This is a genomic window from Streptomyces smaragdinus (assembly GCF_009604385.1).
GTDB lineage: Bacteria > Actinomycetota > Actinomycetes > Streptomycetales > Streptomycetaceae > Streptomyces > Streptomyces smaragdinus.
Genome location: NZ_WEGJ01000012.1, coordinates 110,629 through 164,103 on the forward strand (window position 1 = coordinate 110,629; position 53,475 = coordinate 164,103).

At 70.3% G+C, this 53,475-nt stretch carries 49 protein-coding genes (1 of these 49 only partly in view); 14 read left to right on the top strand and 35 right to left on the bottom strand.

Features of this window, described 5'->3' with window-relative positions:
• The 13 genes in view from SRB5_RS17755 to SRB5_RS17815 are tightly spaced (at most 28 nt apart) and all read right to left on the bottom strand, a layout consistent with a single transcriptional unit that may run on beyond the window.
• Positions 1 to 627: the 5' portion of an NADH-quinone oxidoreductase subunit M gene (locus SRB5_RS17755; protein WP_153453067.1), read on the bottom strand. Its footprint begins 1,026 nt before the window's first position; 627 of the gene's 1,653 nt are visible here — the first part of the coding sequence; its start codon is at positions 625 to 627; the stop codon falls past the left edge of the window.
• Between the two features lies 1 nt (position 628).
• Positions 629 to 2,524 carry an NADH-quinone oxidoreductase subunit L gene (nuoL, locus tag SRB5_RS17760; protein WP_323378066.1) on the bottom strand — a complete coding sequence of 632 codons (1,896 nt, stop codon included), beginning with the start codon at positions 2,522 to 2,524 and terminating at the stop codon, positions 629 to 631.
• A 13-nt stretch (positions 2,525 to 2,537) separates the two neighbouring features.
• Positions 2,538 to 2,837: an NADH-quinone oxidoreductase subunit NuoK gene (gene nuoK, locus SRB5_RS17765; protein WP_323378067.1), complete on the bottom strand. Its 300-nt coding sequence runs from the start codon at positions 2,835 to 2,837 to the stop codon at positions 2,538 to 2,540.
• The gene (locus SRB5_RS17770) at positions 2,834 to 3,679 is read right to left on the bottom strand and encodes an NADH-quinone oxidoreductase subunit J (RefSeq protein WP_153453069.1); all 846 of its coding nucleotides are present in this window, start codon (positions 3,677 to 3,679) and stop codon (positions 2,834 to 2,836) included. The genes nuoK and SRB5_RS17770 overlap by 4 nt, the downstream gene beginning before the upstream one ends.
• Positions 3,676 to 4,266 carry an NADH-quinone oxidoreductase subunit NuoI gene (gene nuoI, locus SRB5_RS17775; protein WP_323378068.1) on the bottom strand — a complete coding sequence of 197 codons (591 nt, stop codon included), beginning with the start codon at positions 4,264 to 4,266 and terminating at the stop codon, positions 3,676 to 3,678. Before nuoI ends, SRB5_RS17770 begins: the two co-directional genes overlap by 4 nt.
• Complete coding sequence (gene nuoH, locus SRB5_RS17780) at positions 4,259 to 5,614, bottom strand: NADH-quinone oxidoreductase subunit NuoH (protein ID WP_153453073.1); 1,356 nt, start codon at positions 5,612 to 5,614, stop codon at positions 4,259 to 4,261. Before nuoH ends, nuoI begins: the two co-directional genes overlap by 8 nt.
• Positions 5,611 to 8,106 carry an NADH-quinone oxidoreductase subunit G gene (locus SRB5_RS17785; protein WP_153453075.1) on the bottom strand — a complete coding sequence of 832 codons (2,496 nt, stop codon included), beginning with the start codon at positions 8,104 to 8,106 and terminating at the stop codon, positions 5,611 to 5,613. Before SRB5_RS17785 ends, nuoH begins: the two co-directional genes overlap by 4 nt.
• A gap of 28 nt (positions 8,107 to 8,134) precedes the next feature.
• Positions 8,135 to 9,478 (bottom strand): NADH-quinone oxidoreductase subunit NuoF, encoded by a 1,344-nt coding sequence (gene nuoF, locus SRB5_RS17790; protein WP_153453077.1) that lies wholly within the window; start codon positions 9,476 to 9,478, stop codon positions 8,135 to 8,137.
• Entirely contained in the window at positions 9,478 to 10,212 is a 735-nt protein-coding gene (gene nuoE, locus SRB5_RS17795) for an NADH-quinone oxidoreductase subunit NuoE (RefSeq protein ID WP_153453079.1), read from the bottom strand. Before nuoE ends, nuoF begins: the two co-directional genes overlap by 1 nt.
• Positions 10,209 to 11,537: an NADH-quinone oxidoreductase subunit D gene (locus SRB5_RS17800; protein ID WP_153453081.1), complete on the bottom strand. Its 1,329-nt coding sequence runs from the start codon at positions 11,535 to 11,537 to the stop codon at positions 10,209 to 10,211. Before SRB5_RS17800 ends, nuoE begins: the two co-directional genes overlap by 4 nt.
• Positions 11,537 to 12,274 (bottom strand): NADH-quinone oxidoreductase subunit C, encoded by a 738-nt coding sequence (locus SRB5_RS17805; protein ID WP_323378069.1) that lies wholly within the window; start codon positions 12,272 to 12,274, stop codon positions 11,537 to 11,539. Before SRB5_RS17805 ends, SRB5_RS17800 begins: the two co-directional genes overlap by 1 nt.
• Positions 12,271 to 12,825 (bottom strand): NuoB/complex I 20 kDa subunit family protein, encoded by a 555-nt coding sequence (locus tag SRB5_RS17810; RefSeq protein WP_153453083.1) that lies wholly within the window; start codon positions 12,823 to 12,825, stop codon positions 12,271 to 12,273. The genes SRB5_RS17805 and SRB5_RS17810 overlap by 4 nt, the downstream gene beginning before the upstream one ends.
• Positions 12,826 to 12,842: 17 nt before the next feature.
• Positions 12,843 to 13,202 (bottom strand): NADH-quinone oxidoreductase subunit A, encoded by a 360-nt coding sequence (locus SRB5_RS17815; protein ID WP_323378070.1) that lies wholly within the window; start codon positions 13,200 to 13,202, stop codon positions 12,843 to 12,845.
• A gap of 770 nt (positions 13,203 to 13,972) precedes the next feature.
• On the opposite strand from SRB5_RS17815, the gene SRB5_RS17820 reads away from it, so the two are divergent.
• The 5 genes from SRB5_RS17820 (at position 13,973) to SRB5_RS17840 (ending at position 17,767) form a co-directional block, all read left to right on the top strand.
• A complete protein-coding gene (locus SRB5_RS17820; protein WP_194292950.1) occupies positions 13,973 to 14,782 on the top strand; it encodes a C40 family peptidase in 810 nt (269 codons plus the stop codon).
• 127 nt (positions 14,783 to 14,909) lie between these two features.
• A complete protein-coding gene (locus SRB5_RS17825) occupies positions 14,910 to 15,317 on the top strand; it encodes a hypothetical protein (RefSeq protein ID WP_153453085.1) in 408 nt (135 codons plus the stop codon).
• Positions 15,310 to 16,932 carry an alpha/beta hydrolase gene (locus SRB5_RS37130; RefSeq protein ID WP_153453087.1) on the top strand — a complete coding sequence of 541 codons (1,623 nt, stop codon included), beginning with the start codon at positions 15,310 to 15,312 and terminating at the stop codon, positions 16,930 to 16,932. The genes SRB5_RS17825 and SRB5_RS37130 overlap by 8 nt, the downstream gene beginning before the upstream one ends.
• A 25-nt stretch (positions 16,933 to 16,957) precedes the next feature.
• Positions 16,958 to 17,383, top strand: a complete 426-nt coding sequence (locus tag SRB5_RS17835) for a hypothetical protein (protein WP_153453089.1) — start codon at positions 16,958 to 16,960, stop codon at positions 17,381 to 17,383.
• Between the two features lie 42 nt (positions 17,384 to 17,425).
• Positions 17,426 to 17,767 carry a hypothetical protein gene (locus SRB5_RS17840; protein WP_153453091.1) on the top strand — a complete coding sequence of 114 codons (342 nt, stop codon included), beginning with the start codon at positions 17,426 to 17,428 and terminating at the stop codon, positions 17,765 to 17,767.
• A gap of 68 nt (positions 17,768 to 17,835) precedes the next feature.
• On the opposite strand, the gene SRB5_RS17845 is transcribed toward SRB5_RS17840, so the two are convergent.
• The 8 genes from SRB5_RS17845 to SRB5_RS17880 all read right to left on the bottom strand — a co-directional run bounded on the left by SRB5_RS17845 (position 17,836) and on the right by SRB5_RS17880 (position 26,462).
• Positions 17,836 to 18,672 carry a dioxygenase family protein gene (locus tag SRB5_RS17845; RefSeq protein ID WP_153453189.1) on the bottom strand — a complete coding sequence of 279 codons (837 nt, stop codon included), beginning with the start codon at positions 18,670 to 18,672 and terminating at the stop codon, positions 17,836 to 17,838.
• Between the two features lie 59 nt (positions 18,673 to 18,731).
• Positions 18,732 to 19,664 carry a helix-turn-helix domain-containing protein gene (locus SRB5_RS17850; protein ID WP_153453093.1) on the bottom strand — a complete coding sequence of 311 codons (933 nt, stop codon included), beginning with the start codon at positions 19,662 to 19,664 and terminating at the stop codon, positions 18,732 to 18,734.
• A gap of 109 nt (positions 19,665 to 19,773) precedes the next feature.
• Positions 19,774 to 21,051 carry a geranylgeranyl reductase family protein gene (locus tag SRB5_RS17855; RefSeq protein WP_323378071.1) on the bottom strand — a complete coding sequence of 426 codons (1,278 nt, stop codon included), beginning with the start codon at positions 21,049 to 21,051 and terminating at the stop codon, positions 19,774 to 19,776.
• A gap of 63 nt (positions 21,052 to 21,114) precedes the next feature.
• Positions 21,115 to 21,807 (bottom strand): demethylmenaquinone methyltransferase, encoded by a 693-nt coding sequence (locus SRB5_RS17860; protein WP_323378072.1) that lies wholly within the window; start codon positions 21,805 to 21,807, stop codon positions 21,115 to 21,117.
• 56 nt (positions 21,808 to 21,863) lie between these two features.
• A complete protein-coding gene (locus SRB5_RS17865) occupies positions 21,864 to 22,403 on the bottom strand; it encodes an imidazolonepropionase-like domain-containing protein (protein ID WP_153453095.1) in 540 nt (179 codons plus the stop codon).
• Between the two features lie 5 nt (positions 22,404 to 22,408).
• A complete protein-coding gene (gene mqnC, locus SRB5_RS17870; protein ID WP_323378074.1) occupies positions 22,409 to 23,608 on the bottom strand; it encodes a cyclic dehypoxanthinyl futalosine synthase in 1,200 nt (399 codons plus the stop codon).
• Positions 23,609 to 23,686: 78 nt separating this feature from the next.
• Positions 23,687 to 25,426 carry a serine/threonine-protein kinase gene (locus tag SRB5_RS17875; protein WP_153453097.1) on the bottom strand — a complete coding sequence of 580 codons (1,740 nt, stop codon included), beginning with the start codon at positions 25,424 to 25,426 and terminating at the stop codon, positions 23,687 to 23,689.
• Between the two features lie 166 nt (positions 25,427 to 25,592).
• On the bottom strand, positions 25,593 to 26,462 hold the full coding sequence (locus SRB5_RS17880) for a menaquinone biosynthetic enzyme MqnA/MqnD family protein (RefSeq protein WP_323378075.1): 870 nt from the start codon (positions 26,460 to 26,462) through the stop codon (positions 25,593 to 25,595).
• Positions 26,463 to 26,695: 233 nt separating this feature from the next.
• Between SRB5_RS17880 and SRB5_RS17885 the strand changes: the two genes are divergently transcribed.
• Positions 26,696 to 26,899, top strand: a complete 204-nt coding sequence (locus SRB5_RS17885) for a cold-shock protein (RefSeq protein ID WP_003984261.1) — start codon at positions 26,696 to 26,698, stop codon at positions 26,897 to 26,899.
• Between the two features lie 148 nt (positions 26,900 to 27,047).
• On the opposite strand, the gene SRB5_RS17890 is transcribed toward SRB5_RS17885, so the two are convergent.
• The gene (locus SRB5_RS17890; RefSeq protein ID WP_153453098.1) at positions 27,048 to 28,796 is read right to left on the bottom strand and encodes an AMP-dependent synthetase/ligase; all 1,749 of its coding nucleotides are present in this window, start codon (positions 28,794 to 28,796) and stop codon (positions 27,048 to 27,050) included.
• Between the two features lie 237 nt (positions 28,797 to 29,033).
• Between SRB5_RS17890 and SRB5_RS17895 the strand changes: the two genes are divergently transcribed.
• The 3 genes from SRB5_RS17895 (at position 29,034) to SRB5_RS17905 (ending at position 33,999) form a co-directional block, all read left to right on the top strand.
• The gene (locus tag SRB5_RS17895) at positions 29,034 to 30,347 is read left to right on the top strand and encodes a lipase family protein (protein WP_407703935.1); all 1,314 of its coding nucleotides are present in this window, start codon (positions 29,034 to 29,036) and stop codon (positions 30,345 to 30,347) included.
• A 196-nt stretch (positions 30,348 to 30,543) separates the two neighbouring features.
• Complete coding sequence (locus SRB5_RS17900; RefSeq protein ID WP_153453100.1) at positions 30,544 to 32,430, top strand: AMP-dependent synthetase/ligase; 1,887 nt, start codon at positions 30,544 to 30,546, stop codon at positions 32,428 to 32,430.
• A gap of 78 nt (positions 32,431 to 32,508) precedes the next feature.
• Positions 32,509 to 33,999: a recombinase family protein gene (locus tag SRB5_RS17905; RefSeq protein ID WP_153453102.1), complete on the top strand. Its 1,491-nt coding sequence runs from the start codon at positions 32,509 to 32,511 to the stop codon at positions 33,997 to 33,999.
• Positions 34,000 to 34,104: 105 nt separating this feature from the next.
• On the opposite strand, the gene SRB5_RS17910 is transcribed toward SRB5_RS17905, so the two are convergent.
• The 6 genes from SRB5_RS17910 to SRB5_RS17935 all read right to left on the bottom strand — a co-directional run bounded on the left by SRB5_RS17910 (position 34,105) and on the right by SRB5_RS17935 (position 39,436).
• Positions 34,105 to 35,421 carry a dicarboxylate/amino acid:cation symporter gene (locus tag SRB5_RS17910; RefSeq protein WP_323378078.1) on the bottom strand — a complete coding sequence of 439 codons (1,317 nt, stop codon included), beginning with the start codon at positions 35,419 to 35,421 and terminating at the stop codon, positions 34,105 to 34,107.
• Positions 35,422 to 35,775: 354 nt separating this feature from the next.
• Positions 35,776 to 36,096, bottom strand: a complete 321-nt coding sequence (locus tag SRB5_RS17915) for a DUF4229 domain-containing protein (RefSeq protein WP_153453104.1) — start codon at positions 36,094 to 36,096, stop codon at positions 35,776 to 35,778.
• Positions 36,097 to 36,188: 92 nt separating this feature from the next.
• Entirely contained in the window at positions 36,189 to 36,719 is a 531-nt protein-coding gene (locus SRB5_RS17920; protein ID WP_153453106.1) for a GNAT family N-acetyltransferase, read from the bottom strand.
• 220 nt (positions 36,720 to 36,939) lie between these two features.
• Positions 36,940 to 38,103: an aminofutalosine synthase MqnE gene (gene mqnE, locus SRB5_RS17925; protein ID WP_153453108.1), complete on the bottom strand. Its 1,164-nt coding sequence runs from the start codon at positions 38,101 to 38,103 to the stop codon at positions 36,940 to 36,942.
• 96 nt (positions 38,104 to 38,199) lie between these two features.
• Positions 38,200 to 38,655, bottom strand: a complete 456-nt coding sequence (locus tag SRB5_RS17930) for an Lrp/AsnC family transcriptional regulator (protein WP_153453110.1) — start codon at positions 38,653 to 38,655, stop codon at positions 38,200 to 38,202.
• An 85-nt stretch (positions 38,656 to 38,740) separates the two neighbouring features.
• A complete protein-coding gene (locus SRB5_RS17935) occupies positions 38,741 to 39,436 on the bottom strand; it encodes a UbiX family flavin prenyltransferase (protein WP_153453112.1) in 696 nt (231 codons plus the stop codon).
• Between the two features lie 188 nt (positions 39,437 to 39,624).
• On the opposite strand from SRB5_RS17935, the gene SRB5_RS17940 reads away from it, so the two are divergent.
• Entirely contained in the window at positions 39,625 to 40,158 is a 534-nt protein-coding gene (locus SRB5_RS17940; protein ID WP_153453201.1) for a rhomboid family intramembrane serine protease, read from the top strand.
• Here SRB5_RS17940 and mqnP read toward each other — a convergent pair.
• Positions 40,155 to 41,051, bottom strand: coding sequence for a menaquinone biosynthesis prenyltransferase MqnP (mqnP, locus tag SRB5_RS17945; RefSeq protein ID WP_323378079.1), 897 nt, complete (start codon positions 41,049 to 41,051; stop codon positions 40,155 to 40,157). The genes SRB5_RS17940 and mqnP overlap by 4 nt on opposite strands.
• 79 nt (positions 41,052 to 41,130) lie before the next feature.
• Positions 41,131 to 42,582, bottom strand: coding sequence for a menaquinone biosynthesis decarboxylase (locus tag SRB5_RS17950; protein ID WP_153453114.1), 1,452 nt, complete (start codon positions 42,580 to 42,582; stop codon positions 41,131 to 41,133).
• A 153-nt stretch (positions 42,583 to 42,735) separates the two neighbouring features.
• Here SRB5_RS17950 and SRB5_RS17955 point away from each other — a divergent pair, with 153 nt between their 5' ends.
• The 3 genes from SRB5_RS17955 to SRB5_RS17965 all read left to right on the top strand — a co-directional run bounded on the left by SRB5_RS17955 (position 42,736) and on the right by SRB5_RS17965 (position 44,152).
• Complete coding sequence (locus SRB5_RS17955) at positions 42,736 to 43,119, top strand: PLD nuclease N-terminal domain-containing protein (RefSeq protein WP_323378080.1); 384 nt, start codon at positions 42,736 to 42,738, stop codon at positions 43,117 to 43,119.
• A gap of 70 nt (positions 43,120 to 43,189) precedes the next feature.
• Positions 43,190 to 43,516 carry a PLD nuclease N-terminal domain-containing protein gene (locus tag SRB5_RS17960; RefSeq protein ID WP_153453116.1) on the top strand — a complete coding sequence of 109 codons (327 nt, stop codon included), beginning with the start codon at positions 43,190 to 43,192 and terminating at the stop codon, positions 43,514 to 43,516.
• A 96-nt stretch (positions 43,517 to 43,612) separates the two neighbouring features.
• Complete coding sequence (locus tag SRB5_RS17965) at positions 43,613 to 44,152, top strand: general stress protein (RefSeq protein WP_228390128.1); 540 nt, start codon at positions 43,613 to 43,615, stop codon at positions 44,150 to 44,152.
• Positions 44,153 to 44,167: 15 nt separating this feature from the next.
• Here the strand turns inward: SRB5_RS17965 and ccsB are convergent, their stop codons facing one another.
• The 5 genes from ccsB to SRB5_RS17990 all read right to left on the bottom strand — a co-directional run bounded on the left by ccsB (position 44,168) and on the right by SRB5_RS17990 (position 49,458).
• Positions 44,168 to 45,253 (bottom strand): c-type cytochrome biogenesis protein CcsB, encoded by a 1,086-nt coding sequence (gene ccsB, locus SRB5_RS17970; protein ID WP_323378081.1) that lies wholly within the window; start codon positions 45,251 to 45,253, stop codon positions 44,168 to 44,170.
• The gene (gene resB / locus SRB5_RS17975; RefSeq protein ID WP_153453118.1) at positions 45,250 to 46,926 is read right to left on the bottom strand and encodes a cytochrome c biogenesis protein ResB; all 1,677 of its coding nucleotides are present in this window, start codon (positions 46,924 to 46,926) and stop codon (positions 45,250 to 45,252) included. The genes ccsB and resB overlap by 4 nt, the downstream gene beginning before the upstream one ends.
• 4 nt (positions 46,927 to 46,930) lie before the next feature.
• A complete protein-coding gene (locus SRB5_RS17980) occupies positions 46,931 to 47,668 on the bottom strand; it encodes a cytochrome c biogenesis CcdA family protein (protein WP_153453120.1) in 738 nt (245 codons plus the stop codon).
• Between the two features lie 7 nt (positions 47,669 to 47,675).
• Positions 47,676 to 48,275 carry a TlpA family protein disulfide reductase gene (locus tag SRB5_RS17985; RefSeq protein ID WP_153453122.1) on the bottom strand — a complete coding sequence of 200 codons (600 nt, stop codon included), beginning with the start codon at positions 48,273 to 48,275 and terminating at the stop codon, positions 47,676 to 47,678.
• A gap of 172 nt (positions 48,276 to 48,447) precedes the next feature.
• Complete coding sequence (locus SRB5_RS17990; RefSeq protein WP_153453124.1) at positions 48,448 to 49,458, bottom strand: ArsR/SmtB family transcription factor; 1,011 nt, start codon at positions 49,456 to 49,458, stop codon at positions 48,448 to 48,450.
• A gap of 192 nt (positions 49,459 to 49,650) precedes the next feature.
• On the opposite strand from SRB5_RS17990, the gene SRB5_RS17995 reads away from it, so the two are divergent.
• The gene (locus SRB5_RS17995; protein WP_323378082.1) at positions 49,651 to 53,370 is read left to right on the top strand and encodes a putative T7SS-secreted protein; all 3,720 of its coding nucleotides are present in this window, start codon (positions 49,651 to 49,653) and stop codon (positions 53,368 to 53,370) included.
• The last annotated feature ends 105 nt before the right edge of the window (positions 53,371 to 53,475 follow it).

Genomic DNA, 53,475 nt, shown 5'->3' on the forward strand with positions numbered 1-53,475 from the left:
GGCGGTGGCGACGTACAGGCCGATCACCGCGGCCAGCATGATCAGACCGCCGGCCAGGTTGTAGAGGAGGAACTTCACGGCCGCGTACGAGCGCTGCTTCGCCGCCTCGTCCTCACCATGCTCGTGAGCGCGGTCGCCGAAGCCGCCGATCAGGAAGTACAGCGGGATCAGCATGGCTTCGAAGAAGACGTAGAAGAGGAAGATGTCCGTCGCCTCGAAGGAGACGACGACCATCGCCTCGACGGCCAGGATCAGGGCGAAGAAGCCCTGCGTCGGCCGCCACCGGGAGGACGTGGTCTCCAGGGGATCCGCGTCGTTCCAGCCCGCCCCGATGATGAACGGGATCAGCAGCGTGGTGAGCAGGATGAGCGCGACGCCGATGCCGTCCACGCCCAGGTCGTAGCGGAGCCCGAAGTCCTTGATCCAGGTGTGGGACTCGGTGAGCTGGAACCGGTCGCCGCCCGGTTCGAAGCGCACGGCGATCACGGCGGCCAGCACCAGTGTCGCCACGGACACCAGCAGCGCCAGCCACTTCGCGGCCGTACGCCGGGCCGCGGGCACCGCGGCCGTGGCGATCGCCCCGAGGGCGGGGACCGCGGCCGTCGCCGTCAGCAGTGGGAAAGACATATCAGACCGCCCTCATCAGCAGGGTGGCGGCGATGAGCACCGCCGCGCCGCCGAACATCGAGACCGCGTACGAACGGGCGAAGCCGTTCTGCATCCGCCGCGCCCGCGACGACAACCCGCCCACGGTGGCCGCGGTGGTGTTGACGACACCGTCGACGACCGAGTGGTCCAGGAAGACCAGACCGCGGGTCAGATACTCGCCGGGCTTGACCAGGACCACGTGGTTGAAGTCGTCCTGGAGCAGATCGCGCCGGGCGGCGCGGGTGAGCAGGGAGCCGCGCGGGGCGACAACGGGCACCGTACGGCGGCCGTACATCAGCCAGGCCCCGACGACACCGATCGCCATACAGGCCAGGGCGGCGCCGGAGATGACGCCCGCGCCGTACGCGGGATCGCCGTGCTCGTGCGAGGTCACCGGCTCCAGCCACTTCAGGAACCGGTCGCCGACGGCGAAGAACCCGCCGGCGAAGACCGATCCGAAGGCCAGCAGGATCATCGGGACCGTCATGGACTTGGGCGACTCGTGCGGGTGCGGCTCGTTGCCCTCGGCGTCGGGCTGCCAGCGCTTCTCGCCGAAGAACGTCATGAGCATCATCCGCGTCATGTAGAACGCGGTGATCGCCGCGCCGAGCAGCGTGACGGCGCCCAGGATCAGGCCCTGCGTACCGCCCTTGGCGAACGCGGCCTCGATGATCCCGTCCTTGGAGAAGAACCCGGACAGCGGGAACATGCCGATGATGGCCAGATAGCCGAGCCCGAACGTCCAGAAGGTGACCGGCATGTGCTTGCGCAGCGCGCCGTACTTCCGCATGTCGACCTCGTCGTTCATGCCGTGCATGACCGAACCGGCGCCGAGGAACAGGCCCGCCTTGAAGAAGCCGTGCGTGACCAGGTGCATGATCGCGAAGACGTAGCCGATGGGGCCGAGGCCCGCGGCCAGCACCATGTAGCCGATCTGCGACATGGTCGAACCGGCGAGGGACTTCTTGATGTCGTCCTTCGCGCAACCGACGATCGCACCAAAGAGCAGCGTGACCGCGCCGACCACAACGACCGCGGTCTGCGCGTCGGGCGCCCCGTTGAAGATCGCCCCCGACCGCACGATCAGATACACACCGGCCGTGACCATCGTCGCCGCGTGGATGAGCGCCGACACCGGGGTCGGGCCCTCCATCGCGTCGCCGAGCCAGGACTGCAGCGGCACCTGCGCCGACTTGCCGCACGCGGCGAGCAGCAGCATCAGGCCGATCGCCGTGAGCTTGCCCTCCGACGTCTCACCCGCCGCGCCCAGCACCGGCCCGAAGGCGAAGGAGCCGAACGTGGTGAACATCAGCATGATCGCGACGGACAGTCCGACGTCACCGACGCGGTTGACGATGAACGCCTTCTTCGCCGCGGTCGCCGCGCTGGGCTTGTGCTGCCAGAAGCCGATGAGCAGGTACGAGGCGAGGCCCACGCCCTCCCAGCCGACGTACAGCAGCAGGTAGTTGTCCGCGATGACGAGCAGCAGCATCGCCGCGAGGAACAGGTTCAGGAAACCGAAGAACCGGCGCCGGCGCTCGTCGTGCTCCATGTACCCCATCGAGTACATGTGGATCAGCGACCCGACACCCGTGATCAGCAGCACGAACGTCATGGACAGCTGGTCCAGCTGGAACCCGACGTCGGCCTGGAAGCCCTCCACCGGGATCCAGCTCAAGACGGTGGTGTGCAGGCCCCGCTGCTCCGGGTCCTTGCCGAGCATGTCGGCGAAGAGCGCCAGACCGATTCCGAAGGACGCGAACGAGAGCACCGTGCCGAGGACGTGCCCGATCCCGTCCAGCCTTCGCCCGCCGCAGAGCAGCAGGGCAGCGCCGAGCAACGGCACCGCGACGAGCAATCCGATGAGTGACTCCACTGGAACGTACCCCTTACAGCTTCATCAGGCTGGCGTCGTCGACCGAGGCCGAGTGACGGGAGCGGTAGAGCGCGACGATGATCGCGAGGCCGACCACCACCTCCGCTGCGGCGACGACCATCACGAAGAACGCGATGACCTGGCCGTCGAGGTTGCCGTGCAGCCGGGAGAAGGTGACGAGCGCCAGATTGCAGGCGTTCAGCATCAGCTCGACGCACATGAAGACGATGATCGCGTTACGCCGGATCAGCACCCCGGACGCCCCGATGGTGAACAGCAGGGCGGCCAGATACAGGTAGTTGACCGGATTCACTTCGCCTCCACCTCCTTCTTCTTCTCCTGCGGCGGCTTGTTGGCGGTCCGCTTCTGACCCTGGTAGTCGGCCGTGCGCTGCTCGAGCGCCGCGAGCTCACCCATCGCCTGCTCGGACACGTCGCGGATCTGGCCGCGGGAGCGCAGCGTCTTGTTGACGGTGAGCTCGGACGGGCTGCCGTCGGGCAGCAGGCCCGCGATGTCGACCGCGTTGTGCCGGGCGTAGACGCCGGGGGCGGGCAGCGGCGTGACCTGCGTGCCGTCCTTCACCCGGGCCTCGGCCTGCTCGCGCTGGGTGAGCGGACGCTCGGTGCGCTCGCGGTGGGTGAGGACCATACCGGCGACGGCGGCGGTGATCAGCAGCGCGCCGGTGATCTCGAAGGCGAAGATGTACTTGGTGAAGACCAGCTCCGCCAGCCCCCGGACGTTGCCGGGCTTGTTGGCCGCGGTGAGCCCCGTGAACTCGGTGATCTTCGCGTTGGCGATCCCGGCCATCAGCAGGACGCCGAAGCCGATCCCGCAGACGGCGGCGAGGATCCGCTGGCCCTTGATGGTCTCCTTCAGGGAGTCCGCCGCGGTGATGCCGACGAGCATCAGCACGAAGAGGAACAGCATCATGACGGCGCCGGTGTAGACGACGATCTGTACGACGCCCAGGAAGTAGGCGCCGTTGGCGAGGTAGAACATCGCCAGGATCACCATCGTGCCGGCGAGGCAGAGCGCCGAGTGCACGGCGCGCTTCAGCATCACCGTGCCCAGCGCGCCCGCCACGGCGAAGACCGCCAGCACCCAGAACTGGGTGGCCTCTCCGGTGGAGGTCTGGTAGGCAGCCAGCGTGTTCATGCCGTGGCCTCCTCTGCGGCGGGCTCCTCGCCCTTCGATACGGCGGCCTGACGCTCCGTACCGGGCGCGGCCTCGGTGACGAGCCCCGCGTAGTAGTCCTTCTCCGTCATCCCGGGGAAGATCGCGTGCGGGCTGTCGACCATGCCCTCCGTCAGCCCCACGAGCAGCTCGTCCTTGGTGTAGATGAGCGAGGAACGGGAGGTGTTGGCGAGCTCGTACTCGTTGGTCATGGTGAGCGCCCGGGTCGGGCAGGCCTCGACGCACAGTCCGCACAGGATGCAGCGCAGATAGTTGATCTGGTACGTCCGGCCGTAGCGCTCGCCCGGCGAGTAGCGTTCCTCGTCGGTGTTGTCGGCGCCCTCCACGTAGATGGCGTCGGCCGGACAGGCCCAGGCGCAGAGCTCGCAGCCGATGCACTTCTCCAGGCCGTCCGGGTGCCGGTTGAGCTGGTGGCGGCCGTGGAAGCGCGGTGCGGTGGGCTTCTTGTACTCCGGGTACTGCTCGGTCAGCCGCTTCTTGAACATGGCCTTGAAGGTCACGCCGAAGCCGGCGACGGGATTGAGCCGCTTGGGCTTCTCGTCAGACACCGTCAGCCTCCTTGTTGCCCTCTGCGGTGGTCTCGGGTGCCGTACCCACGAGTTCCCGCTGCTGCCGCGAGGGGCGGCGCGGGACGGGCGGCAGGGTCTGTCCGGGCAGCGGCGGTACGGGGAAGCCGCCCGCCATGGGATCGAAGTCCTTCTTGTCGTACGCGGCCTGCGCGGCCGCCGCCTTCTCCTCCCGCTCGCGGAAGAAGTCCACGAGGAAGGACAGGAGCAGCAGCACGATCACGCCGCCGACGACGTACAGGACGATGTCCTGGAAGTCCTTCCCCTCGTTGTTCAGCGCCCGGACCGTGGCGACCAGCATCAGCCAGACCATGGAGACCGGGATCAGGACCTTCCAGCCCAGCTTCATGAACTGGTCGTAGCGCACCCGGGGCAGCGCGGCGCGGATCCACACGAAGAAGAAGATCAGCGCGACGAGCTTGCCGGTGAACCAGAGCATCGGCCACCAGCCGGTGTTGGCGCCCTCCCAGACGGTGCTGATGGGCGCCGGGGCGCGCCAGCCGCCGAGGAAGAGCGTCACCGCGATGGCGGAGACGGTCACCAGGTGGACGTACTCGGAGAGCATGAAGAGCGCGAACTTGATCGACGAGTACTCGGTGTTGAAGCCGCCGACCAGGTCGCCCTCGGACTCCGGCATGTCGAAGGGCGCGCGGTGCGCCTCACCGACCATGGACACCAGGTAGATCAGGAACGAGACCGGCAGCAGGATCGCGAACCAGCGTCCCTCCTGGGCCTCGACGATCGTCGAGGTGGACATGGAGCCCGAGTACATGAAGACGGCCGCGAACGACAGGCCCATCGCGACCTCGTACGAGATCACCTGGGCCGTCGCGCGCACCCCGCCGAGCAGCGGGTACGTCGAGCCGGACGACCAGCCGGCCAGCACCACGCCGTAGGCGGCGATGGAGCCGGTGGCCAGGACGAAGAGCATCGCGACCGGGAGGTCGGTGAGCTGCATCGTGGTGCGCTCGCCGAAGATCGAGATCTGGTTGTCGGCGGGGCCGAAGGGGATCACCGCGATGGCCATGAAGGCCGGGACCGTCGCGAGGATCGGCGCCAGGACGAAGACGAACTTCGCGGCGCCCTTGACCGTGAGGTCTTCCTTCAGCATGAGCTTCACGCCGTCGGCGAGCGACTGCAGCATGCCCCAGGGGCCGTGCCGGTTGGGGCCGATGCGCAGCTGCATCCAGCCGACGACCTTGCGCTCGGCGACGATCGAGATGAGGACCGTCAGCATCAGGAACGCGAAGCAGAAGACCGCCTTGAGCAGGACGAGCCACCACACGTCGCGGCCGAACATGGTGAGGTCTTCGGTGGCGGCGAGGATCATCGGGTCACCTCCGAGGTGATCTCCGGGCCGACCGCCACCACGTCGCCGGGCCGGGCGCCCGTCTCGGCGGTGACGCCCGGGGCCGTGGACTGGAGCGGCAGCCAGACCACGCGGTCCGGCATCTCGGCGGTCACCCGCAGCGGCAGGCTCACCGAGCCGGCCGGTCCGGTGACCGTGAGGGTGTCGCCGTCCTTGACGCCGGCCTCGTCCGCGGTGGCGGGCGAGACGCGGGCCTCGGCGGCGTGCCGGGTGCCGGTGAGGGCGTCGTCGCCCTCCTGCAGCCGGCCGTTGTCGAGCAGCAGCCGGTGACCGGCGAGGACCGCCTGGCCGGGCTGCGGATCGGGCAGTGTCCCCTGGAGCTCGGTGGGCGTCGCGGGCCGGTCGCCGGTCCAGACGCCGAGCCGGTCCAGCTCGGCGCGCACGGTGCGTACGTCGGGCAGGCCCAGGTGTACGTCCATGGCGTCGGCGAGCATGTTCAGCACCCGGGTGTCCGGCGGGGCCAGCTGTCCGGCGCGCATCAGGTCGGCCTTGAGCGCGGGCTCGAACGGGCGGGCGCGGCCCTCCCAGTCGAGGAACGTGCCGGCCTTCTCCGCGACGGCGGCGACGGGCAGGACGACGTCGGCCTGTGCGGTGACCTCGCTGGGCCGCTGCTCCAGGCTGACCAGGAAGCCAACCTTCGCCAGCGCCTCGCGGGCCAGCGCCGGGTCCGGCAGGTCGGCCACCTCGACGCCGCCGACGAGCAGCGCGGTCAGCTGTCCGCCGGCCGCGGCGGCGACGATCTCCGTGGCGTCCCGGCCGCTGCGCGGCGGCAGCGCGCCGAGGCCCCAGGCGGACGCGGTCTGGACGCGGGCCTCGGGGTCGGAGGCGGGGCGCCCGTACGGCAGCAGCCCCGGCATCGCGCCGGCCTCGATCGCGGCCCGCTCACCGGCCCGGCGCGGGATCCACACCAGGGCGGCGCCGGTGGCGTCGGCGAGGCGGGCGGCGGCGGAGAGGCCGCCGGGGACCCCGGCCAGCCGCTCGCCGACGAGGATGACGGCGCCGGGCTTGCGGAGGGCCTCGGCGGCGCGGGTGCCGTCCTCGCCCAGGTCCTCCCCGCCGGCCAGGGCGTCGAGCCACTTGGGCTCGGTGCCGGGCGCGGCCGGCAGCAGCGTGCCGCCGGTCTTCGCCAGACCCCGGGTGATGTGCGTGGCCAGGGAGTACGACTGCTGCTTGCGCTTGCGCCAGGCCTTGCGCAGCCGCAGGAAGACGCCGGGCGCCTCCTCCTCCGACTCGAACCCGGCGAGCAGGACGGCGGGCGCCTGCTCCAGCGCCGTGTACGTGACCCCGGTGCCGTCCAGGTCGACGCCGCGTCCCGCGACGCGGGCGGCGAGGAACTCGGCCTCCTCCGCGGAGTGGACGCGGGCGCGGAAGTCGATGTCGTTGGTGTCGAGGGCGACCCGGGCGAACTTGGCATACGCGTAGGCGTCCTCGACGGTCAGCCGGCCCCCGGTGAGGACACCGGTGCGGCCGACCGCGCCGTCCAGGCCCTTCGCGGCGGCGGCCAGCGCCTCCGGCCAGCTCGCCGGCTCCAGCTCACCGTCGGCGCCTCGGACCAGGGGGGTCGTGATGCGGTCGGGGAGCTGTGCGTAGCGGAAGCCGAAGCGGCCCTTGTCGCACATCCACTCCTCGTTGACCTCCGGGTCGTTGGCGGCGAGCCGCCGCATGACCTTGCCGCGCCGGTGGTCGGTGCGGGTGGCGCAGCCCCCGGAGCAGTGCTCGCAGACGCTGGGCGAGGAGATCAGGTCGAAGGGGCGGGACCGGAAGCGGTACATCTTCGACGTCAGCGCGCCGACCGGGCAGATCTGGATCGTGTTGCCCGAGAAGTACGACTCGAACGGGTCGCCCTCGCCGGTGCCGACCTGCTGGAGCGCGCCGCGCTCCAGGAGTTCGATCATCGGGTCGCCGGCGATCTGCTGGCTGAAGCGGGTGCAGCGGGCGCAGAGCACGCAGCGTTCGCGGTCCAGCAGGACCTGGGTGCTGATCGCCACGGGCTTCTCGAACGTGCGCTTCTTGCCGTCGAAGCGGCTTTCGGCGTTGCCGTGGGACATGGACTGGTTCTGCAGGGGGCATTCGCCGCCCTTGTCGCAGACGGGGCAGTCCAGGGGGTGGTTGATGAGGAGCATCTCCATGACGCCGCGCTGGGCCTTCTCGGCCACGGGCGAGGAGAGCTGGGTTTTTACGACCATGCCGTCGGTGCAGGTGATGGTGCAGGAGGCCATCGGCTTGCGCTGGCCCTCCACCTCGACGATGCACTGGCGGCAGGCGCCGACGGGGTCCAGGGCGGGATGGTCGCAGAATCTGGGGACCTCGACGCCGAGCTGCTCGGCGGCGCGGATGACGAGGGTGCCCTTGGGCACGCTGATCTCGACGCCGTCGATCGTCAGCGTGATGAGGTCTTCCGGAGGAATCTCCGGGGTGCCGCCTCCGGCGGGGGCGGACGTGGTGACGGTCATGCGTCCACCTCCGGGTGGGTTGTGGTGATCATGCGGTCGCCCCCGCGTCCGCCCACAGCGTCGACTTGTTGTGGTCGAAGGGGCAGCCCTTGCCCGTGACGTGGGCCTCGTACTCGGCGCGGAAGTGCTTCACCGAGGAGAAGATCGGGGCCGCGGCGCCGTCGCCGAGGGCGCAGAAGGCCTTGCCGTTGATGTTGTCCGCGATGTCCGTGATCTTGTCGATGTCGGACATCGACGCCTTCCCGGCCTCGAAGTCCCGCATCAGCTGGACCAGCCAGTACGTGCCCTCACGGCACGGCGTGCACTTGCCGCAGGACTCGTGGGCGTAGAACTCCGTCCACCGGGTCACCGCCCGCACCACGCACGTCGTCTCGTCGAAGCACTGCAGCGCCTTCGTGCCGAGCATGGAGCCCGCCGCGCCGACGCCCTCGTAGTCCAGCGGGACGTCCAGGTGCTCGTCGGTGAACAGCGGCGTCGACGACCCGCCCGGCGTCCAGAACTTCAGCCGGTGCCCGGGCCGCATCCCGCCGCCCATGGCGAGGAGCTGGCGCAGGGTGATGCCCAGCGGAGCCTCGTACTGGCCGGGGTTGGCGACATGGCCGCTCAGCGAGTAGAGCGTGAAGCCCGGGGACTTCTCCGACCCCATCGACTTGAACCAGTCCTTGCCCCGGTGCATGATCGCCGGCACCGACGCGATGGACTCGACGTTGTTCACCACGGTCGGGCACGCGTACAGACCCTCGACCGCCGGGAACGGCGGCCGCAGCCGCGGCTGGCCGCGCCGGCCCTCGAGGGAGTCGAGCAGCGCCGTCTCCTCGCCGCAGATGTACGCGCCCGCGCCCGCGTGCACGGTCAGCTCCAGGTCGAAGCCGGAGCCCTGCACGTTCTTGCCGAGGTACCCGGCCGCGTACGCCTCGCGCACGGCCTCGTGCAGCCGGCGCAGTACGGGGACGACCTCGCCGCGCAGATAGATGAACGCGTGGTTGGAGCGGATCGCGTGGCACGCGATCACGATGCCCTCGATGAGCGAGTGCGGGTTGGCGAAGAGGAGCGGGATGTCCTTGCAGGTCCCCGGCTCCGACTCGTCGGCGTTGACGACGAGGTAGTGCGGCTTGCCGTCGCCCTGCGGGATGAACTGCCATTTCATCCCGGTGGGGAAGCCGGCGCCGCCGCGCCCGCGCAGACCGGAGTCCTTGACGTACGCGATGACGTCGTCCGGCGGCATCGCGAGGGCCTTCTTCAGGCCCTGGTAGCCGTCGTGGCGCAGATACGTCGACAGGGTCCACGACTCGGGCTCGTCCCAGAACGCGGAGAGGACCGGTGCGAGCAGCTTGTCCGGGCTGGTCTCGGGGATGTCCGTGGTCACCGACATCACTCCCCCTCCGTTTCGGCGGCGGACGAACGGGGCGAGACGACCTTCCCGGTCCCGCCCTTGGCGAGCTTCAGCCCGGTCAGCGAGGCCGGGCCCGCGCCGCCGCTCTCGGCGACCGCGCCCTCGCGCTGGTCGGGGAAGCCGGCCAGTATCCGCGAGGTCTCCTTGAACGTGCACAGCCGGGCGCCGCGGGTGGGCGCCACCTCGGCGCCGGCCCGCAGGTCGTCGACGAGCTTCTTCGCGGACTCGATGGTCTGGTTGTCAAAGAACTCCCAGTTGACCATCACCACCGGGGCGTAGTCGCAGGCCGCGTTGCACTCGATGTGCTCCACGCTGACCTTGCCGTCGTCGGTGGTCTCCCCGTTGCCGACGCCCAGGTGCTCCTGCAGCGCCTCGAAGATGGCGTCGCCGCCCATCACCGCGCAGAGCGTGTTCGTACAGACGCCGACCTGGTAGTCGCCGCCGTTCTTCCGCCGGTACATGGAGTAGAAGGTGGCGACGGCCGTGACCTCGGCCGTGGTCAGCTCCAGCAGGTCGGCGCAGAACCGCACGCCGGTGCGGGTGACGTAGCCCTCCTCCGACTGCACCAGGTGCAGCAGCGGCAGCAGCGCGGAGCGGCTGCCGGGGTAGCGCGCGATGACCTCGCGGGCGTCGGCCTCCAGCCGGGCGCGCACCTCGGCGGGGTAGTCGGGGGCGGGCAGCTGGGGCATCCCCAGACTGACTTCGGCTGTCATCGGTCGACGCCTCCCATCACGGGGTCGATGGACGCCACCGCGACGATCACGTCGGCGACCTGGCCGCCCTCGCACATCGCCGCCATGGCCTGCAGGTTGGTGAAGGAGGGGTCGCGGAAGTGGACCCGGTACGGGCGGGTGCCGCCGTCGGAGACGACGTGCACGCCGAGCTCGCCCTTGGGCGATTCGACGGCCGCGTAGGCCTGGCCGGGCGGGACCCGGAAGCCCTCGGTCACCAGCTTGAAGTGGTGGATCAGGGCTTCCATCGAGGTGCCCATGATGTTCTTGATGTGGTCCAGCGAGTTGCCGAGCCCGTCCGGGCCGAGCGCGAGCTGCGCGGGCCAGGCGATCTTCTTGTCGCCGACCATGACCGGGCCGGGCTCGAGCCGGTCCAGCACCTGCTCGACGATGCGCAGCGACTGGCGCATCTCCTCCAGCCGGATCAGGTACCGGCCGTAGGAGTCGCAGGTGTCGGTGGTCGGGACCTCGAAGTCGAAGGTCTCGTAGCCGCAGTACGGGTCGGACTTGCGCAGGTCGTGGGGCAGGCCGGCGGAGCGCAGGATCGGGCCGGTGGCGCCGGTGGCGAGGCAGCCGGCCAGGTCGAGGTAGCCGATGTCCTGCATCCGGGCCTTGAAGACCGGGTTGCCGGTGGCGAGCTGGTCGTACTCCACCAGGTTCTTGCGGAGCGTCTTGACCGTCTCGCGGATCTTGTCGACGGCGCCCGGGGGCAGGTCCTGGGCGAGGCCGCCGGGGCGGATGTACGCGTGGTTCATCCGCAGGCCGGTGATCAGCTCGTACAGGTCGAGGATCAGCTCGCGGTCGCGGAAGCCGTAGATCATGATGGTCGTCGCGCCGAGCTCCATCCCGCCGGTGGCGATGCACACCAGGTGGGAGGAGAGGCGGTTGAGCTCCATCAGCAGCACGCGGATGAGCGTGGCGCGCTCCGGGACGTCGTCCTCGATGCCGAGCAGGCGCTCGACGCCGAGGCAGTAGCCGGTCTCGTTGAAGAAGGACGTGAGGTAGTCCATCCGCGTCACGAACGTGGTGCCCTGCGTCCACGTGCGGTACTCGAGGTTCTTCTCGATGCCGGTGTGCAGATAGCCGATGCCGCAGCGGGCCTCGGTCACGGTCTCGCCGTCGATCTCCAGGATGAGCCGCAGCACGCCGTGCGTGGACGGGTGCTGGGGGCCCATGTTGACGACGATGCGCTCGTCGTCGGCCTTTCGGTCGGCGGCGGCCTGGACGACCTCGTCCCAGTCGCCGCCGGTGACGGTGTAGACCTTGCCCTCGGTGGTGTCCCGGTGGGGGGCGTGTGAGGTGCTCATCAGCTGTACGACCTCCGCTGGTCGGGCGCCGGGATCTGGGCGCCCTTGTACTCGACGGGGATGCCGCCGAGCGGGTAGTCCTTGCGCTGGGGGTGGCCCTGCCAGTCGTCCGGCATCATGATCCGGGTCAGCGCGGGGTGGCCGTCGAAGACGATGCCGAAGAAGTCGTACGTCTCGCGCTCGTGCCAGTCGTTCGTCGGATAGACGGAGACGATCGACGGGATGTGCGGGTCGGCGTCGGGCGTGCTCACCTCGAGGCGGATCAGCCGGGTGTGGGTGATCGAGCGCAGGTGGTAGACGGCGTGCAGTTCGCGGCCCTTGTCGTGGGGGAAGTGCACGCCGCTGACGCCGGTGCACAGCTCGAAGCGCAGGGCCGGGTCGTCGCGGAGGGTCTTCGCGACCTCGGGAAGGAATTCACGTTCGATGTGGAACGTGAGCTCGCCGCGGTCGACGACCGTCTTGGCGATCACGTTCTCCGGGACGAGGCCCTTCTCCTCCAGGGCGCCCTCCAGCTCGTCGGCGACCTCGTCGAACCAGCCGCCGTACGGGCGGGCCGAGGCGCCGGGGAGGCGGACGGACCGGACGAGGCCGCCGTAGCCGGAGGTGTCGCCGCCGTTGTTGGCGCCGAACATACCGCGCTGGACACGGATCTCCTCGCCGGCGTCGCCGCGCTGGCCGGGGAGGTTCTGCGCGGAGAGGTCCTTCTCGGGGTTCACCCCGTTCGCTGCGTCGCTCACCGCAGGAGCCCCTTCATCTCGATCGTCGGCAGCGCCTTGCGGGCCGCCTCCTCCGCCTCGCGGGCGGCCTCCTCGCGGTTCACGCCGAGCTTCTCGTGCTGGATCTTCTCGTGGAGCTTGAGGATCGCGTCCAGCAGCATCTCGGGGCGCGGCGGGCAGCCGGGCAGATAGATGTCGACCGGGACGATGTGGTCGACGCCCTGGACGATCGCGTAGTTGTTGAACATGCCGCCCGAGGAGGCGCACACGCCCATGGAGATGACCCACTTGGGGTTCGGCATCTGGTCGTAGACCTGCCGCAGCACCGGCGCCATCTTCTGGCTCACCCGGCCGGCGACGATCATGAGGTCGGCCTGGCGGGGTGAGCCGCGGAAGACCTCCATGCCGAAACGCGCCAGGTCGTAGCGGCCGGCGCCGGTGGTCATCATCTCGATGGCGCAGCAGGCCAGGCCGAACGTCGCCGGGAAGACCGACGCCTTGCGCACCCAGCCCGCGGCCTGCTCGACGGTGGTCAGCAGAAAGCCGCTGGGGAGTTTCTCTTCGATACCCATGACGTGTCCCTAGCCCCCTAGTCCCATTCCAGGCCGCCGCGCCGCCATACGTAGGCGTAGGCGACGAAGACCGTCAGCACGAAGAGCAGCATCTCGACGAGCCCGAACAGCCCGAGCGAGTCGAAGGACACGGCCCAGGGATAGAGGAAGACGATCTCGATGTCGAAGACGATGAAGAGCATCGCCGTCAGGTAGTACTTGACCGGGAACCGGCCGCCGCCCGCGGGCTGCGGCGTCGGCTCGATGCCGCACTCGTACGCGTCGAGCTTCGCCCGGTTGTATCTCTTGGGGCCGATGATCGCGGCCATGACCACGGAGAAAACCGCGAACGCTGCCGCGATGCCCCCCAGCACGAGGATCGGTGTGTAGGCGTTCACCGTTGCCTCGCTCCTTTCAGTCGACGTGACTGCTTATTCGGCCTTGCGCGCAGGTGCGGACCGCCTCCGGTCCCGGCTCCGTTACCACGAAGATCGTGACCATGTGAGGCAGTTCACAAGCCTGCGTGGGACGCATCCTATGCCTCAGGCCTTGTGATCTGCGACACGGGGGTGGCCCCAAGGTTTGTGATCTTTGACACCCGGCGGATGATCATCTTTGCGGACACCGCGGGCGATCTTGCGGCAAGCTTCCCGTTGATCACCATCCGTGATATTCGATGGCGTTGCCGCAGGTCGGAGGGGTGATAATCGGCCCTGCTCCTATCAAGGCACGAGGGGTTTGCGCAAATTCGCGATGGACGCCGGGACCATGTAAGCGCCGTGCGCACCGCTTGCGGGAGGCGTCGACCGGACCCGATCACGGGGCCGGTCGGCGGCCCCTCGCGGCGGGCTCCGGAGACGTCCGGACGGACCGATCACCCATGTCGGACATGCGGGATACGTGATCGTGAACTGCGCCACAAGTGATCACCCGTCAACGGCCGCCGGGGGGCTCGGGCTTGAACTCCACCCGGGCTTGGGCTAGTCCCGGCGCGTGGCCGAATCGGGGCGTAAAGCCCGTGCGTACACAAGGTGTCGGCGAAACGATCAAGGGACGTTCGTCCCCCGGATTCGGGCCGTTAGGCCCAATTCGCGTCGCGTACGCGTCAAAAGTGAGCCATTCCACGGTGTTTGAAAGTGCCCCTTTGTCCCTGGTAGCAACGGACACCATGCCCCTCAAGCCGCATATAACCAGCCACCGGAAGCCCCGCCGCAGCAGTGGCCCCGTCCGGGTCCTGCGCGCCGGAGTGGCCGGTGGTGCCCTCGCGACACTGGTGGCCACCGCCTCCCCCGCCTCGGCCGCCGACGCCGAGTCGCCCGCGGAGGCCACCGCGGAACTGCCCGTACTCCCCTTCGCCGACTCCGACATCGCCCTCCCCGAGCCCGCCAAGGCCGCCGGGGTCCGCGTCCAGGAGGGCGTCGAGGCCCTGGAACAGAGCGCCCTGCGCACGGCCGTACGCGCCGAGGCCGACGAGGCCGGCGCCGCCGCCCTCAAGGCCGCCACCGAGAAGCACGAGGCCGCCGTGGCCCGTGAGGCCGCCCGCAAGGAGGCCGCCGAGCGCGCCGCCGAGGCCCGCGCCTCCCGCACGGCCACCCGCACCGATCTCGGCACCACCGCCGCCACGGGCAGCGCCGCCACCGTCATCTCCTTCCTCGAGGCCCAGGTCGGCAAGGCGTACGTGATGGGCGGCACCGGCCCCTCCGCGTACGACTGCTCCGGGCTGACGCAGGCCGCGTTCCGTACGATCGGCGTCTCCCTGCCGCGTACGGCCGCCGAGCAGTCCACGGCCGGCACCCAGATCCCCGTCTCCCAGGTCCGCGCCGGCGACCTCGTCTTCTGGGGCGGCGTCGGCTCGGCGTACCACGTCGCGGTGTACATCGGCGGCGGTCAGTACCTGGACGCGGCCAACCCGTCCAAGGGCGTCGTCATCCAGCAGATGTCCTACTACATGCCGACCTCGGCGGTCCGCGTCCTCTGACCGACCGCGCCCCACCCGACCCTTCGATCCCTCAAGTCCCGCCCCCAACAAGGTTGTTGATACGGCCTTTTGAGGACATTCTTGATCGTCGGTACTGACGTCAGTCTGTCCGGAGGGATTCACGGGGATGTCATTCCACACGGAGTGGGAGCAGTACAAGCAGTCGGCGCGAACGCAGCTCGACAGCCTGCCGCCGGACGCCGGCGGCGGGCCGTCGGGCGGCACCGGAGGCGATTACAACGTCAAGTGGGAGCCGCTGAAGTACGCGTCGGGCTGCTGCGGCACCTACGCGGAGGACCTGCGCCCGAAGATAGCGTCGGCCTGCGACGACACGGGCGCGGCGGCCACGGAGCTGGACTCCTGGGAGGTCGGCGGTGTGCTGGCCCAGCTGGAGGCCGAGTGGCAGCCGGCGCTGGACCGGATGAGACGGCTGATCAGCTCCAACGGCGCGGCGCTGGCGGACACCTCGTCCATCGCCCAGCTCAACGAGCAGAGCACCGCACAGCTGTTCCAGGGAGCCACCGCGCATGGGTGACTTCCGGACGCTGATGCGCCAGACGACCGCGGAGGTCTCGGCGGCCCACACGTCGTGGGAGAACCTGTACAAGCTCTGCAGGACGCAGCAGGAGCAGCACCGCCGGCATGTGACCGGCACGTTGCGGATGGCCGGGTGGAAGGGTGAGGCGGCCGGCGCCGGTATGCACGCGCTGGACGCGGCCGAGGTGCAGCTCGGGATCGCGGAGAGCCAGGCGCTGTCCATCTCGACGGTGCTGGACACCCTGAAGCAGCGTATGGACGCCGCCCGCAGCAATCTGCGCACCGCGGTGAAGGAGGCCGAGGCGGACGGCTTCTACAAGGTGAGCGACGACGGCACGGTCACCGGCCGCACCCTCAACGACGCCGAGCGGCACGACCCGGACTTCTCCCGCCAGGTGTCGCAGATACGCGGCGAACACCAGGCCCGTATCGACGCCATCGTCGACGACGCCAAACGGGCCAGCGGCCAGGCCGCCGACCTGCTGCGCAAGTTCATCCCCGCCCAGCTCGACAAGCCCGGCGGCGCCCGGGACGCCGCGGCCGACGCCGCCGCCGCGCTGGGCCAGAACAGCTGCCCCGCCCTGCCGTCCGACGACGACCCGAAGAAGGCCGCCGCCTGGTGGAAGGGCCTCTCCCCCGACGAGCGGGCCATGGTCCTGGCCACCTACCCGGAGCAGGTCGGGAAAATGAACGGCCTGCCGACCGACGTACGCGACCAGGCCAACCGCACCATGCTCGACACCTGGATCGCCGAACGCGCCGGCCGCGGCGAGGACCCCGAGTCCGGCAAGCTGCGCTCCCTGATCGGCCTGCGCAACCGCATGGACCGCAACGACGGCGGCCCCGCCGGACACCGGATGTACCTCATCGGCCTGGACCCCGAGGACGACGGCCGCGCCATCGTCTCCGTCGGCAACCCGGACACCGCCGAGCACACGGCCGTCTTCGTCCCGGGCACCGGCTCCGACCTCTCCGGCCTCAGCGGCAGCGACAGCACCTCCAACAACCTCAACCGCACCGAGAACCTGGTCAAGGCCAGCGAGAAGTACGGCGGCGAGGGCAACGTCGCCGGCGTCATGTGGCTGGACTACGACGCCCCCGACGGCCTCAGCGACGCCACCCGCCGCAGCTACGCCCACACCGGCGGCGCGGAGCTCTCCGACTATCTGACCGGCATGGAGACCACCCACCAGGGCGGCGAGCGCCATGTGACGGCCGTCGGCCACAGCTACGGCACGACGACGATCGGCGGCGCCGCCCAGCACGGCGGCCTGGTCGGCGTCGACGACGTGGTCACCGCCGGCAGCCCCGGGGTGATGGCCCCGCACGCCTCGGACCTCGGCGTCGGCGCGAACCACGTCTGGGCCCAGGAGGCGTACGACGACCCCGTACCGGAGGCCGGGCGCCCGTTCCTCGCGGGCGACAAGTCCGGGGCCGACGTGACGATCACGCCCGACGACCCCATGTTCGGCGGGAACCGGATGACGACCGACACCACCGGGCACAGCGACTACTGGGTGCCCGACTCCACCTCGCTGGACAACCAGGCGAAGGTCGTCGGCGGCCGCGGCGACCTCGTCGTCCACGAGCAGGTCCCGATGGACCCGAATTAGCCACCCGCCGGCGCGAGGAGAGAGAATGACCGCAACGGGACGGACCTTACCCGTACGGGATCCGAAGGAGACCGAACAGCAGGTGCACGCGTACTCGAGCCGGGTCCTGGACGCGCTCGGCGTCGCCGGCCGGCTCGGGCACAGCGACTACACGCAGCCCGTCGACGGCGGCCCGCACGGCGCGGACGTGTACGCGGTCACGCACTTCTGGCAGCTGGACGCGGTCCCGGCCGCCGACCACGCCGGCGCCGTCCGGCGCGTCCGGCAGTACGCCCTCAACCTCGGCTGGCGGCTGCTCGTCGACCGGGCGGACGTGCCGGGCGCGCCCGAGGTGCGGGCGCGCGGCGACGCGGACGGATTCACCGTCCATGTGGTGGGCATCGGTACCGACGACCGGATCGGGATCGACGTCACGTCGCCGTACTGCAGGATCCCGCCCACCACCGGCTGAGTCACACCCGACGGAAGAACGACGAAGAACCCGGAGACCCCCATGCCCACCCTCCAGCAGCAGCAAGCCCGTTCGCGCCAGGACCGTCTGCTGCGCCGCACGGCCGGTGTGTGCCTCGCCCTGCTCGTACCGCTCGCGGTCGCCGGCCTGCTGGTCGTCGGCGGATCCGACCGCGCCGCGGGCTGCGTGGAGCAGGGCGAGGGGTGCTCGTCCGTCTCGGGCACCTGGATCGTGCTCGCCTTCGTCGCGGCCGTGGTGCTGGGCGCGGTGGCGGCACTGTGGCCGGAGGACTATCTGCCGTTCGGCCGGGCCCGGTTCTGGCTCGTCGGGCTGCAGGTGGCCGCGACGGTCGCCGCCTGCGCGCTGCTCCTGAGCTACGCGTGACACCATCGGGCCCCCGCCGTCCCACGGAACGGCGGGGGCCCGATGGTGCGTCCCGGCTGGCTGCAGTGTCAGCCGGCCCGCCACAGGGCCGGGACGTTCGGCGGCTCCCAGCCGGTCATGGACGTGTGGCCCTGGAGGCACACGTAACCCACACCGCCGTACGTGACCCTTGCCCCCGCCGCGTACGCCACGCCCGGGGCCCAGGTCCCGCCGCCGGGCGGCGGGGTGGTGGTGGACGTGGCCGTGGGCGTCGGTCCGGGGTTCTGCGCCACGTTGAGGACGAAGTCGAACGCGGCCTGCCGGCCGCCGCCGACGGTCTGCACGTTCATCAGCAGCCGCGGGTCGTAGATGGTGTCCGTGTTGTTCCGCGGCTCGTTCGGGAAGTACAGCTGCGTGGTGAGGATCGGCTGGCCGGGGGCCTGCGCCTTGACGTGGATGTGGCGGGTACGGCCCGGATAGAGGCCCGGCACGATCGTGGTGAGCGTGTAGAGGCCGCGGCTGTCGGTGAACTGGTGGCCGCGGAAGCGGAACCCCGTGTTGTCGTACGCGCCGTTGGTGTCCGCCTGCCAGAAGTCCAGCAGGACCCCGGAGATCGGCTGGCAGCCGCGTCCGAAGACATAGCCGCTGAGGGTGAGCGCGACGCCGGAGCCGTCGACCATGCTGCTGCGCAGGGGCGAGTTGGGCTTGAAGTACGGGCCCTCGATCTGCGCCACGGTGGGGCCGTCGCCGTCGTCGCACATGGGCGTGGGCTCGGCGTCCTCGGCGGCCGGTCCGGTCAGCGTACGGGCGAGGGCGGGACCGCCCATGAGGACCGCGGGGGCGGCGATCCCGGCGGCGAGCGCACCGCGCAGCACGGTCTTGCGGCTCACGTGCCGGGCTTCGGGGGTCTCGTTTTCCCTGTCCATGTCATCCATCGGTGCCTGCTCCTCTGGTGAAGTGGGGGTGAAGGAGGTCGGCATCGAAACTAAAACGGCTCGGGGCGGGGTTCGATGGACGGAGCCCGGAGGTCGTGGTGTTTTCGGAAGTCGCCGGGGCTGCGCCCCGTCTCGCGGCGGAAGAAACGGCAGAAGTACGCGGGGTCGGTGAACCCCACCCGCGCGGCCACCTGCCGGATCGTCAGCTCCGTGGAGATCAGCAGCCGCTGCGCCTCCCGCGTCCGCGCCTCCCGCAGCAGCGCCGCCGGCGGCCGTCCGGTGGCCGCCCGTACCGCCTCCGCCAGATGTCCCGGCGTGACCCCGAGCCGCTCGGCGCACTCCCGTACGGTCGGCGCGTCCCCCGCGGCGTCCGCGACGAGCCGGGTGAACTCCTCCGCCAGCCCGGCCGCGGCCCGCCCCTGCGGACCGGGGGCGGGCAGGAGGCCGGGGAGGCGGGCGGTGCGGACGAGGAGGATGTGCAACAGCGAACGCAGCACGCCGGCGAACCCGGCCGCCCCGTGCCCGTACTCCTCGGCCAGCTCGGCCATCAGCCCCGACGTACGGGCCTGCGCGGCGGCGTCCAGCCCGATCCACGGCCGCTCCCCGAGGCCGCGCAGCAGCTCCTGGTCGCCGGGGTGGTCGACGAGGAACTCCGGCGTGAACAGCACCAGGTTGCCCTCGAGCCCGCGCACGCCCTCCCACCAGTGCACCTGCCCCGGGAGGATCACCCCGAGATGGGGCGGGCGCAGGGAGTACCGATCGAGGTCCACGGCGTGGGTGCCGCTGCCGGCCGTGACGTGCACGATCTCGTAGAACGTGTGCCGGTGCGGGAAGTCCGCCCGCGCCATGGGGCCGATGTCGTCGAACGTCCCGGTGGCGAAGGGCACCTCGTCGGGCAGCCGGATCTCGAGCCGGTGGACGGGCGGATCCCCGATGCGCGGGGCGTTGCAGGGGGTCCCGGGTAAGGCCGTGGTGCCACGCATCTGCCGTATCCCTCTCCACCGTTGGTACAGACCATTGCGGTGGTCCCCACGATGACACGGCCGGGCCCCGGGGTCACCCCCGCGGCCCGCACCCCCCGACCCGACGGAGTCAGGCGCGGGGGGCGACCTTCGTCAGGCCGTTGATGATCCGGTCCATGGCGTCGCCGCCCTGCGGGTCGGTGAGGTTGGCCAGGAGCTTCAGCGTGAAGCGCATGAGCATCGGGTGGGAGAGGCCGCGCTGGGTGGCCAGCTTCATCACCTTCGGGTTGCCGATGAGCTTCACGAACGCGCGGCCCACCGAGTAGTACCCGCCGTACGTCTCCGCCAGCACCCGGGGGTAGCGCTGCAGCGCCAGCTCCCGCTGCGGGCCGGTCCCCCGGCCGTGCGCCTGGACGATGACGTCCGCCGCGATCTGCCCGGACTCCATCGCGTACGCGATGCCCTCGCCGTTGAAGGGGTTCACCATGCCGGCCGCGTCACCGACGAGCAGCAGCCCCTTGGTGTAGTGCGGCTTGCGGTTGAACGCCATCGGCAGGGCGGCGCCGCGGATCGGGCCCGTCATGTTGTCCGGGGTGTAGCCCCACTCCTCGGGCATCGAGGCGCACCAGGCCTTCAGCACCTCGCGCCAGTCCAGCTCCTTGAACGCGGAGGAGGAGTTGAGGATGCCCAGGCCCACGTTGGACGTGCCGTCGCCCATGCCGAAGATCCAGCCGTAGCCGGGGAGCAGCCGGTCCTCGGCGCCGCGCTTGTCCCACAGCTCCAGCCAGGACTCGAGGTAGTCGTCCTCGTGCCGCGGCGAGGTGAAGTACGTACGGACCGCGACGCCCATCGGCCGCTTCTCGTCCCGGTGCAGGCCCATGGCCAGCGACAGCCGCGTGGAGTTGCCGTCGGCGGCGACCACCAGCGGGGCGTGGAAGCTGACGGGCTTCTTCTCCTCGCCGAGCTTCGCCTCCACCCCGGTGATCCGGCCGCGCGCGTCGGTGATCGGGGCGCTGACGTTGCACCGCTCGTACAGCCGCGCGCCCGCCTTGACCGCCTGCTGGGCCAGCAGGTCGTCGAAGTCCTCGCGCTTGCGGACGAGACCGTAGTTCGGGTACGCCGCCAGGTCCGGCCAGTCCAGCTGGAGCCGCATGCCGCCGCCGATGATGCGCAGGCCCTTGTTGCGCAGCCAGCCGGCCTCCTCGGAGATGTCGACGCCCATCGCCAGGAGCTGCTTGGTCGCGCGCGGGGTGAGGCCGTCGCCGCACACCTTCTCGCGGGGGAAGGCGGTCTTCTCCAGCAGGAGGACCTCCAGACCCGCCTTGGCGAGGTAGTACGCCGTGGTCGAGCCGGCGGGGCCGGCGCCGACGACGATCACGTCGGCGGTGTGCTCGGTCAGGGTCGTCACGGCTGCTCCCGGTGGTTCGAGGTCGTGGCTGATCGCAGTGTACGAGGGGGGTGGTGGCTGTCTTTACGGGCGGTAGCCGCGGTGGAGGGCGACGATCCCTCCGGAGAGATTCCTCCACGCGACCTTCGACCAGCCCGCGTCCTGCAGCCGTCGCGCCAGCCCCGGCTGGTCGGGCCAGGCGCGGATGGACTCGGCGAGATAGACGTACGCGTCGGGGTTGGAGCTGACCGCCGTGGCGATCGGGGGCAGCGCGCGCATCAGATACTCGGTGTAGACCGTACGGAACGGCGCCCACGTGGGATGCGAGAACTCGCAGATCACCACCCGCCCGCCCGGCCGCGTCACGCGCAGCAGCTCGCGCAGCGCCTGGTCCGTCTCCTGCACGTTCCGCAGCCCGAACGAGATCGTCACGGCGTCGAACACCCCGTCCGCGAACGGCAGCCGTGTCGCGTCCCCGGCCGTCAGCGGCAGCTCGGGGTGGCGCTTCTTGCCCTCCTTCAGCATGCCGAGGGAGAAGTCGCACGGCACGACATACGCTCCGGCGGCGGCGAAGGGCAGCGAGGACGTCGCGGTCCCGGCGGCGAGGTCGAGGATCCGCTCCCCCGGCCTCGCGTCCACGGCGTCGGCGACGGCCTTGCGCCAGCGGCGGTCCTGGCCGAGGGAGAGGACGTCGTTCGTCAGGTCGTAGTTGGCGGCGACGCCGTCGAACATCGCGGCGACTTCGTGGGGCTGCTTGTCCAGGGATGCACGGGTCACAGGCTCATTGTGCCGGGTACCTCCGACAGCCCCGTCATCGCCCCGACCGGCGGCGTTCACCGGCGGCGGAAGACGATCGTGCCGCCGACCACCGCGACCACGCAGCCGTCGCCGTCCCACACCGCGAACCGGGCCTCCCCGCCCGGCTCCAGATACCGGCGCCCGTGCCCCGGCGGCGAGTACATCCCCGACCGCTGCACCGCGTCCCGCACCGCGGGCCGGGTGAACTCACCGCACACCTCGACGATCCCCCGCGCCATCAGCCGCTGCAGCCCCCGCCGGGCACTCGCGCCCCACCGGGCCTCGTCCATCCCGAGGGCGTCGAGCGCGTCCCCGGTCAGCGGCTCCGTACCGAGCTCGCCGGCCTCCCGCGGATCCGGGAAGTAGCTGTGCTCCAGCAGCTCCTGCACGTCGTGCTCGCAGATCCCCGGCGCGAGCTGACCGGGCCAGCGCCGCACCCGGGCCTCCGGGTGGGCGGCGGCCAGCTCCTCGTACGGGCCGAGGGCCGCGATCAGCCGCCCCTCGACGAGCACGGCCTGCCCCGGGAAGTGGAAACACCCGTTGACCAGCTCGTCGGGGACGTGCAGCGTCGCCATCCGGCTCAGCCCGCGTCGATCAGCTTCAGCTCGGGATGCGCCGTCCCGCCCTCGATCGCGATGGACGACAGATGCGAGACGACGTGATCGTCCACGGGGTCGTTCGCCGGGTCGTCGTGCACGACCAGGTGCTCGTACGTCGTCGCCCGCTGGGCCGGCACCCGCCCCGCCCCGCGGATCAGCTCCAGCAGCTCCATCCGGTTCGACCGGTGCTTGGCGCCGGCGGAGGACACGACGTTCTCCTCCAGCATCACCGAGCCCAGGTCGTCCGCCCCGTAGTGCAGCGACAGCTGGCCGATGTCCTTGCCGGTGGTCAGCCACGAGCCCTGGATGTGGGCGACGTTGTCCAGGAAGATCCGCGCGATCGCGATCATCCGCAGGTACTCAAAGACGGTCGCCTGCGTCTGCCCCTTCAGGGCGTTGTTGTTCGGCTGGTACGTGTACGGGATGAACGCCCGGAAGCCGCCGGTACGGTCCTGTACGTCACGGATCATCCGCAGATGCTCGATCCGCTCGGCGTTCGTCTCGCCCGTCCCCATCAGCATGGTGGTCGTCGACTCGACGCCCAGCCCGTGGGCGATCTCCATGATCTCCAGCCACCGCTCGCCGCTCTCCTTCAGCGGCGCGATGGCCTTGCGCGGCCGGGCCGGCAGCAGCTCGGCGCCCGCGCCGGCGAAGGAGTCCAGGCCCGCCGCGTGGATGCGGCGGATGGCCTCCTCGACGCCCACCTTGGAGATCCGCGCCATGTGCTCGACCTCGCTGGCGCCCAGCGAGTGGATCACCAGCTGGGGGTAGGCCTTCTTGATCGCGGAGAAGCTCTCCTCGTAGTACTCCACCCCGAAGTCCGGGTGGTGGCCGCCCTGGAACATGATCTGCGTACCGCCGAGCGCGACGGTCTCCGCGCAGCGGCGCAGGATGTCGTCCAGATCGCGCACCCACACCTTGTCGCTCTTGGGCGCCGCGAAGAACGCGCAGAACTTGCACGCCGTGACGCAGGCGTTGGTGTAGTTGATGTTGCGCTCGATGATGTACGTCGCGATGTGCTCGACGCCCGCGTACCGCCGGCGGCGCACCGCGTCGGCCGCGGCGCCGAGCGCGTGCAGCGGCGCGGAGCGGTAGAGGCCGAGCGCCTCCTCGGGGGTGATCCGGCCCCCGTCCGCCGCGCGGTCGAGAACGGACTGCAGGTCGGTTGCTGCCTGGTCCACGGTCTCCGGTGCCCCTTCCGCACGGTGTCTTTCCTGCTTGCAGCGTACGCGTTCGGCGCGGGCGGTCCGCCGCTCGGGTCAGTCCTTCGTCAGCGTCGTGGGCGTCTGTCCGCCGGCCGGGTCGTCGTTGAGGTACGTGACCTTGGCGCCGTCGCGGGTCAGGGTCAGCGTGGACGTCGCGGTGGAGCAGGCGAAGTCGGTCTGCGGTTTGTCGGTGTCGGTGGACTCGGTGATGATCAGCTGCTGGTCGGAGGCCCGGACGAGGGCACCCTTGCTGTGGCAGGCGAAGCCGAGGGCGGAGTACGTGGCGTGGGCGACGGTGTCGCCCTTCTTCCCGGCCGCGACGACGAGGGTGATGTCGCCGTTGGGGGAGCCGTCGGAGTTGAGGGCGGTGCCTTTCCACGTGCCGCGGAAGAAGGCGGGGATCTGGGGGAGCTCCTTGCCCTTCGGGCCGGTGGGGGTCGTCGTGGGCTCGGTCGTCGGCTCCGTTGTGGGCTCCGGGCTGGTGCTCGCGGCCGGGGGCGCCGTGTTGGTGTCGGCGCCGGCGTCGGCGTCGCGGGGGCCGCCGAGTACGCCGCCGAAGTAGAGGCCCACCATCGCCACCGCCGCCGCTCCGGCGACGGAGAGTACGAGGGTGCAGCTGGCCCTGCGGCCCCGCCAGCCGAGTTCGGCGCGGCGGGTGGGGGCGGCGGTCGTGGGGGCGCCTTCCGCGGGGCGGGCGTCCCGGGGGGCTTCGCCGGACCGGTCGCCGGTGTCGGGCCAGTTGCCGGCGGACGGCGTGGGGTCGCCGGCCTCCGGCCAGTTCCGGGCGGGCGGGGTGGGGTCCGCCGGGGGCGGGCCGAAGCCGGTCGGGGGCCCGTATTCGGCGCGGGGCAGGGGGACGGGGCCGGAGGGGGCCTCGGGGGTGACCGGGTGGACGTCCAGGGCGAGGAGCTCGATCGCGTTACGGCTGATGCCGTCGGACACCGCGGGGGGCAGCCAGCCGGCGGTCATCAGGGCCGCGGCGCCGCCGGGGGCCAGCCGCCGGGCGAGGTCGCGGGGGGCGGGACGGGCGGCGGGGTCCTTGGCGAGGCAGGCGGCGGCGGTCTCCGCCAGCTCGGGGTCGACGCGCTCGAGGCCGTTGAGGCTGGGGGGCTCGTTCACCACCTGGTAGAGGAGGGAGGGGGCGGAGTCGCCGTTGAACGGGGGCCGGCCGGTGGCCGCGTACACCAGGACGGCGCCGAGGGAGAAGACGTCGGACGCGGGGCCGGCGCCCCGGCCGAGGATCTGCTCGGGGGACATGTAGCCGGGGGAGCCGACGGAGACGCCGGTGGCGGTGAGGGAGGCGGTGCCGTCGGTGGCGCGGGCGATGCCGAAGTCGATGAGGCGGGGGCCGTCGAGGGTGAGGAGGACGTTGGAGGGCTTGACGTCCCGGTGGACGAGGTCCCGGGCGTGGACGGCCTCGAGGGCCTCGCCGAGGCCGGCGGCGATCGCCCTGACGGGCCGGGCGCCCAGGGGTCCGTGGTGCTCGACGGCGTCGCTGAGGGCGGTCCCGGCGACGTATCCGGTGGCGACCCAGGGGACGTCGTCGTCGGGCCCGGCGTCCAGCACGGGGGCGGTCCAGGCTCCCCCGACCCGCCGCGCGGCCTCGACCTCACGCCGGAACCGCGCGCGGAACTGATCGTCGGCGGCGAAGTGCGGGTGCACGGCCTTGACGGCCACAGTCCGCCCCCCGGGGCTCCGCCCCAGGTACACGCGCCCCATCCCTCCGGCGCCGAGACGCCCGAGGATCACGTACGACCCGACCCGCGCCGGATCACCTGCTTGAAGCGGCTGCATCAATCCCCCCGGGAACGCGGCTGACGCCCAGCTTACGACCGGGACCGGCCCGACGGAGGGGGACAGAAAGCGCCCACCCCCAGCCCGGCCGGCGTTTGAGGCCTCCGGCCGAAGGCCGGATGCGCGTCAGCCGACGCGACGGAAGCCGAAGACCACCCCCGGAGGGTTAGGCCCCGAGAAGCCGAACCTCGACGTCAGCCGCAAACGCGTCGTCGGACGACGCACGCCGCGCGAACTCCCGGATCCCCTCCAGCTGCGGCGCCCCGAGCCGGAAGTCCAGCGTCGTGAAATACCGCTCCAGCAGCGACGCGTCGTACGCCTCCCACCGCGACGCCTGCTCCGCCACCTTCGCCACCTCCTCCACCGACACCGCGAGGGACTCCAGGAACGCCCGGTGCACGTCCGCCGCCACGGCCGGCTCACGGGCGACGAAGTCGCGCCGCGCGGCCCAGATCGCGAAGACGAACGGCAGCCCCGTCCACGACTTCCACATCTCGCCCAGGTCATGAACCTGAAGCCCCAGCGCCGGCGCCTCGTGCAGGGAGGCCCGCAGCGCCGCGTCACCGATCAGGACCGCGGCGGAGGCCTCCTGCATCATCAGGCGGAGATCGGGCGGACACGTGTAGTAGTCCGGCGTGACCCCGTACTGCTCCGCCAGCAGCAGCCGCGCCAGCCGCACCGACGTCCGCGACGTCGACCCGAGCGCGACCCGCTGCCCGTCCAGCTCGGAGAGCGGAACCTGCGAAACGATCACGCACGACATCACGGGTCCGTCACATCCGACCGCGATATCCGGGAACGCAACAAGATCATCCGCATGCCGGAGATATTCCACCAGCGTCACAGGAGCCACATCCAGCTCACCTGCGATCAGCTGCTCGCTCAGTTTCTCCGGGGTGTCCTTCGTCAGTTCGAAGTCCAGGAGCGTGCCGGTTCGGGCCAGACCCCAGTACAGGGGAAGGCAGTTCAGGAACTGGATATGACCGATGCGGGGCCGGCTCGGCAGGTCGGCGGGACCGTTCAGGGTGGTACTCACAGCTCGAGGCTACGCCCGGCCCCGGTCGCACGAAGGTGCGGGGGTTCATCAGGACGCGATCTTCGACTCTTCCGCGCGCCCGCGTGCCGTGCTAGGCTCAACGCAAGTTGCAGTTTGGTTTCCCTTGCAGTACAGAGCCTGCGGAGCTTGTGACGCCGCAGGCTTTTGTAGTTTCAGACTTCGCACGATGCAGGTTCTGGGAGCAGGGCAACCCTTTGGCCCAAGGAGGGCTTATGGCTACCGGAACCGTCAAGTGGTTCAACGCCGAGAAGGGCTTCGGCTTCATCGCCCAGGACGGCGGCGGCCCCGATGTCTTCGTCCACTACTCCGCGATCAACGCCTCTGGCTTCCGCTCCCTGGAGGAGAACCAGCAGGTGAACTTCGACGTCACGCAGGGTCCGAAGGGCCCGCAGGCGGAGAACGTCACCCCCGTGTGACATCGCTGATTGCATGACCCAAGGAGCCCCGGCCTTTCGGCCGGGGCTCCTGCCTTTTCCTTACGGGTTTCTTACGGCTGAGGAATTAATCGGGCATGAACCCCATGGCCCGTATGAATGTCCATTCACCGGCCCATACGGATGTCACTCACGATTCGTACAGCCCGTCGATTTCCTTCGCATAGCGCCGCGCAACGGCCGCCCGGCGTATTTTCAGCGTCGGCGTGAGCGTCTCGTCGGCCACCGAGAAATCCTCGTCGAGAATCGTGAAGCGCCTGATCCTGGCCGGTCCGGCGGCCTTCGCGTTCGCCGCGTCGACAGCCTCCTGGATCCACCCCCGGACCTGCTCGGATGCCGCGGGACTGCCGGTCAGCCCGAGCCCCGCGATCTCGTCGGGATCCAGCGTGATCAGTGCGACCGGATACGGACGCCGGTCGCCGATCATGACCGCGCGGGACACCCAGCGGGACTGCTGGATCGCGAATTCCAGCAGGGACGGCGTGATGTTCTTGCCCGAGGACGTGATGATGATGTCCTTCTTGCGCCCGGTGACCGACAGATAGCCGTCCGCGTCCAGCTCCCCCAGGTCCCCGGTGTGCAGCCACCCCTCCGCGTCCAGCGCCTCCCCCGTCGCCTCCGCGGCGGCGTGGTAGCCCGCGAAGATCATCGGCCCCCTGGCCAGGATCTCCCCGTCCGCCGCGATCCTGACCTCACAGCCCGGCAGCGGCTGGCCCACCGTGCCGTACCGGTGCGCGCCGGGGTGGTTCAGCGCGATGATCCCCGCCGACTCCGTCATCCCGTACCCCTCGTACAGCGGGATCCCGCACGCCCGCATGAAGTCCAGCGTCTGCGGGGCGATGGGCGCGCCGCCCACGTTCGCGTGCCGCAGCCGGCCGCCGAAGACCGAGCGGACCAGCGCGTACAGCTTCCCGTCCGCCTCCTCGTACGCCCGTGTCTGGGCCGCCGTCGGCTCCGCCCCCGACCGGCGCAGATCGTCGATGTGGGCACCGAGCGCGACCGCCGCCTCGAAGCGGGCCGTCCCCTCCGGGCCGTCCGCCGCCGCGAGGGCCCCGACCTGGGCGTGGACCCGTTCGAAGAGGCGGGGGACGGAGGGCAGGTGAGTGGGGCGGACCTGCCCGAGCTCCGGGACGATGCCCTCGATCCTGCCTCCCCAGAACGCCAGCGTGGCGCCGTCGAGGAGGGTGGAGAGCTCGGTGAGCTGGGCCAGGAGGTGGGCGAGGGGGAGGTAGATGTACGTGACGTCGCCCGGCTCCATCTTCTCGAAGCTCGCCGTGGCGTCACTGATCGCGCCGCTGTTGCCGTGGCTGAGGCGGCAGCCCTTGGGCAGGCCGGTGGTGCCGGAGGTGTAGACGATCATCGCCAGGTCGTCCCTGGTCACGGCCGCCCCGCGCGCCAGCACCGCGGCGAGGGGAGCGAGCTCGGCGGGATGCGTCATCGGCGCCGCCTCCCCCGTCATCACCACCGGCCGCACCCCCGGGACCAGCGCCGCCACCCGCGCCGCCTTCTCCGCGTCCTCGCACAGCACCACCCCGGCGCCGGAGTCGCCCAGCACCCAGGCGACCTCCTCGTCCCCCGCCGACGGATACACCGGCACCAGCGCGGCCCCCGTGGCCAGCACCCCGAGATGCGCGTACGTCCACTCCGCCCGCGTCTCGCACAGCACCGCCACCCGGTCCCCGGCCGCCACCCCGAGCCCGATCAGGCCCCGGGCCACGGTGTGGACGGTGTCGCGCAGCTCCTCGTACGAGACGTCGCCGCCGCCGTGCGGAAGACGCAGCGCCGGCAGCCCCCCGTACCGCTCGGCCGCCCACTCGGCGAACACCGCCAGGGTCTGCGGCCGTTCGCCGGAACCGGACGCACGGGAATCTGTCGCCATCAGCCACCTCCGGGAGGGGGATCTTTGGGTGCCGAAGCTAGGCACAACCGCCGGGATCCGCCAGGGGGTACGCACACCTCCATCACTCACAACACCCGCCCGTTCTGCGAGCCCGGGATACAGACATCCGCACACCGGTCCCGTCAGACATATTGTCAGCAGCTCCAGCCTTCCCTACTCTGCGGTCAGTTACCTGCGGGTAAGAACCAGCTCCCGCCCCCCGACCCGAGCTGAGGAGTGAGCCGCGTGAGACGACCGATCAGATCCCTGGCCGCCGTGCTCGTCACCGCGTTCTGCGTGCTGGCGCAGGCGCTGACCGCCGGGCCCGCCGCCGCCGTGGAAGTGCCCGCGTTCTACACCCCGCCCGCGAGCCTGCCCGCCGCGAACGGCGCCCTGGTCCGTACCGAACCGCTGCCGCTCGCCGTCAGCCTGCCCGGACTGCCCGGCCCCTTCCCGGGCACGGCGACCCGGCTGATGTACAAGTCCACGGACTCCACCGGCCAGGCCGTCGCCGTGACCGGCGCGTACCTCGAGCCCACCATGCCGTGGCTCGGCGGCGGCCCGCGCCCGCTGGTGGCCGTCGCGCCCGGCACCATGGGCCAGGGCGACCGGTGTTCGGCGTCGCTGGGGCTGCAGTACCCGGTCCAGCTGGACGGCGACGTGCTGGCCGTCGGCTACGAGGACATCGCGATCTACCGCTTCCTGCTCTCCGGCGTCGCGGTCGTCGTCACCGACTACGTGGGCCTCGGCACCACCGACCGCCTGCACACCTACGTCAACCGCGTCGACGGCGGCCACGCCGTGCTCGACGCGGTCCGCGCCGCCCGCTCCGTACCCGGCGCCTCCGTCACCAGCCGGTCGAGGACCGCCCTGTACGGCTACAGCCAGGGCGGCGGCGCCACCGCCTCCGCGGCCGAACTCCAGTCGTCGTACGCCCCGGACGTCACCCTCGCCGGCACCTACTCCGGCGCCGCGCCCGCCGACCTCACCCAGGTCATCGACGGCATCGACGGCAGCGCCCTGGCCGGCGCCCTCGGCTGGTCGCTCAACGGCTTCCTCCAGTCCGACCCGTCCCTGCGCCCCATCGCCGACAAGTACCTCAACGCCGCCGGCCGCGAGGCGCTCACCGACCTGTCCACCGCCTGCATCGGCGACGCGATCCTCGGCTACGCCTTCCAGAACAGCTCCCGCTGGACCACGGGCGGCCAGTCGCTCTCCGACATCGTCGCCGCCGAACCGGCGATACGCGCCACGCTCGACGCCCAGCGCATCGGCCGGCTCAAGCCCGCCGGCCCGGTCCGGGTCGCGACCGGCACCCAGGACGACATCGTCCCGCACGCCCAGGCCAGGCAACTCGCCGTCGACTGGTGCGCGAAGGGCGGCAACGTCACGTACGACGCGGTGATCCTGCCCAACCTCGGCGACGGGCTCCTCACGAACCACCTCGCCCCGCTGCTGACCGACCAGACCACGGCCATCAACTGGGTCAAGGCCCGGCTCACCGGCCTCCCGTCGATCTCCAACTGCTGGACGATGCCGCTCCAGCCGTAGGCCCCCCGACCCGCCCGTGCCCCGGACAGCGGTCCGGGGCACGGGCGGTCCCGTGTGCGAGAAGTGCTCACCCCATCACAAAACATTCACCGGTATTGCTAAGACATGACACGACTCGCCGGGCCGAAATCGTTGGCTCCCGCTTAAGCGCTCAGTAACTTACCCGGCAGTCAAAAGAGCAGGTGGGAGCCGATACATGACACAGAGACCTGAGCCACGTACCGTCGACCCGTACCTCCGCCGCCACGGCACCACCGTCTACGAGGCCGAGGCCCCACCCCTCGTACCGCGCCAACGCACCGGATCCCTCGCGGACATCCCGTTCACCAACGCCACCGAAGCCCCCCAGGACGTCGTCCTCGGCCGCAAGGGCCCCGGCGGACGCTGGACGGACGTCACGGCCGCCACCTTCGCCGACGAGGTGCTGGCCCTGGCGAAGGGCCTGATGGCCGCCGGTCTGCAGCCCGGTGACCGGCTCGCCATCATGTCCCGTACGACCTACGAGTGGACCCTGCTCGACTTCGCCGCCTGGGCCGCCGGCCTCATCACCGTCCCCGTCTACCCGACCTCGTCCTCCTTCCAGGCCGAGTGGATCCTCGCCGACTCCGGCTCCGTCGCCTGCGCCGTGGAGAACGTCGACCAGGCCCGTATGGTCAGCGCCGCCCGCGCCGAACTCCCCTGGCTCACCCAGCTCTGGCAGCTGGACACCGGCGTCCTCGGCCAGCTCGCCGCCGCCGGCCGGCACATACCCGACGCCGAGGTCCACGCCCGCCGCACCGCGCTGACCCCCGACTCCGTGGCGACCGTGATGTACACCTCCGGCACCACCGGCACCCCCAAGGGCTGCGTCGCCACCCACGCCAACTTCCTCGCCGAGGTCGACAACGCGATCGAGCTCCTCCACCCGGTCTTCCGCGCCCCGTCCCGCGAACCCGCCGCCACCCTCCTCTTCCTCCCGCTGTCCCACGTCCTCGGCCGGATGACCGCCGTCGGCGCCCTGCGCGCCCGCGTCCGCCTCGGCCACGCGCCGAGCATGACCACCGAGGACCTCATCGCCGACCTGCGGGGATTTCGCCCGACGTTCCTCGTCGCCATCCCGTACGTCCTGGAGAAGGTCTTCAACTCCGCCCGCGCCACCGCCGAACGCATGGGCCGCGCCGCCTCCTTCGACCGCGCCTCCCGTGTCGCCGAACGCTACGGCGAGGCCCTCGAACAGCGCGAACACGGCGGTACGGGCCCGGGCTCCGGCCAGCGCACCCTGCACCGGGTCTACGACACCCTCGTCTACCGCCGCATCCGCGCCGCCCTCGGCGGCAGGGTCCGCCACATCATCTCCGGCGGCTCCCCCCTCGGCCGCCGCCTCGGCCTCTTCTACGCCGGCGCCGGAGTCGAGGTGTACGAGGGCTACGGCCTCACGGAGACCACCGGCGCCGCCACCGTCACCCCGCCGCTGCGCCTGCGCTTCGGCCGCGTGGGCCGCCCGCTGCCCGGCACGTCGGTACGGATCGCCCCGGACGGCGAGGTGCTGCTGCGCGGCGGCCAGGTCTTCGCCGGCTACTGGGACAGCGAGGCGGGCGCGGTCCGCCCCGCGATACGGGAGGACGGCTATCTGCCGACCGGCGACATCGGGGCGCTGGACGAGGACGGCTATCTGACGATCACCGGCCGCAAGAAGGACCTCATCGTCACCTCCTCCGGCAAGAACCTCGCCCCCGGCCCGCTCGAGGACCGGCTGCGCGCCCACCCCCTGATCAGCCAGTGCCTGGTCGTCGGCGACAACCGCCCGTACGTCGCGGCCCTGCTCACGCTCGACATGGACGGCCTCTACCACTGGTGCCACATGCACAAGCTCACCCGCATGTCCGCCCGGCAGCTCCTCGCCGACGCCCGGCTGCACCAGGACATCCAGCACGCGGTCGACGGGGCGAACCTGCTGGTCTCCCGCGCGGAATCGATTCGGCGGTACCGGGTGCTGCCGCTGGACTTCAAGGAGGACGCGGGCTACCTCACCCCGTCCCTGAAGCTGCGCCGGGGCGCGATCCTGCGGGACTTCGCGGCGGACGTGGACGCGCTGTACGAGTGACCGGCCAGGAACTACGTAACCACACGTCTCATATGTTCGTTGGAGATGATGTTGATACGTCTATGACTGGAAATGGGCATGACGAAGCCGAAACGTGTGGGAATCTACGTCCGCATCAGCAAGGACCGCAAAGGGCTGGACCTCGGTATCCAACGCCAAGAAAAGGCATGTCGGGAGCTATGCGGACGAATGAGCTGGGGCGTCTTGAAGGTCTACTCGGACAGCGAGGTATCGGCATCGACTACCAGTAGGCGCCATCGCCCTGGATACACTGAAATGCTGAGAGATATTCGCGATGGTCGCATCGACGGCATCGTCGTCTACTCCATTGACCGCCTCACACGTCGCATCAGCGAGCTGACCAGTTTCCTTGAGGAGCAGAAGAAATACGGATTCGCCTTCGCCACGACGGAAGGCGAGGACACGCTGAGCGCGAACGGGCGATTGATCCTCACGATCAAAGGCGCTGTGGCCCAACAAGAGACCGAGCGAATGTCAGAACGCATCAACAACTCACTCCTGCAGCGCAGAGAACAGGGCAAACCACACGCCGGAGGGAAGAGACAATTCGGATTCCAGGAAGACTCCCGTTTCCAGGAACTCGATGACCGCGAGTCCACGTTGATCCGGGAGGGCTACCACATGCTGGTGGGCCAGGCCTCCGGAACGCCTGGCGATGTAGCGAGATACTGGAACTCCCAAGGGGCTAGAACCCCTCAAGGCGGCGACTGGACAATCCAGTCCGTGAAGCGCGTTTTCCGATCCGAAAGGACCGGAGGGATCGTCACTTACAAGGGCCAGGACATCGGTGACAGCATCTATAAATCCCCACTCACTCGAGACGAGTGGGAGGATGTTCAGACTCTACTCAACAGCCGCGCCACACCCGCAGCCCAAGGGTCAGGCAAGCGAAAGCACTTGTACTCTGGATTCTTGCGATGTGGCTACTGTGGCGCCAATATGCGTGTCCAGTGGGCGACCGTGCAAGGGCGGACCTTCCGACGAACCTTCTGCCACTCCGGGCAACCAGGCCGCGGCGGTCGCCTCGGCTGCGGGAAGGTGAGCCGCCAGTACCAGTGGATCGAGGAGCGACTCAACGAGGTCGTGCAGACTGCACTGCGGAACCACATCCCCCGCCTTGAGGAGAGCCCGGCAGAAGATTTCACCGGTGAGATCAATCTGCTGGAGAGTCGCATCCAGAATCTTCGAAAACGTTGGAAGCAGGGCGAGATGGATGACGATGATTACTTCGACTCCCTGGCCCACCTACGTATCAACCTCCAGGACTTGCGAACTCGCGAGACCTCATCGTTGATCCGTCGTTCCCGCATCGAGCAGGATGCTCTGTCGATCTGGATGAACGAATCACCAGAGAACCTTGAGCGCCGCCGCGCCGTCGCGGCAACCGTCGTCGAGCACGTCGACGTCCTCAGTGTCGGGCGAGGCAGGCGCAAGCCACCCGAAGACACATCCATCAGGATCGTGCTGGTCAATGCTGCACATGACGGTCCCTCGGAGCAACCCGTTTCGAACTCATACACAGCCAACAACTCTCGACGTTCAGGCTAGATCCGGTCTGTAGTGACGCCACGACACCTGAGCCATTCCACGCCTTGTCTCGTAATGATTGGTGCCCGCCTCTTCAAAAGGAGGCGGGCACCGTCCGCCATCACCCTATGCCGTGACGAGCTCGGAAGATTTCTGGTCAGCGCCAGTATTTACCTTCTCCCGCGAGCCTTCATCATCGATTTCAAAGCTGGTGACGCTGTCGTACATTGCACGATCGAGGATTCCTTCACGGGCGGCGACAATCAGCGGCGCAGTAACTTGGCCTGCGACATTCGTAGCCGTCCGCATCATGTCCAGGATCGGGTCGATGGCCAGCAGCAGGCCCACGCCCTCCAGCGGCAGGCCCAGCGTGGACAGGGTCAGCGTGGTCATCACGGTGGCGCCGGTGAGGCCGGCGGTGGCCGCGGAGCCGATCACGGAGACGAAGGCGATCAGGAGGTAGTCCTGGATGCCGAGGCTCACGTCGAAGATCTCGGCGATGAAGATCGCGGCGAGCGCCGGGTAGACCGCGGCGCAGCCGTCCATCTTGGTCGTCGCGCCGAAGGGCACCGCGAAGGACGCGTACTCCTGCGGCACGCCGAGGCGTTCGGTGACCTTCTTCGTGACCGGCATCGTGCCCACCGAGGAGCGGGAGATGAACGCCAGCTGGATCGCCGGCCAGGCGCCGCGGAAGAACTGCAGCGGGTTGACCTTGGCGACGGTCGCCAGCAGCAGCGGGTAGACGCCGAACAGGACGAGCGCGGAGCCGATGTAGACGTCGGCGGTGAAGGTGGCGTACTTGCCGATCAGGTCCCAGCCGTAGTCGGCGATGGCGAAGCCGATGAGGCCGATGCTGCCGATCGGGGCGAGCTTGATGACCCACCACAGGACCTTCTGCAGCAGCTCCAGCACGGTCTCGCTGAGGCTGATGATCGGCTTGGCGGTGTCACCCAGCTTCAGCGCGGCGATGCCGGCGACGGCGGCCATGAAGACGATCTGCAGCACGTTCAGCTCGGTGAACGGGGTGATGACGTCGGTCGGGATGATGCCGGTCAGGAAGTCGATCCAGCTGCCCGAGTGCTCCGGCTTCGCGCCGTCCTTCGGGGTGAGGCCGGTGCCGGCGCCCGGGTTGGTGATCAGGCCGATGACCAGGCCGATCGTCACCGCGATCAGCGAGGTGATCAGGAACCAGAGCAGGGTGCGGGAGGCGAGCCGGGCCGCGTTGGAGACATTGCGGAGGTTGGTGATCGACACGAGGATCGCGAAGAACACGAGCGGGGCGACGGCCAGCTTCAGCAGCTGGACGAAGATGCCGCCGATCTGGTCGAGGGTGTCCTTCAGCCAGGCGACGTCGCCGTTGCGGGCGACCGCGCCGAGGACGACGCCGAGGACGAGACCGGTGAGTATCTGGGCCCAGAAGGGCACCTTGAGGATGCGTGACACGCGGGGATGCTCCGTTGATCAGGAGTGAGGAGGGGGACGCGGGCGGTGACGGCACGCGCACACGGGAGCCCCGGCGCTATCCGGCCGGGGGCTGAAAAGGGTGCGGGGTGGGTCTGTCGCTCAGCGACAACACGCCGCGGCCACGCGGCGGCAGAGGTCGACGTGCAGGCGCGCCACGAGCAGGGTGCTCGTCGCGTCGAAGGGGGCTGCTGCCGTCGTCATGGATATGACGGTAACACCGTCGGCCGGGCTTCCCCGAGGCCGGTCTCCGGGTCGTACGGCCGGAAAACACAACTGCCCCGCGCGAGCAGGGCAGTTGTCGGACGGGCGTGACGAGCGCCACGCCCCGGCGGATCAGTCCTCGGTACGGCGCGCGGCGTCGTCGACCTCGTCCTCGGCGGAGCGGTTGGCGGCGAGGTTGTGCTTGGCGCGCTCGACGCGCTCGGCGACCTGGCCGGCCATCTCCTCGCGCTGGCGGCGCAGCAGGACGAAGCTCAGCGGGGCGGAGACCACGAGGGCCAGGAGGAGCACCCACAGGTAGTTCGAGTCCCCGAGCCCCGAGGGCAGCACCCTGAGCCGCACCAGCCCCCAGACGACGACGAAGCACGCGGCGAAGATGCCCAGGCGCATGAGGGAGTAGCGGGCGGTGGGGCTGACTGTCGGGGTGGGGGACATGCTGACTCCTGCGGGCGACGGGCCGGCCCTTGGTCGCTGGATGGGCGGTTCACCCGATTCTACGAGCCGCCGCGCGGCGCGGTACGCGGGGCTCAGGGCAGGGGGAGCCACATGGTGATGTCGTCGCGGTCGTCCCCCGGCCCGACCCGGATGGCGCCGGGCACGCGCCCGGCCTCCTTGTACCCGCAGGCGGCGTAGAAGTGCTCGGCCCCGGTCCCCTCGCGGCAGGTCAGCCGTATGCCCTCGATCCCGTCGATCCCCCGCGCCCCGTCCGCGGCGGCGGCCATCAGGGCGCGCCCCTGGCCGGTCCGCTGGAGGGAGGGGTGAACCATGACGGTGTGGAACCAGAGCCAGTGCCGCATCAGCCGATGCGTATTGAGCCCGAGGAAGACGGTGCCTTTGACGACCCCGCCCTCGTCCCGCCCCACGAGCAGCCGCATCCGCCCCTCGGCCATCGCGACCAGATGCTTGACGAGCTCCCCGCGCACCTCGTCCACCCCGACGGGAGGCAGAAACCCGACGGACCCCCCGGCGTTGACGACGTCGGCCCACAACTGCGCGACTTGATCCCGCAGGGTCCGATCGACGGCGGGGTCAAGCTCGAAGCGAAGATTATGCGCCATACCGCAATTGTATGCAGCCCGCTTCGCGGGTGTGACCGATTTTTCCGTCGACCCGGTGTGAGGAGCGTCTCCACCGGGCGCAGGCAAACCCCGGCTCGGCTGACGCAGCCTTTCAGGGACAGAGGTCCACTATCAGCCCGGCCGGCGTTTGAGGCCTCTGGGCGAAGCCCGGAGCGCGTCAGCCGGCGCGACCGCACCTCGTACCGGACCCCTGACGGAGTCAGAGCCGCATCGGCTGAGGCGCCTCCCGCCGCTGCGGGTCCGGCCCCTCGAACTCACGGATGACCTCGTACCGCGTATTCCGCTCCACCGGGCGGAACCCCGCATCACGGATGAGGCCCAGCAGATCGTCCCGGGTGAGCTTGGCCGGCGTGCCGAACGAGTCGGCGTCATGCGTGATCTTGTACTCGACCACAGACCCGTCCATGTCATCCGCCCCATGCTGCAACGCAAGCTGCGCGGTCTGCACACCATGCATCACCCAGAAAACCTTCACGTGCGGCACGTTGTCGAACAACAACCGCGACACCGCGAACGTCCGAAGCGCCTCGGCCCCGGTAGCCATCGAAGTCCGCGCCTGGAGCCGATTCCGTACAACCCCGTCCCTCACATCGACGAAGTCATGCTGATACCGCAGCGGAATGAAGACCTGGAACCCCCCGGTCTCATCCTGCAGCTCCCGCAGCCGCAACACATGATCCACCCGATGCCGCGGCTCCTCGATATGCCCGTACAGCATGGTCGCCGGCGTCTTCAGCCCCTTCTCGTGCGCCAGCCGGTGAATCCGCGACCAGTCCTCCCAGTGGGTGTCGTGATCGACGATCTGCTGTCGCACCTCCCAGTCGAAGATCTCCGCCCCACCACCGGTCAGCGACTCCAGCCCGGCCTCGATCAGCTCGTCGAGAATCTCCGACGCCGACAGCCCGGAGATGGTCTCGAAGTGATGGATCTCGGTGGCGGTGAACGCCTTGAGCGAGACCCCCGGCAGCGCCTCCTTGAGCGCCTTCAGCGACCGCGGGTAGTACCGCCAGGGCAGATTCGGATGCAGCCCGTTGACGATGTGGAGCTCCGTCAGCTGCTCCGCCTCCATGCCCTTGGCCAGGGCGACGGCCTCCTCGATGCGCATCGTGTACGCGTCCTTCTCCCCCGGCTTGCGCTGGAAGGAGCAGTACGCGCAGGACGCGGTGCACACGTTGGTCATATTGAGGTGCCGGTTGACGTTGAAGTGCACGACGTCACCGTTCAGCCGGGTCCGCACCTCGTGCGCCAGCCCGCCCAGCCACGCCAGATCGTCGGACGCGTAGAGGGCGATCCCGTCCTCGCGGCTGAGCCGCTCCCCGGAACGGACCTTGTCCTCCAGCTCACGCTTGAGCCCTGCGTCCATACGGCACGCCTCCCGCAGATGTACGTCGCTACCGCCCCGAGCGTACCCAGGCCCGGCACCGGATCCCCCGGCCGGGGGGCCGCGGCGGCCGGAGGATCAGACCTCTTCGGCCAGCTCTCCCACCCGGTTCTCCCACTTCGTGGAGAGCACGATCGTCGTCCGCGTCCGCGAAACCCCCACGATCCCCGACAGCCGGCGGATGGTCTTCTCCAGCCCGTCCACGTCCGGCGCCCGGACCTTCAGCATGTACGAGTCCTCCCCGGCGATGAACCAGCAGTCCTCGATCTCCGAGAGGTCCCGCAGCCGGTACGCGACATCGTCGTGGTCCACGGCGTCCGAGAGCTGGATCCCGATGAGCGCCGTGACGCCCAGGCCCAGGGAGGCCGCGTCCACCGTCGCCCGGTAGCCGGTGATCACGCCCGCCGCCTCGAGGCGGTTGATCCGGTCGGTGACACTCGGTCCCGAGAGCCCCACGAGCCGGCCGAGCTCGGCGTAGGAGGCCCGGCCGTTCTCACGCAGGGCCTGGATGAGCTGCCTGTCGACGGCGTCCATGCTGACGTAGTGCCTTCCTGGTCCGATGAGTCCGCGATGTGTCAGATCCGTGCGGAGAGGTCCGCGGGAATCGCTCCCCCGCCCGTTACGCCGTGTCGCGCGCCTGCCCCAGCTCCCCCTCCCACCGGCGGTACAGCCGATGCGGCACGCCCGCCGCGTCGAGCACCCGCCCGGCGACGAAGTCGACGAGCCCCTGCAGGTCCCGGGGCCCGGAGTAGAACGCCGGGGACGCCGGGAGCACCACCGCGCCGGCGTCGTCGAGGGCGACCAGATGCCGCAGCGTCTGCCCCGTCAGCGGCGTCTCCCGTACGACGACGACCAGCCGCCGCCGCTCCTTCAGCGTCACGGAGGCCACCCGCTGCAGCAGGTCCTTCGACAGCCCGAGCGCCACCCCCGCCACGCCGGCCGTGGACGCGGGAACGATCAGCATCCCCTTCACCGGATACGACCCGGACGACGGCCCCGCCGCCAGATCCCCGGCCGCCCAGTACCGCACCCCGTCCAGCGGCCCCACGTCGAAGACGTCCGCCCGCCCGTCGGCCCCCGACCCGAGCCACCGCCGCAGATCGTCGCGCCAGTGGGCGTCCCGGAAGGACACCCCCGTCTCGTCGAGCACCGTCAGCCGGGCGGCCCGGCTGACGATCAGGTCCACGTCCTCCCCGGCCCGCAGCAGCGCCCGCAGCACGGCGGCGGCGTACGGCGTCCCGGAGGCTCCCGACACCCCGACCACCCAGGGCCGGCGCGCGGGCGCCTCGTGGCTGGTGGGGGGTGGGGTCTCCATAGGTTCGAAGCCTATCCGGCCCGCGTGGGGGGTGCGGAACTCGGGCAGGGATCCCGAGCGTTCCTTATCGTGGGACTCATTGCCCGAAGGGGGAGATCGTGACGTACGAACCTTATGGTGCTCCCCCGGCGTCCGCCCCGAGCGGACCGGGGCGATGGGGGACGCGGGCCGTACGGGCGGCCGTGATCATGGTGGCGTGGGCCGCGCTGCTGTGGATCCTGGAGAGCATCGACCGGTTCTCCGGCGGCGCGCTGGACACCTTCGGCATCCGCCCCCGGGAGGCGTCCGAGCTGCGGGACGTCGTCCCGGCGGCGTTCATGCACTTCGGCTTCGAGCATCTCGCGGCGAACACCGTGCCGCTGCTGGTGCTCGGCTTCCTCGCGGCGCTGCGCGGGACGCGGCGCTTCCTCGGCGTGGTCGCGATGATCACCCTGGCCAGCGGCATCGGGGTGTGGCTCGTCGCCCCGCCGGACTCGAACACCGCGGGGGCGTCCGGGGTGGTCTTCGGCCTCTTCGGCTATCTGCTGGTGCGCGGCTTCGTGGACCGCCGGGCGGCGGACATCCTGGTCGGCCTGCTGGTGGCGGTGCTGTACGGGTCGATCCTGTGGGGCGTCCTGCCGACGAACGAGGGCGTGTCGTGGCAGGGCCACCTCTTCGGCCTGCTGGGCGGGGTGGGCGCGGCGTTCTTCTTCAGCGAGCGCAAGCACCCGAGCAGCGCCTAGAGCCCCAACCCCCGTACGAGCAGATCGATCAGCGCGCAGCCGAACAGCGCGATCCCGATGAACCCGTTCACGGTGAAGAACGCCCGGTTCAGCCGGGACAGATCCCCCGGCCGGACGATCGAGTGCTCGTACAGGAACGCCCCGGCGACGATGACCAGCCCGAACCAGAAGAACCCCCCGGCGTCGGTGGCCAGCGCGTACCAGACGAGCAGCCCCGTCGTGACGACGTGACTCACCCGCGCCCCGTACAGCGCGGCGGGGATCCCGAAGCGCGCCGGCACGGACCGTACGCCGTCCGCGCGGTCGGCGGCGACGTCCTGGCAGGCGAAGATCAGGTCGAAGCCGCCGATCCACACCCCGACGGCGAGCCCGAGCAGTACCGCGTCCCACGACCAGCTGCCGGTGACGGCGAGCCAGGCGCCGATCGGCCCTATGGCCTGGGCGACGCCGAGGATGGCGTGCGGGAAGTTCGTGAACCGCTTGCCGTACGGATAGACGACCATCGGGACCACGGCGAGCGGGGCGAGGAAGAAGCACAGCGGGTTGAGCAGCGCCGCCGAGCCGAGGAAGAACGCGAGCGCGATCAGCGCCCCGGTCCAGGCGGAGCGCACGGAGACGACGCCGCTGGGGATCTCCCGCCCGGCGGTGCGGGGGTTACGGGCGTCGATCTCGCGGTCGATGATCCGGTTGCAGGCCATGGCGAACGTCCGCAGCCCCACCATGGCGACGGTGACGAGCAGCAGCGTCCACCACTCGACGGTCCCGTCGCCGTCGAGGAACATCGCGGTGAGGGCGGCCGTATAGGCGAAGGGCAGCGCGAAGACCGAGTGCTCGATCATCACGAGCCGGAGGAAGGGTTTGACCCGGCCGGCGACCGGGGCCGGGGCGCTCACAGTCCGTACTCCGGGACACCCCCGCGAATGCGGGGAAATCTCGGCTCCGCGCTGCCAATCGGCATCATGTCGCGATCCATCACAGGCCGTATTCCTTCCACCGCTTCGTCACCCGATCGGATGTCTCCGGATCCGACACCACCATCTCCGGCCACCCCCCGTCCCGCGTGTAGCCCTCCTCGGGCCATTTCGCCGTCGCGTCGATGCCCGCCTTGCCGCCCCAGAACTGCTGGTACGACGAGTGGTCCAGATGGTCCACCGGCCCCTCGACGACCGACAGGTCCCGCGAGTAGTCCGTGTTGCCCAGCGCCCGCCACGCGACCTCGTGCAGATCGTGGACGTCGCAGTCGGCGTCGACGACCACGATCAGCTTGGTCAGCGACATCATGTGCGCGCCCCAGATCGCGTGCATCACCTTCTGCGCGTGCTTGGGGTACTTCTTGTCGATCGACACGATCGCGCAGTTGTGGAAGCCGCCCGCCTCGGGCAGGTGGTAGTCCACGATGTCCGGCACGATGATCTTCAGCAGCGGCAGGAAGAACCGCTCCGTGGCCCGCCCCAGCGGCCCGTCCTCGGTCGGCGGTCGGCCGACGACGATGGACTGCAGCAGCGGCCGCTTGCGCATCGTCACGCAGTCGATGGTCAGCGCCGGGAACGGCTCCTGCGGCGTGTAGAAGCCGGTGTGGTCGCCGAAGGGGCCCTCGGGGAGGGTCTTGCCGGGCTCCAGCCAGCCCTCGAGGACGACCTCCGCGTTCGCCGGGACCTGCAGCGGGACGGTCTTGCAGTCGACCATCTCGATCCGCTTGCCGGCGACGAAGCCCGCGAAGAGGTACTCGTCGATGTCGCCGGGCAGCGGCGCGGTGGAGGCGTACGTGACGGACGGCGGGCAGCCGAAGGCGATCGCGACGGGCAGCCGCTCGCCGCGTCTGGCGGCGGCCTGGTAGTGGTTGCGGCTGTCCTTGTGGATCTGCCAGTGCATGCCGATGGTGTTCCGGTCGTGCCGCTGCAGCCGGTAGAGGCCGAGGTTGCGGATGCCGGTCTCGGGGTGCTTGGTGTGGGTCAGGCCCAGGTTGAAGAAGGAGCCGCCGTCCTCCGGCCAGGTGAACAGCGCCGGCAGCGCGTCCAGGTCCACGTCGTCGCCGGTCAGCACGACCTCCTGGACGGGGCCGTCCTTCACCTTCTTCGGCGGTACGTGCGTCATCCCGGCCAGCTTGCCGAAGGCCTCGCGCACGCCGGTGAAGCCGTGCGGCAGCTCGGGCTTGAGCAGGCCGCCGATCTTCTCGCTGATCTCCGCGTACGAGGAGAGCCCCAGCGACTTCAGCAGCCGGCGGTCCGTACCGAAGACGTTCATGGCGAGCGGCATGGCCGAGCCCTTGACGTTCTCAAAGAGGAGGGCGGGGCCGCCGGCCTTGTTGACCCGGTCGGTGATCTCGCCGACCTCCAGATACGGGTCGACTTCCGCCTTGATCCGCTTGAGGTCGCCGTCGCGCTCCAGGGCCCGCAGCAGCGAGCGGAGATCGTCGTATGCCATAGCAGCCAGTATCCGTCAGAGGGACCCCGGGTCTCGTCGCCGCCCCCGGCTTTGTGTGCGACGCAGGTCACCCCGGTGTCATGGGCACCCGCTAACCTGGCGCGGTCATCGGGGCGTTGCGGCCCCGCCGTCTGGTCCTGGGAGATTCCCGACGTGATCCGCTACATCCCCTATCTGCTGTTTCTGGCGCTGTGGATCTACGCGTTCATCGACTGCCTGAACACCCCGGAGGAGAAGGTCAAGCATCTGCCGAAGGTCGGCTGGGTGCTGATCATCCTGTTCTTCGCGATGCTGGGCTCCATAGCCTGGCTGGTCGCGGGCAGGCACCGCGACCCGGCGCCCGCGGGCGGCAGTACGCCGTCGGAGTGGCACCGTTCGTACGATCCCAAGAAGACCATGGCGCCGGACGACGACCCGGAGTTCCTGGCCTCGCTGCGGGAGGACAACAAGCGGGACGAGGCGCTGCTGAAGGACTGGGAGGCGGACCTGCGCCGCCGCGAGGAGGAACTGCGCCGCCGGGAGGGCGACGACTCCTGAGGCACCCGTTTTGGTGTCACATGCCCCGGTTACCCTGGTTGCACGCATCCGCGCGACACGAGGGGCCGTCATGCTCAGGTTTCTGCCGTTCCTACTGGTCACGGTGGTGTGGATCTATGCGTTCGTCGACTGTCTGAACACGCCCGAGAAGCAGGTCCGCAATCTCCCCAAGATCGCCTGGGTGCTGATCATCGTCCTCTTCGGGTCGGTCCTCTTCGGCCCGGTCGCCTGGCTCATCGCCGGCCGCCCGCGCGGCCGCGCCGCCCTGCCCGGCAACGGCGGCGGGCCGCGGCGGCGCTCCGGGGGCTGGGTGGCGCCGGACGACAACCCCGAATTCCTGCGCTCCCTCGACCAGGACAAGCGCCCGGAGGACAATCCCGACGACAGCCGCTCCTGATCCTCCCGGACCCGCCACCCGATCGGCATCCCCCGGGTTGCGGCGGCCCTCCCGCGCCAGCACGTTGCTGGGACAGGCACGCAGGAGGGAACCCCGATGACCCAGCCCGGACCGCCGCAGCCCGACCCGCACCCGCAGCCCACACCGCGGGGGGTACGCGGCGGGCAGCCGGTCACCCCGCCGGTGGACCGGCCGGTGGTCGGCTCGTACCCGACGTACGAGGGCGCGCAGCGGGCGGTCGACTTCCTCTCGGACAGCAAGTTCCCGGTGGAACGCACAGCCATCATCGGCTCGGACCTGAAGATGGTCGAGACCGTCCTGGGCCGTCTCACGCGCGGCCGCGCCGCCCTCGCCGGGGCCGGTTCGGCCGCCTGGTTCGGTCTGCTGATCGGCTTGCTGATGTCACTCTTCGTCGACGGCATCGGCAACGTCCTGCTGCTGATGCTGAGCGCCCTGCTGTACGGCGCGCTGTTCGGCGCCCTCTTCGGCTTCGCCGGCCACGCCTTCACGGGCGGCCGGCGCGACTTCGCCTCCCGCAGCCAGATCGTGGCGTCGCGCTACGACGTGGTCGCGGAGCCGGACGTGGCGGAGGACGCCAAGAACATGCTGATCAAGCTGGGCTGGCGGGAGGGCTGACCCTCCCGCCGCCGGTCAGACGCCCGCGTACGAGTGGAGGCCGCCGAAGAGGAGGTTCACCGCGTAGTAGTTGAAGAGGAAGCACAGGAACGCGGTGATCGCGAGGTAGGCGGCCTTGCGGCCCTTCCAGCCGGCCGTGGCGCGGGCGTGGAGATAGCAGGCGTAGGCGACCCAGGTGATGAAGGACCAGACCTCCTTGGGGTCCCAGCCCCAGTAGCGGCCCCAGGCGTTCTCGGCCCAGATGGCGCCGGCCACGATGGTGAAGGTCCAGAAGGGGAAGACGGCCGCGTTGATCCGGTAGGCGAACTTGTCGAGGGACGCGGCGGCCGGCAGGCGCGACAGCACGGACCTGGCGAAGTTCCCCGGCTGCGGGCCGGCCGGGTCGGCGAGCTTGGCCTCGTACCGGTCGCGGAAGAGGTAGAGGATCGTGGCGACGGCGCCCAGGTACAGCAGCGCGCCGCAGGTGATCGCCAGGGAGACGTGGATCCACAGCCACACGGAGTCCAGCGCGGGGACCAGCTGGGCGCTCTCGGTGTAGAGCGCGGTGACGGCGAGGCCGAGGTCCAGCAGGACGGTGGCGACGAGGGGGAGGCCGATCCAGCGGATGTGCTTGCGGGCGGCGAGGAAGGCCAGGTACACGCCGACGATCACCATGGAGAAGGTGGTCGAGAACTCGTACATGTTGCCCCACGGCGCCCGCTCCACGGACAGCCCCCGCGTCACCACGGACCCCAGGTGCAGCAGGAACGCCAGCGTGGTGAGCGAGACGGCGATCCGCCCGTACATGTCGCCCTGGACGTCCCCGCCCGCAGCACCGGGCCCGTCGGCGGCATCCCGCGCACCCGGCCCGGGCTTCGTGACGACCGCCGGCCGCTCCAGCACCGTCGTGCCGCCCGCCCGCTGCACCTGCACCTTGACGGCGGGCGCGGCGGCGGAAGCGGTCAGCGCCGCGGAGGACGTGGCGACGCGGCTGCGGCTGCCGAAGGCCCACTCGGCGATATGGGCGACGAACGCCAGGGTGTAGACGGCCATCGCGGAGTAGATCAGGACGTTGCTGATGTCGGCGAGGTTCTCGTTGGCCGCGGCTGCGATGCTCGTCACGCGCGCGCTCCTTCGTCGGACGTGGTTACGGAGGGTTCGGGCCGGGCGGGGGCGGCGGTCTGGAGGCGGACGGCGAGGTCGGCGAGCTCCTCGGGGAGCTTGGCGCTCTCGCTGCGGCCGAGGCCCGCGAGCTCGACGACGGTCGTGCCGTCCTCGTCCCGGCGGGCGCGCACCCATACCCGGCGGCGCTGGATGAACAGGGAGCCGGCGAGGCCGGCGATGGCGGTGAGGGCGCCGATGAGGACCCACTCGTTGCCGTACTGCTTGCCGATCTTGAATGTGGCCCACGGCTTCACACCGTCGAAGGTGAGCGTGCCGGCGCCGTCGGGGAGCGTCAGCTTGTCGCCGATGGCCAGGACCTGGCGGAAGGGGTCGCCGTTCTTGTCCTTGAACTGCTTCATCCGCGCGACGTCGAGCTGGTAGACGTTCTGCGGGACACCGGTGTCCAGGCCGAGATCGCCCTTGTACGCGGTGAGGAAGAGGCCGGGGCTCAGGGGCTCGGGGAACTGGGACATCATCTGCCCGGAGCCCTTGAGGTAGGTCGGCATGAAGAAGCCCTGGAAGCCGATCTGGTCCTTCTTGCCGTCCTTGCCGACGTAGTCGGTGACCTTGATCGCGCCCTGCGAGGAGAGGTTCCGCTTCTCCGCGGGGATCATCGGGACGGGCCCGCGGAAGGCGATGTCGCCCTGCCCGTCGCGGACGGTGACCACGGGGGCCCAGCCGTTGGAGAGCAGCCACACCTTGGTGCCGTCGATGACGAGGGGCTTGTTGACCTCGATCGACGTCTTGTGCTTCGGCCCGTCGGCGCCCTTCCAGTACGTGATGTCGGCGCGGAAGACGCGCGGGGTGCGCTTCTGCGGGCCGGTGCGCTGGTACGACGCGGTGAACTTGTCGAGCGTGAAGCCGAACGCCGACGGATCGCCCGTACCGAAGGCGGACTCCTTGTAGTAGTCGTACTGGGTGAACGTGTTGGAGAACCCGTCCCCCTCGACGATCAGCTTCCCGGCCTCGGAGTGGAAGAGCCGCCCGGCGGCGAAGGCGATGAGCAGCACGAACAGCGCCACGTGGAACAGCAGGTTCCCGGCCTCGCGCAGATAGCCCTTCTCCGCCGCCACCGCGTCCCCCGCGACGTGCGCCCGGAAGCGCCGCCGCCGCAGCACCGTCCGCGACGCCTCCAGCACCGCCTCGGGCTCCGCGTCCGTACGCCACGTGGTGTACGCGGGCAGCCGGTTCAGCCGGCTGGGGGCCTTGGGGGCGCGGGCGCGCAGCTGGCCGACGAACTGCCAGGTGCGCGGGATGATGCAGCCGGCCAGGGAGATGAACAGCAGCAGATAGATCGCGGAGAACCACACCGAGCTGTAGACGTCGAACAGCTGCAGCTTGTCGTAGACGCCGGCGAGCGCGCCGTGCTCGTCCTTGAAGAGCTGGACCTTGCTCTCGTCCACGGAGTTCTGCGGGATCAGCGACCCGGGGACGGCGCCCAGGGACAGCAGGAAGAGCAGGATCAGCGCGACCCGCATCGACGTGAGCTGCCGCCAGAACCAGCGCGCCCAGGCGACAATCTCCCGTCCGGCGCCCAGCCCGGGCGCGGGCTGCTGCCCGCCGTCCTCGAGGGGCGCGGTGGAGAGCTGCGCGGCGGCGTCGGACAGCTCGCGTTCATCGGTGGCAGTCATTCGGTCAGACCCAGACTTCCCAGTTCGACGACCAGACCTGCAGGTCGTACACGATCTCGTCCCAGACCCCCGTGACCAGCAGCAGACCGACCGCGACGAGCATCCCGCCGCCGATCCGCATCACCCATGCGTAGTGCGCCTTCACCCAGGCGAACGCCCCCAGCGCCCGCCGGAACGCGATCGCCGTCAGAACGAACGGCACACCCAGCCCCAGGCAGTACGCCACCGTCAGTATCGCGCCGCGCCAGGCACTCGCCTCGGTGAGCGCGAGGCTCTGCACGGCGGCGAGCGTCGGCCCGATGCAGGGCGTCCAGCCGACGCCGAAGAGCACCCCGAGCATAGGGGCACCGGCCAGCCCGACGACGGGCCTGCGGTGGATACGGAACTCGCGCTGCCCGAGCCGGGGCAGTACGCCCATGAAGATCACGCCGAGCACGATGGTCAGCGAGCCCAGCACCTTGTTCAGCGTCTCGCGGTGCTCCAGCAGCGTGGCCCCGAACCCGCCGAAGAGCGCCCCGCCGGAGACAAAGACGACGGTGAAGCCCAGCACGAAGAGGCCCGCCCCGGCGGCCATCCGCCCCCGCTTGGCCTCGGCGAGATCCGTACCGCTGACGCCCGTGACGTAGCTCAGATAGCCGGGGACGAGGGGCAGCACGCACGGGGAGAAGAACGAGACGAGCCCGCCGAGCACCGCGATCGGCAGCGCGAGCAGCAGGGCGCCGCTGTAGACGGTCTCGTTCATGCCGCGCTCACTTCTCGGCGATGATCGGGTCGAGGGCCTCGTGCAGTTCGACGGCGTTGAGCGCCTTGATCGCGCGGACGGCGATCCGGCCGTCGCGGTCGATGATCAGGGTGGAGGGGATGGCCTGCGGGGAGAGGCTGCCCTTGGGGAAGCGCAGGACGAGCTTGCCGGACGGGTCGTACAGGCTCGGATAGTCGATCTTGAACGTACGCTCGAACGCCTGCGCGTTGGCGACGTCCAGGTCCCGGGTGTTGATCCCGACGAACTGCACGTCCTTGTCCTCGACGTCCTGAGCGACCTTCTCCAGATGCGGGGCCTCCTTGCGGCACGGCGCGCACCAGGAGCCCCAGACGTTCAGGACGACGACCTTGCCCTTGTAGTCGCCCAGCGACAGCCGCTTCCCGTCGGTGGTCTCGCCCTCCAGGTCCGGGGCGGCGACGCGGTCGGGGGCACTGACGGTCGTGACCTGGCCGGTGCCGGCCATGAACTTGGTGTCGTTGCCGCCGGAGCTCTTCGCGCCGTCGCCGCAGGCGCCGAGCGCGAGCACACCACCGAGCGCGACCAGTGCGGCGGCGGTGCGGCGCAGGGGGCTCCTCGTCCAAAACATGTGAAAAGTTTCCCATGTCGCCGCAGGGGATCTTTCCTACCCCCCGCCCTCGTCCGCGATGCCCGATGTCAGACGCCCGTCAGGGCGCGTCGCGCTGGGCTTTTGCAATCTGCCGCAAAGGTGTCGCGCACCCCGCCCCGGCCGGACGAGTATCTGCAGTCCCGGCAGCCGCTCACGGGGGAGGCGGCTGCCGGGCCTGATCCACGGCGGCCCGCAGCACGGCGGCCCCGGTCGGGGTGAGGGTGTGCAGGACGGCCGGCCCGTTCCGTACGGTCGTGACGAGACCGGCGTCGCGCAGGACGGTCGCATGCCGGCTGGCGGCGGACGCCGAGACGCCGGCGACGCGGGCGATCTCCCCGGTCGTCGCGCCGCTCGCGGCAGCCCGCAGGGCGAGGGCGCGGGAGCGGCCGAGGAGGCTGGTCAGGGACCGGCCGGGGTCGGTCTCGGTCCGGGGCGCGGGCTCGTGGAGCAGGGAGTACCAGAGGACGGGCTGGAGTCCGGGGTCGAAGAAGGTGACGGGCTCGCCCCAGTTGAAGTACGACGGTACGAGCGTGATCCCCCGGCCGTTCAGATGCAGGTCCCGGTCCTCCGCCTGACGCGGGTACTCGACCTCCAGCACGGGCGCCCGCCACCGCAGCATGGGCCCGAGCCCGGCGAGCATCCCCTCCACTCCCCCGTCGAGCAGCCCCCGCGACCGTACGGCCCGCTCGGCCTCGATCCGCGCGTGCACCTCCTCCTGCTGCGGTACGACGACGGCGCCGTGGTAGGCGCGCAGGAGCCCGACGAACTCCGTGCGGGCCCCCCGCTCGGCGAGCCGCGGGCCCCAGGCGGGCGCCCCGATGGTCCGGTCGAGGATGCCGATCTCCTCCCGTACGCGGGCGGGCGGGGTGGCGGTGAGGGCCTCGAGTCCGGCGTCCAGTCCGTCCACCGCGTCGACGGGAGTCAGGAAGTCGGGGAAGTACGCGGCGCGGGGATAGAGGGGCAGGAGCACCCGTCGGAGGGCGCCCTCGAGGCGCTGCTCCCGGACCCGGCGGCGGGCCGTCCGGTACCACCCGGCGTAGGCCCAGCGTCCGCGCCGCGACTGGAACCGGTGGAGGCTCGCGGCGACCTCGAAGAGCGGGTCGGGCGCCCGCGCGACCCGGGTGCGGGCCAGGTCGGCGTCGGTGAAGTGCACACGCAGCATGTTGATGTCCCCCCACAGCGTCGGCCGTTGACCAGGTTAGGGGGGCGCGATGAACGATCGATCGACGTCGGGCTCTCGCAAAGGTTGTCTGGAACCGCACAAATTTGGGATCCGTCTCACCTAGTGTGATGTGAACGCATCAGAGAGACACCATAGGTACGGACCAGTGTGTCCGGCGGGGGGAACTGATCCGTGGGCATCGGGGATTTCATACCGGACTCGATCGAAGACGCGGTCGAGGACGGTACGGAGTGGGTGGGGGACCGCTTCGAGGACGCCGGGGACTGGACGGCGGACCGGCTGGACGACGCCGGCTGGCAGTCGGGGGCCGACTGGGTACGGGAGAACTCCCGCTCGCTGGCCAACCGGATGGGCTCCCAGGTCGACGAGATGCAGCTGGGGGAGACGGAGGACAAGACCAAGCTGGTCCACGGTAGCGCGGACCAGCTGCGTTCGACGGCGGACAGTCTGCGCAAGCTGGCGGAGTCGTTCACGTCGGTGGGCAATGGGCTCAAGGGCGTCGACCCCTCGCAGCTCAAGGGCGGGATGGCGGACGCGTTCCGGCTGGAGTTCCATGTGGAGCCGCCGAAGTGGTTCAAGGCGTCGGACGCGTTCGGCAGGGCGGCGGGGGCGCTGGACCGGTTCGCGGGGACGGTGGGGTGGGCGCAGGGGCAGGCGCAGGCGGCGATCGACAAGTTCGAGGAGGGGATGCGGGGGTCGGAGGCGTACGAGAAGAGGGTCGGCTCGTACAACGATGCGGTCGATGCCTACAACGCCCGCCCCGCGGAGTCCCGTGACCCTTCCTCGCTGCCGCCGAAGCCGGGGCCGGTGAATCCGGGGATCGCGCTGATGAACGAGGCGCAGGAGCTGTTGGGCGAGGCGCGGCGGCAGCGGGACGCGGCGGCGGAGGCCGCGGCGGGGGCGATACGGGCGGCGCGGGACGCGGCGCCGCCGAAGCCGTCGTACGAGGAGCAGGTCAAGGACGGCCTGATGGAGCTCCCGGTGATGTACTCGCACTATTCGTTCGGCGCGGTGAAGGGCGTGGCGGGGATCCTCTCGTTCGCGCGGGCGATGAATCCGGTGGACCCGTACAACATCACCCATCCCGCCGAGTACGTCACGAACCTGAACAGCACGGTGGCGGGCCTGGTCCAGGTGGTCAACGACCCGTGGGGCGCGGGCCGTCAGATGGTCACGGACTTCATGAAGGATCCCGCGGAGGGGCTGGGCCGGCTGGCCCCGGACGTCGCGCTGACGGTGGCGACGGGCGGCGGCGGCGCGGCGGCCCGGGCCACGCGTCTGGCCCGCGAGGCGGCGGACGCGGCGCAGGACGCCAACCGGGCGCGGCGTCTGGTGGACGAGGAGCCCGGCGGGCACAACCGCCCCGACCGCGAGCGCACGACGACCGGGACGGACCCGGTGGATCTGGCGACGGGGCGGATGTTCCTGCCGCAGACGGATGTGGTGCTGGCGGGGCTGCTGCCGCTGGCGTTCACGCGGCGGGTGGAGTCGGGGTACACGCTGGGGCGGTTCTTCGGGCCGTCGTGGTCGTCGACGGTGGACGAGCGGCTGCTGGTCGATGCGGACGGGGTCGTTCATGTGACGCCGGACGGGCTGTTGCTGACGTATCCGCATCCGGTGCCGGGGGTTGCGACGGCCTCGTCGTCGGGGACGTCGCGGACGTCGCTGGAGCGGCTGGAGTCGGGGGACTATCGGCTCACCGATCACGACGCGGGGCTGGTACGTCACTTCCCGGCCGCTGCGGGGACGGAGCCGGGGGAGGACGGCACGGCGTGGCTGGCGGAGACGGAGGACCGCAACGGTCACCGGATCACGATCGACCGTGGGGCGGACGGGACTCCGGTGGGGGTGGTGCATTCGGCCGGGTATGTGTTGCGGCTGACGACTGCCGAGGGCCGGGTCACGGCCGTTGACCTGGGGGAACACCCGGTGATGCGGTACGGCTACACGGCCGGGAACCTGACCTCGGTCACAAAACCGTCGGGCGCCACGACGACGTTCGTCTACGACACGGACCGCCGGGTGACGGCGTGGATCGACTCCAACGACCGCCGCTACGACTACGCCTACGACACCGACCACCGCGTGGTGGCCGAAGGCGGCGAGGCGGGCCACTTCCAGCTCACCCTGGCCTACGGCACCCCCGACCCGTCAACAGGCCACCGCACCACCGCCCTGACCACGGCGGCCGGCCACACCACCCGCCACCTGATCGACGCCAACAGCCGCATCCTGCGCACGACCGACCCCCTCGGCCACACCACGACGTTCACCCACGACACCCGAGGCCGCCCCCTCACCCACACCGACGCCCTGGGCCACACCACGTCCTTCACGTACGACGAGGACGGCCACCTCACCACGGTCACGCGCCCCGACGGCACCACCCTGACGACCACGTACAACGCCCAGGGTCTCCCGCTCGAGCTGACGGCCCCCGACGGCGCCCGCTACCGCCAGGAGTACGACGCCCAGGGCAACCTGACGAGCCAGACGGACCCGGCGGGCCACACCACCACATTCACCTACACCGCCCAGGGCCACCTGGCATCGACCACGGACCCCACGGGCGCGGTAACGACCCTGCGCTGCGACCCCTCCGGCCTTCCGACGGAGGTCACCACCCCCACCGGCGCCATAACCCGCACCACCCGCGACGCCTTCGGCCGCCTCACGGAACTCACGGCCCCCGACGGCGCCGTGTCCCGCCTGACCTGGACCCCCGACGGCGACCTGTCCCACCGCACCGCACCGGACGGCACGACGGAGACCTGGACGTACGACGGCGAGGGCAACTGCACGGCGCACACCGACGAGGCAGGCCAGACAACCCGCTTCGAATACGGCCACTTCGACCAGCTCACAGCCCGCACCGACCCCAACGGCGCCCGCCACACCTTCGACCACGACGCGGAACTCCGCCTCACCCAGGTCACCAACCCCCAGGGCCTCACCTGGTCCTACACCCACGACGCGGCCGGCCGCCTCACCTCGGAGACAGACTTCGACGACCGCACGATCACCTACACCCTGGACCCCATCGGCCGCCTGACCACCCGCACCACACCCCTGGGCGAACTGATCCACCACGAGTACGACGCCCTGAGCCGCCTGACCCGCAAGGACGCCGCAGGCTCTGTCACCACATACGCGTACGACCCGACCGGCCGCCTCCTCCAGGCGACGAACCCCACCGGCGACCTGATCCGCCAGTACGACCGCCGAGGCCTCCTCAAAACGGAACTGTTCAACGGCCGCGCGACCACGTACCAATACGACCCGTCCGGCCGCCGCACCCGCCGCACAACCCCCACCGGCCACACCACGACATACGCCTACGACGCCTCCGGCCGCCCCACCACCCTCACCTCGGGCGACCACGAAATCCACTTCACCCGAGACGCCACAGGCCGCGAACTGGCACGCCACTACGACGACACCCTGACCCAACACCTCACCTGGGACCCCGCAGGCCGCCTCACGACCCAACACCTCACGTCCCAGGGCAACACCCTCAACCACCGCGCCTACACCTACCGCGCGGACGGCTACCTCACAGCGATCGACGACGCCCTACGCGGCCCCCAACGCTTCACCCTGGACCCAACAGGCCGAGTCACGTCGATCACGGCCCAAAACTGGTCCGAGTCCTACGCCTACGACGAGGCGGGCAACCAAACCACAGCCACCTGGACGGGCCACCAAACAGACCCAACCACCCAGGGCCCCCGCACCTACACGGCCACGCGCCTCGACCGCGCAGGAGCCAACCGCTACACGCACGACCAGGCCGGCCGTCTGACAACCCGCACCAAAACCCGCCTGTCCCGAAAACCGGACACCTGGCACTACACCTACAACGCGGACAGTGAACCGTTCCGGGTTCGGTAGAGAGCTCAGTTGGTGGTTGTGACCTGCGGTTTCGTGGCTGTCAGGTAGTAGGTGTTCTCGTACTCGACGGGCGGGACGTGGCCTATCTCACCGTGCAGGCGTCGG

Excerpts from the sequence above, each read along its gene's own strand:
- resB (WP_153453118.1), bottom strand. The coding sequence starts at position 46,926 with ATGACTGCCACCGATGAACGCGAGCTGTCCGACGCCGCCGCGCAGCTC.
- SRB5_RS17845 (WP_153453189.1), bottom strand. The coding sequence starts at position 18,672 with ATGGACAGGGAAAACGAGACCCCCGAAGCCCGGCACGTGAGCCGCAAG.
- SRB5_RS17800 (WP_153453081.1), bottom strand. The coding sequence starts at position 11,537 with ATGAGCACCTCACACGCCCCCCACCGGGACACCACCGAGGGCAAGGTC.
- SRB5_RS17985 (WP_153453122.1), bottom strand. The coding sequence starts at position 48,275 with ATGTTTTGGACGAGGAGCCCCCTGCGCCGCACCGCCGCCGCACTGGTC.
- SRB5_RS17965 (WP_228390128.1), top strand. The coding sequence starts at position 43,613 with ATGACCCAGCCCGGACCGCCGCAGCCCGACCCGCACCCGCAGCCCACA.
- SRB5_RS17825 (WP_153453085.1), top strand. The coding sequence starts at position 14,910 with ATGTCATTCCACACGGAGTGGGAGCAGTACAAGCAGTCGGCGCGAACG.
- SRB5_RS17900 (WP_153453100.1), top strand. The coding sequence starts at position 30,544 with ATGACACAGAGACCTGAGCCACGTACCGTCGACCCGTACCTCCGCCGC.
- SRB5_RS17950 (WP_153453114.1), bottom strand. The coding sequence starts at position 42,582 with ATGGCATACGACGATCTCCGCTCGCTGCTGCGGGCCCTGGAGCGCGAC.
- SRB5_RS17875 (WP_153453097.1), bottom strand. The coding sequence starts at position 25,426 with ATGCAGCCGCTTCAAGCAGGTGATCCGGCGCGGGTCGGGTCGTACGTG.
- SRB5_RS17915 (WP_153453104.1), bottom strand. The coding sequence starts at position 36,096 with ATGTCCCCCACCCCGACAGTCAGCCCCACCGCCCGCTACTCCCTCATG.
- SRB5_RS17960 (WP_153453116.1), top strand. The coding sequence starts at position 43,190 with ATGCTCAGGTTTCTGCCGTTCCTACTGGTCACGGTGGTGTGGATCTAT.
- SRB5_RS17990 (WP_153453124.1), bottom strand. The coding sequence starts at position 49,458 with ATGCTGCGTGTGCACTTCACCGACGCCGACCTGGCCCGCACCCGGGTC.
- SRB5_RS17865 (WP_153453095.1), bottom strand. The coding sequence starts at position 22,403 with ATGGCGACGCTGCACGTCCCCGACGAGCTGGTCAACGGGTGTTTCCAC.
- SRB5_RS17930 (WP_153453110.1), bottom strand. The coding sequence starts at position 38,655 with ATGGACGCCGTCGACAGGCAGCTCATCCAGGCCCTGCGTGAGAACGGC.
- SRB5_RS37130 (WP_153453087.1), top strand. The coding sequence starts at position 15,310 with ATGGGTGACTTCCGGACGCTGATGCGCCAGACGACCGCGGAGGTCTCG.
- SRB5_RS17890 (WP_153453098.1), bottom strand. The coding sequence starts at position 28,796 with ATGGCGACAGATTCCCGTGCGTCCGGTTCCGGCGAACGGCCGCAGACC.
- SRB5_RS17840 (WP_153453091.1), top strand. The coding sequence starts at position 17,426 with ATGCCCACCCTCCAGCAGCAGCAAGCCCGTTCGCGCCAGGACCGTCTG.
- SRB5_RS17980 (WP_153453120.1), bottom strand. The coding sequence starts at position 47,668 with ATGAACGAGACCGTCTACAGCGGCGCCCTGCTGCTCGCGCTGCCGATC.
- nuoF (WP_153453077.1), bottom strand. The coding sequence starts at position 9,478 with ATGTCGGTGACCACGGACATCCCCGAGACCAGCCCGGACAAGCTGCTC.
- SRB5_RS17810 (WP_153453083.1), bottom strand. The coding sequence starts at position 12,825 with ATGGGTATCGAAGAGAAACTCCCCAGCGGCTTTCTGCTGACCACCGTC.
- SRB5_RS17770 (WP_153453069.1), bottom strand. The coding sequence starts at position 3,679 with ATGAACACGCTGGCTGCCTACCAGACCTCCACCGGAGAGGCCACCCAG.
- SRB5_RS17785 (WP_153453075.1), bottom strand. The coding sequence starts at position 8,106 with ATGACCGTCACCACGTCCGCCCCCGCCGGAGGCGGCACCCCGGAGATT.
- SRB5_RS17885 (WP_003984261.1), top strand. The coding sequence starts at position 26,696 with ATGGCTACCGGAACCGTCAAGTGGTTCAACGCCGAGAAGGGCTTCGGC.
- SRB5_RS17940 (WP_153453201.1), top strand. The coding sequence starts at position 39,625 with ATGGTGGCGTGGGCCGCGCTGCTGTGGATCCTGGAGAGCATCGACCGG.
- SRB5_RS17920 (WP_153453106.1), bottom strand. The coding sequence starts at position 36,719 with ATGGCGCATAATCTTCGCTTCGAGCTTGACCCCGCCGTCGATCGGACC.
- mqnE (WP_153453108.1), bottom strand. The coding sequence starts at position 38,103 with ATGGACGCAGGGCTCAAGCGTGAGCTGGAGGACAAGGTCCGTTCCGGG.
- nuoE (WP_153453079.1), bottom strand. The coding sequence starts at position 10,212 with ATGACAGCCGAAGTCAGTCTGGGGATGCCCCAGCTGCCCGCCCCCGAC.
- nuoH (WP_153453073.1), bottom strand. The coding sequence starts at position 5,614 with ATGATCCTCGCCGCCACCGAAGACCTCACCATGTTCGGCCGCGACGTG.
- SRB5_RS17850 (WP_153453093.1), bottom strand. The coding sequence starts at position 19,664 with ATGCGTGGCACCACGGCCTTACCCGGGACCCCCTGCAACGCCCCGCGC.
- SRB5_RS17835 (WP_153453089.1), top strand. The coding sequence starts at position 16,958 with ATGACCGCAACGGGACGGACCTTACCCGTACGGGATCCGAAGGAGACC.
- SRB5_RS17905 (WP_153453102.1), top strand. The coding sequence starts at position 32,509 with ATGACGAAGCCGAAACGTGTGGGAATCTACGTCCGCATCAGCAAGGAC.
- SRB5_RS17820 (WP_194292950.1), top strand. The coding sequence starts at position 13,973 with ATGCCCCTCAAGCCGCATATAACCAGCCACCGGAAGCCCCGCCGCAGC.
- SRB5_RS17935 (WP_153453112.1), bottom strand. The coding sequence starts at position 39,436 with ATGGAGACCCCACCCCCCACCAGCCACGAGGCGCCCGCGCGCCGGCCC.